Below are 55859 nucleotides of genomic sequence, written 5' to 3'. Positions count from 1 at the left end.
GATGGCGTCGCGCCGTTCGGCCGGCCACAGGTCGGTCATCTGCATGGTCAGCAGCTCGGCCTCGGTATAGCCGTAGTGGGTTTCCATCGACCGGTTGACCGCCTGCAACCGCTGCGTCTCCTTGTCGTACACCCACATCGGGTGCGGGTGCTCGTCAAACAGCATGCGGTACTGCAGCTCGGACGCGTGCAACTGCCCGGCCACATGGCGCAGCTGCACCATGGCGCCCAGCGACTCGGTAAGGATCTCCAGGTGGGCCACGTCGCGGCGCGAGAACGCATTGGTCTTGTCCGAAGTCACCTTGAGCGAGCCCACGATGGCATCGCCGCTGCGCAGCGGCACGGCCATCACCGACCGCACGCCGTGGCGGTGTGGCATCGACGCCATGTCCCAGCCCTCGGCCTCAGTGTCGTTGCACACCACGGTCTGGCCCTGGCTGAGCGCGGGCCAGAGCAGGCTCTGGTCCACCGGCAGCAGATTGCCCACGGGCCGCACATGGTCGCCCGCCGAGGCCTGCGCCACCAGCTGGCGGCCCTGCAGCAGCTCCACCATCGCGCCGCGCGCCCCGGTTTGGCGCAGCACTGTGCTGGCCACCAGCTGCAGCACCTCGGGCAAGGGCATGTCCAGCGACGAGATGCGCTGCTGCACCCGCAGCAGCTCGGCATGGTTCTGCGCATCGCGCTGGGCGTCCAGGTCGGCCAGCTTCTGGGCGCTGATGTCGGTCATGCCGCCCACCATGCGCACGGCCTTGCCCTGCAGGTCGCGGATCAGGAAACCCCGGTCCAGCACCCAGGCATAGCTGCCGTCGCTGCGGCGAAAGCGGTATTCGTCCGACCAGTGGTTGGCCGTGCCTTCGATGGCGGCGTGGATCCCGTCCAGCACCGCATCACTGTCGTCGGGGTGCAGCCGCAAGGTCCACGAGGTGCTGTCGGGCGGCAGCTGATCCAGCGGCACGCCAAACAGGTTCTGCATACCCTCGTTCCACCACATCGCATCGGTGTGCAGGTTCCAGTCCCACACGGCATCGGCCGTGGCGCGCGACACCAGGTGAAAGCGCTCTTCGCTGAACTGCCGCGCCTGGTGGGCCTGGTGCTGTGCCGAGATGTCCTGGAACGCACCCTGCACGCGCACGATGTGGCCGTTGGCATCCCGCACCGCCTGGCCCGCCGTGCGCACCCAGAAATGCCGGTCGCCGGGCATCACAACCTCGGCCTCGATGTCAAACGGCGTGCCCTTCAGCACGCAGTCGTCAAACGCCTTCTGTACCGCCGCGCGGTGCGGCAGGGTGTACAGCTGCAGCAGCTGGGTGGCCGAGCCCGTGCGCTGTGCAATGCCATAGGTGGCAACGATTTCGTCCGACCAGCTCAGCTGCATGCCGGGCAGCTCGACCGTCCAGCCACCGACCCGCGCAATCTGCCCCGTCACGCGCAGCGCCTCGCCCTGAGCGGCCAGCTCGGCGTGCATCTGGTCGCGTTGCTGCACCAGCTCGCCCAGCAATTGCTTCTGGCGCCGCAGCTCCAGCTGCATCATGGTCTGCTCGGCGAGGATGCGCAGGCCCTCCAGCTGCTCGGGCGACAGGTTGCGTGGCACGGAGTCCAGCACCGCCAGGGTGCCCAGCGCAAACCCCTCGTTCGTCACCAGGGGCACGCAGGCGTAGAACCGCACATGGGGTTCCTCCAGCACCAGCGGGTTGTGGGCAAAGCTGGGGTCCAGGGTGGTGTCGGGCACCACGCGGGGCTCGCGGCTGCCGCTCAGGGCATGGGCGCAGAACGCAATCGCGCGGTCGGTCTCGCGAAAAGGCACACCCACGGTGGCCTTGAACCACTGGCGCTCATGGTCCACAAAGTTGACCACCGCCATGGGGCAGCGGCACACCTGTGCCGCCAGCTTGGCCAGCTGGTCAAAACTTTCTTCGGCCGGGGTGTCGAGGATGGCGTAAGACTGCAGTGCCTGGAGCCTGGCGGCTTCTGCGGTGGCTTGCGCTGGTGGCATGGTGGTCAGGCAACCACGGTGCCCAGGCGCGTGCACTGGCACCGCCGGGCCAGGGCGACCGGGGTGAGTAGGCAGGCGCAGGGCAGCGGGAACAACAAGGCAGTCGGGCAGCAAGTGGGCACTGGCTCAATGCCAGCACCGCAGTGAAAAATCCAGGGGGGGAGCCCCAAGGGTCGAAAGGGCAATGCTACACCGCACAGGCACCCCCCGCCGGGGCACTGCATGGGGGTTTGCCCCAAATGAAACGGGCCCCTGCATTCCTATGCCCCGCAGGCCCCGCCCGCCCTCGGTGCTTGCCGTTTGCGGTCAGGGGCGGGCGCGGCGGGCGCGCACGGCGGCGGCCAGGCTTCCGAGCACCGGCACGGTCTGCGCCAGGCTGATGCAGGCATCCGTCACTGACACGCCGGGCGTGAGCGGCTGGCCCGCCACGATGTCCTGGCGGCCTTCCTGCAGGTGGCTTTCGATCATCAGGCCGGTGATGCGTGCATCGCCCGCAGCAATCTGTTGTGCCACATCTTCGGCCACGGTGATCTGGCGCTGGTGCTGCTTGCTGCTGTTGGCGTGGCTCACGTCGATCATCACCTGCTCGCGCAGGCCGGCGGCCTTGAGCACGGCGCAGGTCGCATCCACATCGGCGGCGCTGTAGTTGGGCTGCTTGCCACCGCGCAGGATCACGTGGCAGTCGTTGTTGCCACGCGTCTCGAAGATCGCGGCCTGGCCCATCTTGGTCATGCCCATGAACGCATGCGCGGCGCTGGCCGCCAGGATGGCATCGCTCGCTACCTTCACGCCGCCGTCGGTGCCGTTCTTGAACCCCACGGGGCACGACAGGCCGCTGGCCAGCTGCCGGTGGCTCTGGCTCTCGGTGGTGCGCGCGCCAATCGCGCCCCAGCTCACCAGGTCACTGATGAACTGCGGTGAGAGCAGGTCCAGGAACTCGGTGCCCACCGGCAGCCCCAGCGCCAGCACGTCCAGCAGCAGCTGGCGCGCCAGCTCCAGCCCTTCGTTGATGGCAAAGCTGCCATCGAGGTGCGGGTCGTTGATGTAACCCTTCCAGCCCACGGTGGTGCGCGGCTTTTCAAAATACACGCGCATCACGATGAGCAGGTCGCCCTGCAGTGCATCGGCCTGTGCTTTCAGCTGGCGCGCATAGTCCATGGCCTGGCCATGGTCGTGGATGGAGCAAGGCCCCACCACCACGATGAGCCGGTCGTCCAGCCCGTGCAGGATGCGCGAAATGGCGGCGCGGCTGGATTCGACCAGGGCCTGCGCCGCATCGGGCGTGGGCAGCCATTCCTGCAGCAGCGCAGGCGTGATCAGCGGCCGCACGGCCTTGATGCGCGTGTCATCGATGCGCGTCGTGTCGTGGGTGGAGATGGGGGTGGCGGAGCGGTGTGCGTGGGTCATGGTGGCCCCGATTGTCGCGGAGCCGCCGTTGCCTACTGGCCAAGGATGTGGTCACACGGCCCGGAACTGGCGCGGCCCAGGCCAGTGACGCAGAGCAAGGGCCGCCCCGCAGCGAGTGCGTCGTCCCCCTCAGGGGGAAGGCGCCGAAGGCGACTCAGGGGGAGCCTCTACGGTCTGCGGAACGCCGCATTCTGCCGCGCCCAGTGGCGCGACTGCAGGTGATCCAGCCGCACCGTGCCGCCCGTGGACGGCGCGTGCACAAACCGCCCCTCACCCACATAGATGCCCGCATGGCTGGGCTGGCGGCCCGTGCCGAACACCACCAGGTCGCCCGTGCGCAGCTCGCTGCTGTCGATGGGGGTACCCCAGGTGTTGAGCTGGGCCACCGTGCGCGGTGGCGGCGTGCCCACCTGGTTGCGGTACACGTAGCCGATGAGGCCGCTGCAGTCAAAACCCGAGTCCGGCGTGTTGCCGCCATAGCGGTACGGTGTGCCCACCAGGCCCAGCGCGTGGATGGCGATGTCGTGCGCCTGCTCGGCCGTGAGCGGCGGCGTGGTGCGCAAGGGCGCGCTGGATACGGGCGACGGCGGGGGCCGAGAGGTGCCACATCCGGCAAGGACCAGCAGGGCGGCGGTGCAGGTGGCAAGAGCCAGGCGGTGAAAAACGCGCATGGGCCCGAGGTTAATGGACTGGCGCGGCACGCTGCAGTTTCCCGAGGCGACACAAGGTCTTTGACAACAGGTTTTGCATGCACCGCTGCCAGCGCGAGACAACCGGCTGGTCCTTGGCAGGAAGAAGCACCTTACGTGGTTTGCCAGAGCGCACTGCCTGATGCGTCGCCAGGGCGGCGCATCGGAACGAAGGCAACCCCCCGGGTTTCCACAGCGGGACCTGTCGCCACAAACCCCAAGCGTTCGTAAAAACCCCGGGCACGGAGCGTCGCGTTGACGGTCACGTCGGGTGCGGGGCCGGTGGCGATGTGGAAGAGCGCGTGCTGCCACAGTTGCCGCGCCCAGCCGCGGCCCTGGAAGGACTCGGCCACAAACAGGTGAAACAGGTGGGTGCCATCCCGCACCACCACCACGCCCGCCAGAGTATTCCCGGGCCCCCATCCCACCCAGTTCGTGAACGATGGTGTCGCCAGCCGCAGTGCCACCGCCTCGGGCCGCAAGGTTTGCAAAAACTCCTCGGCACCCCGCCCCTTCCGGTCGAGCGTAAAAAAGTGCGCCACTGACAATGCCAGAGCGCTGATGGCTGGCGCATCACGGGCCAAAGCGGGGCGAATCTCCATGGCCCCGCTCATGCTGCCATGGCGGAATCCGTTGGATGGGATGCGGTGCGCCGCGCCATCAAACGGTTGGCCACGCCCACAATGGCCAGCACCGAGGCGGTCACGATGTTGTGGCTGGCCCCCGCGCCAAAGGTGGCACCCGCCACACCCTCCATCGCGGCTTCCACAATGGCCAGCGCCTGCGCGTTGGCGCCCGTGCCGGTGGCGCGTTCCTCGTAGTGGTCTACCCGCAGCGGCAGGCCGAGCGCATCCACCGTGGCGGCAATCGGGCCGTTGCCCTGGCCGCGCAGCGTCTGGCGTGTGCCGTCGATGGTCACGTCCAGCTCGATGCCCTGCCCGTCTTCATCCAGCTTGTGGCTATGGCAGGTGATGGCGGCCTGCGCGGGGGCCTGCAGGTAGGTGGCCTGGAACAGGCTCCACAGCGCATCGCCCGTCATCTCGCCTTCGCTCGCATCGGTTTGGCGCTGCACCACGGCGCTGAACTCCACCTGCATGCGGCGCGGCATCACCACGCCGTGTTCGCGCTCCAGCAAGAAGGCAATGCCGCCCTTGCCTGACTGGCTGTTCACGCGGATCACGCTGTCGTACGTGCGGCCGAGGTCCGCCGGGTCGATGGGCAAGTACGGCACTTCCCACAAGGCATTCGGGTCCTGCGCGGCAAAGCCCTTCTTGATCGCATCCTGGTGCGAACCCGAGAACGCGGTGAACACCAGATCGCCCGCATAGGGGTGGCGCGGGTGCACGGGCAGTGCCGTGCATTCCTCCGCAATGCGCGCAACCGAGGTAATGTCCGAAAAATCGAGGCCCGGGTGCACGCCCTGCGTGTACATGTTGAGCGCCAGGGTCACGATGTCCACGTTGCCGCAGCGCTCGCCGTTGCCGAAGAGGCAGCCTTCCACGCGGTCGGCACCGGCCATCATCGCGAGTTCTGCCGCCGCCACGCCCGTGCCCCGGTCGTTGTGCGGGTGCACCGACAGCACGATGTGCTCGCGGGGTGCAAGGTGCCGGTCCATCCACTCGATCTGGTCGGCAAACACGTTGGGCGTGGCGTTCTCCACCGTGGTGGGCAGGTTGATGATGATGGGGCGGCCGGGGCCGGCGTTCCATGCGGCAATTGCGGTCTGGCAGGCCTTGAGGGACACGCTGAGTTCGGTGGCGCTGAAGGTCTCGGGCGAGTACTGCAAGGTCCACTGCGTTTCGGGCTGCGCGTCGGTCAGCTGCTTGAGGTAGCCCACGTGGTGCGCAATCAGCTGCATCACCTGCGTCACGTTCATGCCGAATACGATGCGCCGCCACGCGGGCGCGGTGGCGTTGTAGAGGTGCACGATGGCGCGGGGGGCGCCCTGCACGGCCTCGACGGTGCGCGCGATGAGGTCTTCGCGCGACTGGGTCATGACCATGATGGTCACGTCGTCGGGGATGAGGTTTTCGTCAATGAGGCGGCGCACGAAGTCAAAGTCGGTCTGCGACGCGGCGGGAAAGCCGACCTCGATCTCCTTGAAGCCGATGCGCACCAGCTCGTGGAAGAGCTTCATCTTGCGCTCGCCACTCATCGGCTCGAACAAGGCCTGGTTGCCGTCGCGCAGATCGGTGGAGAGCCACACAGGGGCGCGGGTGATGCTGCGGCTGGGCCATTGGCGGTCGGCGAGCGCAATGGGGGCGATGGGCTGGTACTTGGTGGCGGGTTTGGCAATCATGAGGGGCTCCACGAACGGTGTGTGCGGTGCGCAAATCACGCACGGTGCACGGGTCAAACGAAATCAAAACGAATGACATCCCCTGCAGCCCTTTGCGTGTGCAAAGGCTGGTTCGCGGGCCGGGGTCAGGGGGAGATCAGGTGCTGCGCTGAGCGAGTCAGGCAACGAGGGTAGCGAACGCAGGCAGACCCCGGCCAGGCACTAGGCCTAGCGATAGGGTGGATAGGAGCATGCTGCGTTGCATAGGGGGCCAAAGATAGCACAGGCCTGCTGCAGCGCGCAAGAATATGATAAAAAATGGCCGCTACCGCTCGACGGATAAGCACTTTAAGCTATTTATATGATAGCTAAAACCGCCCGCAAATGGCGGCCCACGCGGGCCCTACCCCTTTTTTCCTTCTGCTCAGGAGACACCCCATGCCCTACATGCTGCTCATCATGGAACCCCACGGCCAACGCGCCGAGCGGGGGCTGGCGGGGGGGCAGGAGGCCTATGCGCGCATGCAGCGGTTTGGCGAAGGGCTGCAGGCGCGGGGCCTGTTGCGTGCCTCCGAGTCGCTGGCTTCCACCGACCAGGCCGTGCGCCTGCAGGTGCGCGAGGGCCAGACCCGGCTGGTGGATGGCCCGTTTGCCGAGACCAAGGAAATGGTGGGCGGCTTCTATCTGCTGGACTGCGCCACCCGCGACGAGGCTGTGGCCATTGCACGTGCATGCCCGGCCGCCGAATGGGCCACCGTGGAAGTGCGCGAGGTCGCCCCCTGCTACCACGGCGCCGAGGCCTGAGCAGCCCTGCGCCCTGCGCGCTACGCCGTGGTGCCCGCCTGCAGTGCCAGAAACTGCGCCACCGGCATGGGTCGCGCAAACACATAACCCTGCAGCACATCGCAACCTTGCTGCACCAGGTAGTCGGCCTGCTGCGGGGTTTCCACGCCCTCGGCAGTCACCTGCAGCCCCAGGCCATGCGCCAGCGCCACGATGGCGGTGACGATGGTGCGGCTGTGTTCCTGCTCGGGCAGGTCGCGCACAAAGCTGCGGTCGATCTTCAGGCGCCGCATCGGCAACTGGCGCAGGTAGGCCAGCGATGAGTAGCCCGTGCCGAAATCGTCGATGGCCAGGTGGATGCCCAGCTGGCTCAGGCGGTGCAGCGTGTGGGCACCGGCCTCCATGTTTTCCATGAGCACGGTTTCGGTGAGTTCGATTTCGAGCAGGTGGGCAGGCAGGCCTTCTTCGCGCAGGATATCCATCACGCGCTCCAGAAACTGTGGGTCGCCCAGCTGGCGCGCCGAGATGTTGACGGCCACCCGCAGCGGCCCGGGCGCGGTCCAGCGCGCGGCGTCGCGGCAGGCGGTGCGCAGCACCCAGTAGCCCAGCGGCACGATGAGGCCGCAGTCCTCGGCCACCGACACGGCTTCGAGTGGCGACACAGGGCCCAGCTCGGCGTGCGTCCAGCGCAGCAGCGCCTCGGCCCCCACCAGGGCCTGGCCACGCGCGGAAAACAGCGGCTGGTAATGCAGTGCCAGCCCGCCGCCCTGCTGCTCAAGCTCGGCGCGCAGCGCATGTTCGATGGCCTGGCGGCGCACCACGGCCTGGTTCATCGACGGCTCGAAGCGCACGCAGCGGTTCTTGCCCATCTCCTTGGCGCGGTACATGGCGGTGTCGGCGTTGCTGACCAGGGCGTTGACGTCGGGCGCATCGTCGGGAAAAGTCGCAATGCCCGCGCTGCCCGTGACATTCATCTGCTGTCCCACCTCGGTGTAGGCGGCCTGGAAGACGCCGATGATGCGCTGCGCGTACTTCTGCAGCGCGGCATCGTCCATGTCCAGCCGCAGGATCAGCGCAAACTCGTCGCCCCCCAGGCGTGCGATGGTGTCGTCGCTGCGCACCACGGACTGCAGGCGCTGCGCCACCTGGCGCAGCAGGCCGTCGCCCGCCGCATGCCCGAAGGTGTCGTTGAGCGTCTTGAAGTTGTCCAGGTCGATGTAGACCAGCGCCACCCGGTGCCCCTGACTGCGGGCCTGCTCCAGCTCGGCGGCCAGCCGTTCGTTGAACGCATGGCGGTTGCCAGTGCCGGTGACGGCGTCGGTGTGGGCCAGCGTGTGCAGCCGGTGCTCGGCCTCGCGCACCGCGGCGCGGCTGCGCAGCACCATGGCCGTGGCCACCCCCATCGCACACACGGCCACCAGCAGTGCGCTGACAAAACGCAGGGCCAGCCGGGTGTGCAGCTCGCGCATCGACTTGCGGATGTACAGCGTGCCCAGGGGATTCGCCGTGCCCACCGCACCCGGGATGGCGCGGGCGATCTCCAGCCTCTCCCAGCTGGAGCGCTCCAGCGCACCATGCATGCCCGCCGCGCGCAGCGTGGTCGGAAACTCCGGGTCGCGCTCGCGCACATAGTGGGCAAACAGCACGCCGTTGTTGTCGTACACACCCGCCGCCAGCACCATCGACGACGAGCGCAGCGCACCCAGCATCTCATTGGCCGTGCCCGTGTCGCGGAACATCACGGCTGCCGAGATGTTGTCGGCCACGATGGCGGCCTCCACGCGGCTGTCCTGCAGCATGGAGCTGCGGGTGCTCCAGTAGTCCATGGCCGTGAGCGCCAGCACCACGGTCAGCAGCGCCAGGCCCGCCGACAGGATGCCCGTGGCCACCAGCCGCGAGGACAGCAGGATGGGCGGCAGCAGCGGAGCCGGTGCCTGGGGGGCGGGTGTGGGCTGCAGGGGGGTCATTTGCCCGCCCGGGCCAGGCGCAACAGCCTGGAGCTGATGGTGAGCCCCGCTTTCGCGGCCGCATCGGGGTTGATGCCAAACACGATGCGGCCATCGCGCTGGGCCAGTGCGATGACGATTTCGGGGTTGACGAAGGTCAGCTCATCAGAGACCGTGAGCACGCCGTGCGCCGCAGGCAGGGCACGCAGCGCGCGCAGCGCGGGCTCGACATCTGCATTGCTCAGCACCACCACCCGGCACTGGCGCAGGCTGGCGGGTTCCAGCAGCTTCACCCGCAGGGTGCGGCCCTTGCTGGCGGGTTTGCCCTCCAGCGCACTCAGGGGGCGCTTGAGCGGGCTGAAGGGTGACACGCACAGGCCTATCTCCTGGGGCGAGTCCGCCTCGCTGTCGGGCCACTCGATGAACTGGATGAAGTTGAAGATGTAGGCGGCCTTCAGCTCCAGCTCGCCCACGGGTTCATTGGCGTGGCTGGCGCCTCCACCCACCGCGCACAGCGCCACCCACAGCCAGGCCACCAGCTTTGTGTGTAGGCGCAGGGGGGGGCACATGGCTCAGAAAGCGTAGGTGAGCTTGATGCGGTAGGTCCGCCCGTCCTGGCGCACGGTGTCGTCGCGGATCTCGAACGAGGCCGGATCGGCATGCTGGCGGTTGAACAGGTTGTAGACCCCCACCGACACATCGACATCGGCCACGCGGGTGGTGTAGGTGGCATTGGCCAGCACGTGCCCTGGCAGGCGCGTGCCGCGCAGCGTGCTGCGCGGGCCGATGCCGATGGCCTCGATGGCATAGCGCCCCGTGCCGACACCCGGCACCGCGCCCCAGCGCAGGGTGTCCGACCATTGCAGCTTGAGCAGGTGCCGGGGGGCATTGGTCAGCGGCCCGGCCTGCGAGGGGTCGCGCGCCCGCTGCCAGCCGTAGGCCACGCGCAGGCGCTGGCCGCCCTGCCAGCGCTGTTCGGCCTCGGCCTCCAGGCCGTGCACCTGCACGGCGCGGGTGTTGCCCACCGTGAGCCGGTCCACATGGCCCGCAGCGTCCAGCACGATCAGATCGGTCACCGAAGAGCGGAATGCCGTGAGCAGCCAGCGGCTGGCGCCGGTGGGTGCGTGCTCCAGCGCCAGCTCGGTGGTGCGCACGCGCTCCGGGCGCAGCCCAGCACCCTCCACCACCCCACCCGGCAGGTCCACGCGGTAGTCGCGCTCGTAGGCGTTGGGGGGGCGGTAGGCCGTGCCGTGCAGCAGCTTGACGGCGGTGGCGGGGTTCCACCAATACACCAGCCCCAGGCGGGGGTGGACGGCGCTTGCGCTGCCCGACTGCTTGCCCCAGCGCAGCCCGGCATGGAGCGTGAGGTCGGCACTGAGCGCGAACTCGTCCTGGAAGTACAGGCCCAGCACGTCACCCTTGCGGCGGGCATCCAGGTACTGGGCGGGCGGCGCAAGGTCGATGTTGGTCTGGTCGATGCGTGTGTCGCGCCGGTAGTCCAGGCCCCAGGACAGCTTGTGGCGCGCCAGCGCCGTGCTCACCCACTGCCACTCGGTGCCCCACCACTGGCCGGTGCCCACATCGCGGTTCTGCGTGATGGGCGGGTAGTCGTACACATAGTCGCCCACGAACTGGTAGCGGCCTGCATGCAGCCGCCCGGTGAAGGCCAGCGTGGGCTGCAGCTGCGTGGTGTATTCGGCCGCCAGCAGCGTGGTTTGGTCGATGAAGCGCGAACGCGGGTCGTTGAAGACCTGCGAAAACGCCGCCGTGGGCACGCCCTTGGTGCGCTCGCCATGGGCCAGCGTGAGCGCCAGCCCCCCGTGCGCCCGGCGCACGAACAGCTGGGTGCTGCGGTCATAGTCCAGCCGCTGCGCCAGGCCGCCGGGGTTCCCGGGCGTGTCGAAGGCGGGGGAATACTGGTCGGCGCCGCGCGTGGTGGCCCGCGTGGCCGAGACCAGCCAGTCGGCGCCCAGTGCATCCACCGTGCCCACCGACAACCGCAGCTTGGCACTGCCATGGCTGCCTGCTTCGGCGCTCACCTGCGGCCCGGCAATCTGGCGGCCATTGCGCGTGATCACATTGACCACCCCAAAAAAGGCGTTGGCCCCATACACCGCCGACCCGGGCCCGGGCACAAATTCCACCCGGTCCACCAGGTCCAGGTCCAGCGGAAAGTCGGTGCCAATGCCCGCCTGGTCGTAGAGGTTGTCGTTGAAACGCACCCCGTTGACCAGCAGCAGCACGCGCGTGTTGTAGTCGCCCGGGGTGGCAAAACCCCGCATGCCCAGGTAGTGGTAGGCGCGGTCGTAGGAGATGTACAGCCCGCGCATGCTGCCCAGCACCTCGGCCAGCGTGCGGTAGCCAAACAGCCGGATGTCGTCGGCCGTGACCACGCTCACGGCGGCGGGGGCTTCGAGTGCGGTCTGTGCATAGCGGCTGGCCGTGGTGACCTGCATCTGCATGAGCTGCTCCAGCGGCAGGTCGGCCACGGCCACCTGGGTTTGCGCAGACACATTGGCCGCAGCGGCAGCACACAGCCAGGCCAGCACCCGGGGGGCCCAAAGCGCCCTGGCCACCAGGGGCCTTGGTGGCGGCTGCGGGTTGCTCGATCCTCGTGCCATGGGCTGGGCTCCGTGTGTGGCTGGCTGGCGCTCTGTCGTTCGAGGCTGGCGTGCGGGAGGCGCGTCAAGCGTGGATCAGGTCTTTACAAATTGTATCCAGCCAGAGGTACAGATCACAGGGCCCGGGATCGGTGATGTCCCTAGGAAAGCCCTCAGTCCTCTCCCCGTTCCCGGGCCCGGGCGGCATAGACCAGGCCCACCCGCCGGTACAGCCCGCGCCAGCCAAAGGTGTAGAGCAGCACCACCGCGCAGGCGGCGCCCAGCCAGGGGCTCAGCGGTGCGGAAAACAGGAAGCGCCAGGCCCAGTACAGCTCCGAAAAGCCCATCAGCAGCGCCGTGCCCAGCCCGATCCAGGGGCCCTCGGCGCGCCAGGCGGCCACCGACACGAAGGCATGGGCCACGAGGGCGGCCAGCCCCAGCACCAGGTGGGTCACCATGGCCAGGAAGGGCCGCACCTCGAACCAGCCGGCCAGCCCACCCAGCGTGGGCGTGTCTGCCGACTTGGCGCCCAGCATGGTCTTGAGCGCAAAGGCCGTGAAGAGGCCTTTTTGCCGCAGCCGCCCCGTAGCCGTCTCGTGGCTGCCCATCAGCGAATCCGCGAGCTTGCGCGTGAGCCAGTCGCTGCCGGATGTGGTGCTGCTGGAATCGTCGTCGTCCTCGGGCGGCAACTGCCGGATGGCGCCCGGCACCTGGCTGCGCAGGGCTTCGGGCACATGCTCGATGGCGCTTCCGTTGCTTCGCACGGCCCAGGCGCACACGGTGAGCGTGCGCTGGGCCTGCGGCACCGATTCCAGCCGCCAGCCCCCGCTGCGCACATGCTCGATGCAGGCCTCTTCGCTCAGCATGGCGGGCGGAATCTGCCCGAACTCCTTCACGTTCTGGCGCAGGGCGGCTGCATAGCGTGCCGGGGTCATCAGGCGGCGCGGCACAAAACGCACCGTGTCTTCATCGGCAGCCAGGGCTGCATCGACCATGGCATGGGTGATGCGTTCGCGCGGAATGTCGGCCAGCGTGCGCGGGTGTGTGTGCAGCTGCGCCACCAGCGTGGCATCGTCGGCCGCTGCAGTCTGGCCCTGGGCCAGTGCCTGCAGCCAGCGGGTGTCTTCGGCCTCGTCCCACTGCGCGCGGTAGGTCGAATCCAGCGACAGCACCGTGGAGGCCTCCAGCGCCGCAGCCTGGTGGTTGCCCAGCGCGCGGTGGGCGCTGGCCATCACGTAGTGCGCGTGTTGCTCGTAGCGCATCTCTGGGCGGCCCCGCTGCGCGTCGGCAAGGGCACCTTCGCAGTCCCCGGCCCAGAGCTTCACCCAGGCGCGGGTGCCATGCCAGTGGCTGCCTTCGCGGGCATCGCCCTCTTTGCGGGCGTCGGCCAGGTCGTCCTCGATCAGCCGCGTGGTCACCTCCAGGCGCAGGGGCTCGGGCACGTGCGGGAACATGTCCGAGCGGTCCTGCAGCGCAGCCACACAGACCTCCACGCTGCGCAGCGGCGCGGGGATTTTGGCCAGCGACAGGCCGTTGGTGCGGGCCGATGCCAGGCACAGCGCAGGCGTGATGAGTGCGGGCGGAATCTCTTCAATCAGGCAGCCATAGTCGTGCCGCACCGCCAGCGCGGCCAGCTCCGGCGTGATCCGGCTTTTGTCGATGTAGCTGATGTTGTAGATGTCGGCCTTGAGGGCGGCCTGCTCCACGGCGTCGGTGCGCAGCCAGTGCGCCAGGGCGCGCAGCGGGGTCCCGGCCCGCACGGCCTGGAGCGCCAGCGCGGGGGTCAGCAGGCAGCCCCACAGGTCGTACAGGCTGTTGTGGTCCCACTCGGTGGGCAGGCGGCTGTTGCGCTCGTCGCGCCAGTCCCATTCGTGCTGGCCCGCATACAGTGCGCGCGCCAGTGCCAGGCCCTCGGTCGTCATGCACTGGGGCGGGATGTTGGCGGCAACCTCTGCGCCCCGGCGAATCAAGGCCGACAGCCGCTCGGGGGTCTGGAAGGCGGCGGGCACCCAGGCGAGCGCCTCCACGTCGCTGGCCAGTGCCGCATCCACCATGGCATCGTCGCACCAGGGCGCGGGCACCTGGGCGATGGCATAGCGGTCGCTGGCCACGGCCTGCAACCATTCTTCGCGGGTCTGGGGCAGCGGGCGTTCGGCCTGCGGGGGGGCGCCCCCCTCGCTGTCCTCGCCGTTCTTGGCGGCATTGTCGGCGCCTTCTGCGTTGGCGTGCCGGGCGATGGCCTGGCGGCGGGCGCGCTGGGCGGTTTCCAGTGCATCCAGGCTGGGGGCGGCCATCAGCCACAGTTCCCACCAGGCGTCGCCATCGCCCGAGTCGGCGTGTTGGTACAGGCTCAGCCACTGCTCGCGCGTTTCGCGCAGCACGCCGCTGTCGCCCGGCAGGGCCTGGGCCAGGGGCACGGCCCAGGCCAGGGTGTGGCTGGTGCTGTACTGGGTGGGCGCGGCATGCTCCGGGTCGGGGTCGGGCGTGCCGTATGGCTCCGTGAGGGCCCGGACCATCGCCGTGCGCGCCTGTTCCACCGTGTCGCTGAGCTGGCCGCACAAGAACTCGTAGGGCCCGTTGTGCTCTTCGCTGATGTAGGTGCGCATCACGCGCCGCACCACCACCGCGCGGTGGGCCTGCACGGTGTCTTCGTCTTCCTCTTCGTCGTCATCATCATCGTCTTCGTCCGATGCGGTCTCGGGCTCCAGGGTCTCGCCCGCCGCCAGCCGGTGCAGGCGGGCTTCGGCGTCGGCCAGCATTGACTGGGCCAGGGGCGCGATGCCATCCAGCGTGGCGATGCCCTCCAGGTGTTCCGTCACTGGGGGCTCAAAGAAAGGCCGGGGGGGTTGGCAGGGGGCCCCGGCGCCGCTGCGCCACAGGGCCGTGCCATCGGCGTCCTGCAGCGTGGCGTGCTGGCCGTCGTAAGTGGCGCGCCAGACCATGGCGCCGTCCTTGTCGATCCAGGCCACCTGGCCATCGCGGGTGAGAAAGGGCACCAGCGGAGTGTCGGGCTGCTCCTCCACCAGCCATCCGTCGCTGTTGGTCAGCGGCTCCAGCAGCGGGTCACCCAGCGGGATGAGCTGGCCATCGGTGTGCAGCAGCGCCCAGGTGGGCGGGCTCGTGTCGCCCCGGCGCACTGCGGTGCGCGCCACGGCAAAGTGGCCTTCGGTGCGGAAGTGGCTGCCAAACGCCAGGGGCGGTGTGGGCAGGGTGGTGCCATCGGCGCGCAGAAAATCCGTGCCGTTGTAGGTGTTGGCGGCCAAGCCACAGGCCATGTAGTGCGACAGATGGCGTTCGCCCTTGACCACCACGTGGCCCTTCGCATCCAGGTAGCCATGGCCGTTGTTCCAGGCGTCGGGTTCGTCAAAAAAGGCCAGGCCTTCGCTGTTGAAGGCATCGATGCGGGGGTAGCGGGGTTCCAGCACCCACTCGCCCCGGGTGTCGATCAGGCCCCAGGTCTCCGCGTCCAGCGATGCCGGGGTGACCGGCAGCTCACCAAAGGGTTCGACAGCCTTGAAGCGGGGCTCGATCACCCACTGGCCGTGGCGGTTCACAAAACCCTGGCGGCGCTGGTTCTTGTCCTTCTTCCAGACCACAGCACGGGCCAGGCCCTCGGCGCCGAACAGGCTCAGGTCGTGGAAGCTGTCCTCGCAGGTAAAGCGCCCTTCACGGTCGATGATGCGCCAGGCATTGGGGCCCACCTTCACGGCGCACAGGCCGTCGTGAAAAGGCCGCGTGTCCTCAAACCGGGGCGGGATCACCACCTCGCCCGCCCGGTTCACAAAGCCCCAGTGCCCGTCCTGCAGAAAACGCGCCATGCCATCGTCCGAGTGGCTGCGCGCGCTGTCCAGTGTGGGGGGCGTGCGCCAGCGGGCCTCGCCGTCGATGTAGCCCCAGCGGCCGTCGTCGGCCATGGCGGCCGCAATCCAGCCGCCCTGCCCGTCGGCGCTGAAGCGAAACACCATCTGCAGGCCCTCGGGCGGGCTGCTGGCGCGGCCGGGGCCGTGCACGATCACACAGGCATGGCGGGCACCGTCGGGCGACAGCGGGATGTTGGCGATGCGCGGGGGCGCGGCTGGGCTCTGGGTGTGTTGTTGTGTGTTGTGCATGGGCTCCGTTTCCTCCGCCGCGGATCGTAGCCACGCACCACCACACACACGTAATAGGACGTAATCGCGAGGGGCATGCGCACAAGCGGCTGGTTTTGGGCTTGCGTGGGCGCAGCCTTTCCCTCGGCGTACCGATTTTTCTAGGTGAAAACCCTTGTTTGTCGAAAAACATGTCGAATCTGGCGACCCCCGTTCGTCGTGGTGGATGAGAGCGGCAAAAACCTGCCGTCTCACACATCCACTTGTTCACCACCACAGGAGAAATGCCATGCGATTCATGATTTTGGTCAAGGCCAGCCCCGAGAGCGAAGCCGGTGTCATGCCCGGTGAGGACCTGCTGGCCGCCATGGGCGCCTACCACGAGGAACTGGCCCGCGCGGGCGTGCTGCTGGACGGCGTGGGCCTGAAGGCCAGTGCCCAGGGCTGGCGGGTGCGCTACGGCAAGGGGGGCGAGCGCACGGTCGTCGATGGCCCGTTCACCGAAACCAAGGAGCTGCTGGCGGGCTACACGCTGATCCAGGTGCGCTCCCGTGAAGAGGCCATGGAATGGGCGCGGCGCTTCCCTAACCCGCGCGGCGAAGGCCTGGAGGCAGAGATCGAGGTGCGCCCGGTTTTTGAGCTGGACGACTTCGCACCCGGCGAGGCCGTGCAGCGTTTTCGCGACCTCGACGCCGCGCGCGGCTGAGCCCTGCTGCCTTGTGACACAGGAGACCCCACCATGATCAAGACCGTTGCCCTCGTGCTGCTCGCCGCCCTGGCCCTGCTGCTGGCCTATGCCGCCACACGCCCCGACACCTTCCGCGTGGAACGCAGCCGTGTGATTGCGGCCCCGCCCGAGCAGCTCTATGGCCTCATCCACGACCTGCGCCAGTTCAACACCTGGAACCCCTACGAACGCAAGGACCCCGCCATCAAGGGCGAGTACAGCGCCACCACCACCGGCCCCGGCGCACGCTACGCCTGGCAGGGCGACAAGGTGGGCACCGGCAGCATGGAGATCGTGGACGCCACGGCCCCCCGCCGCGTGGGCATGAAGCTCGACTTTGTGAAACCCTTCGAAGCCCACAACCAGGTCGAGTTCACGCTGCTGCCCGAGGGCGCCGGCGCCACCCGCGTCACCTGGGCCATGCAGGGCCCCGTGCCCTACCTCGCCAAGATCGCCCACCTGTTCTTCAACATGGACCGCATGGTGGGGCAGGACTTCGAGGACGGCCTGGCCAACCTGCAGGCCGTGGTGCAAAAGCCTGCGGGCTGAGCGACCTGCTTTGCAAACCCCCCGTTTTCCCTATACCTTCCCCTTCCTTCAGGAGCACTTCATGCACCAACAGATCTTCGTGAACCTGCCCATCGAGAACATGGCCCGCTCGCAGGCCTTCTTTCGCGCGCTGGGCTATGAATTCAACCCCCAGTTCACCAACGACCAGGGCGCCTGCCTGGTGGTGGGCGAGAACCTCTTCGTGATGCTGCTGGTGAAAGACTTCTACCAGACCTTCACCAGCAAAACGATTGCCGACGCACGCACCACCTCCGAAGTGCTGGTGTGCTTCTCATGCGGCAGCCGTGCAGAGGTCGATGCCCTGGTGGACAAGGCCGTGGCCGCAGGTGGCACCACCCCCCGCCCCGCGCAGGACCTGGGCTTCATGTACTCGCGCAGCTTTGATGACCTCGATGGCCACACCTGGGAATTTGTGCACATGGTGGATGCAAGCCAAGCCCTGGGCTGACTGCCGGTGAGCGCGCCCGCCCTGCCCGACCGTGATGCCCTGCACCGCAGCATCGACTCCGTGTGGCGTATCGAGGCCGCACGCATCATCGCCAGCGTGGCGCGCATGACGCGCGACGTGGGTCGGGCCGAAGAGCTGGCGCAGGATGCGCTGCTGGCCGCGCTGGAGCACTGGCCGCAAACCGGCCTGCCCGCCAACCCGGCCGCCTGGCTCATGACCACGGCCAAACGCCGCGCCATCGACCACCTGCGCCAGCAGGCCCTGCACCAGCGCGAGCACGAAGCCCTGGGCCACGACCTCGAAGCGCTCGAGGCGCAGTACGCGCCCGACGTGGTGGACACCCTGATGCATGCCGAGCAGGACGACATCGGCGACGACCTGCTGCGCCTCATGTTCACCGCCTGCCACCCCGTGCTGCCCACCGAGGCGCGTGTGGCGCTCACGCTGCGGCTGCTGGGTGGCCTCACCACGGCCGAGATCGCGCGCGCCTTCCTGGTGCCCGAGCCCACCATCGCGCAGCGCATCGTGCGCGCCAAGCGCAGCCTCACGGCCGCCCATGTGCCGTTTGAGGTGCCCGGTGCGGCCGAGCGTGCACCACGCCTGGCCTCGGTGCTGGAGGTGATCTACCTCATCTTTAACGAAGGTTATGCCGCCACGGCGGGCGACGACTGGATGCGCCCCGCACTGTGCGGCGAGGCCCAGCGCCTGGTGCGCGTGCTGGCCAGTCTGGCGCCCGACGAGCCCGAGGTGCAAGGCCTGGTGGCGCTGCTCGAAATCCAGGCCTCGCGCCTGCCCGCACGCACCGATGCGCAGGGCCAGCCCGTGCTGCTCATGGACCAGGACCGCGCGCGCTGGGACCACCTGCTGGTGCGCCGCGGCCTGGCTGCGCTCGACAAGGCCGAGCAGCTCGCGCGCACCGGCAAGCCCTGGGGGCCATACGCGCTGCAGGGCGCCATTGCCGCCTGCCATGCACGCGCCCGGCAGGCGCAAGACACCGACTGGCCCCACATCGTGGCGCTGTACGACGCACTGCTGCAGGTCGCGCCCTCGCCCGTGGTGGCGCTGAACCGCGCGGTGGCGGTGGGCATGGCCGAGGGGCCCGGCGCTGCGCTCGTGCTGGTGGATGCGCTGGTGCGCGACCCGACGCTGCGCCATTACCACTGGCTGCCCAGCGTGCGCGGCGATCTGCTGGCCAAGCTGGGCCGGGGGGCGGAAGCGCGGGCCGAGTTTGAGCGCGCGGCGGGCCTCACGCGCAATGCGCAGGAAAAGGCCTTGCTGCTGGCCCGTGCGGCGGGGGATTGAGGGGGGCGTGTTCAGCGCCGCTTTTTCTTCTTCTCGCGGTGCCCCGGCGGTAGGGCCGCCTTGGGCGCCAGCCCCAGCGCAGCGCGTGCCAGGGTATCGGCGGCGCCGTTGCGGTGGCGCGGAATCCACTGCAGGCGAACGTGGTGGAAGGCTTGCAAAGCGCGGCGCGCCTCATCAAACAACACTGCCAGCCGCGCAATCGGTGCCGTGGGTGGGCCGCCCAGCTGTTCCACCAGCACGCTGTTGTCGCTGAACACGTGCACCGGGGTTGATGTGGCAATGCCCTGCTGCGCGAGCCACTGCAGCGCCAACATCAGCGCGCGCAGCTCGGCCTCGTTGTTGCAGCCGGTGAAGGTGGTGGCTTCGGAGATCTGGTGCTGCAAAGTCCCGTCGGGGCCCGTCAGAACCGCTCCCAGGCCCATGCGCCCCGGGTTGGGCCAGGCACTGCCGTCGCAGTGGATCACCCAGGTGCCGGGGGAGAGCGGCGCGGCCGCCCGTGCAGCGGTCACTTGTAGAACGCTTCGACCGTGCCCTTGATCTTGATGAGCAGCGGCTGGCCCTTGCGGTCCACCGTCTTGCCTGCGGGCACCTTCACCCAGCCTTCGCTGATGCAGTATTCCTCCACATCAAAACGCTCCTTGCCGTTCAGGCGGATGCCGATGTCGTGCTCGAACACGGCGGCCACATGGTGCGGGCTGCGGGGGTTGACCGACAGGTGGTCGGGCAGGGGCGGCTGGGCGGGGGTGTTGGGGGTGGTGGCTTCGGTCATAGAGGTCTCAGCGAGAAAGGAGAAAACGCAAAGCGCGGATTCTCCGGCATTTGGGGCGCTTGCTTCCCGGCGCCCGGTCACCGCCCCAGCGGCGCCACGCCAATCAACCACGCATGGCCCCAGAACGCAAAGCCCGCCCAGGCCACCAGGCCCACCACCAGGGCAACGGCCGTGCCCGCAGAACTGCCTGCGGCGTACACCGTGCCCTGGGCACGGTCGCGCTGGCGCGCGGCGCGAAAGCTCAGCACCGCCCACAGCAAGAAGCTGCCAAACAGCAGCACATCGGCCAGGTTGCCGTTGGACAGCAGATGCGCCAGTGCCCACACCTTCACCCCCAGCACCATCGGGTGGTGCAGCCGGGCCTTGAGGGCATTGCGCGGCACATAGGTGGCGGCCAGCAGCACAAAGGCGATCAGCGTCAGCAGCGCAGCGGCGTGCCGCATGCCGATGGGCGGCACCCACAGCACCACGGGCTGCTGCCGCGCCAGGCCATAGCCCCACACGATGAGCGCCAGGCCCACGCCCGACACCAGCGAATACAGCCCCTTCCACGGCATCTCGCCCATGCGCGCCAGCGTTTGCGTGCGCCAGCCATCGGCCACGATGCGCACCGAGTGCACACCCAGAAACAGCACCAGTCCCAAAACCAGAATTCCCATGGCAAAACCTTTCATCGGGGTTGTTGTGGGCGCAGCCCCCTTGTGTGGGGCTGTCGCGGCCCCAGTATGCAAGAAGTTTGAATAAAAAAGGCCTTCTCCGCGCGTCCATCATGCCCTGATAGCTATCAAATTGATAGTATTGATGCGCCGTTTGGCGCGCCCCCCACGGGCTTGGCTAGGCCACCGCGTGCCGTGCCAGCAGCGCTCCCACCTTGGGCTTGGCGCAGCGCTGCAGTGTTTGCAGCAGCGCGTAGCTGGGCTCGGCCACGCGCCAGCGCGTGCGCAGGTCGTGCTGCATGCGCGCCAGCAGCGCGGCCGCCATCTCCGCATCGGCCAGCGCCCGGTGCGCCTGGCCCGTGCGCGGCAGGCCGTGGTAGTCCACCAGCGTGCCCAGTTGGTGGCTGGGCGCGTCGGGGTACAGCCGCCGCGACAGCAGCACCGTGCACGCAAACGGCTGCGGTGCGGGCAGCCCCGCCAGCGCCAGCTCGGCCTGCCAGAACTTGCTGTCAAACGACGCGTTGTGCGCCACCATGGGCGCGTTGCCCACAAAGCGCGCGGCGTCTTGCATCACCTGCGCCGCGTCGGGCGCGGCGTTGACCATTGCGTTGGTGATGCCGGTGAGCTGGGTGATGAACGATGGAATCCACACCCCGGTCTTCATCAGGCTCTGGAACCGGTCCACCACCTGGCCTTGCTCCAGCAGCACGATCGCCACCTCGGTGGCGCGCGCGCCCTGGCCGGGCGAGATGCCGGTGGTTTCGAAGTCGATGACGGCGATGGGGGGCATGGGGGCGGGTGTGAAAAGAAAGGATTGTGCCGCCGCACCCGACCGCAGTGCTGCCTGCCTTGTGTGTCCGCGTGCCCTTCGCAATGTGTGGCCTACACTGCCCACCCTGTTTCTGGATGCATGGAGCCGAGCAACCCATGAAGAAAAGCACCGCCGATTCGGCCTGGATCAACGCTGCCCTGGACTACCTGCCGCAATGGCTGGATCTGCAACTGGAGCGCTACCGCCAGCCCGGTTGTTCCGTGGCCATCGCACGCGGCGGCAAAACGGTGGCAGAACTGGCGCTGGGTGTGGCCGACCTGCGCACCCACCAACCCCTCACGCCCCGGCACCGCTTGCGCATTGCGTCGCACTCCAAGAGCTTCACAGCAGCGGGTGTCATGCTGCTGCGCGAGCAGGGGAAGGTTGGGCTGGACGACCCCATTGGCCGCTATGTTGATGGCCTGCACAAGGACCTGGCCCGGGCGCGCGTTGGCGAGCTGCTGTCGCACAGCGCAGGCGTGACGCGTGACGGGCCCGATGCGGGCCAGTTCCTGGACCGGCGGCCCTATCTCTCCCGCGCCGAGCTGCTGGCCGACTTGCGCGCCAAGCCGCCGCTGGAGGCAGGGGTACAGCTTAAGTATTCCAACCACGGCTATGGCCTGCTGGGGCTGATGATGGAGCAGGTCACGGGCACGGACTACGCCCGCTGGATGCAGCGCCACGTGATCGCCGCCGCTGGCCTGGAAGAGACCGCCCCCGACATGCCCTACCTGCCCCGGCGCGCGCCCCTGGCCCAGGGCCACAGCAGCGAGTTTCCGTTTGGCCAGCGCCTGATCGTGCCGGGCGACAACGTGTGTGGTGCGATGGCCCCCGCTGCCGGTTTTGTGTCCACCGCGTCGGATGTGGCCCGCTTCTTTTCGCAACTGGCGCCGGACAGCCCGCACAGCATCCTTTCGCCCGCCAGCCGCCGCGAGATGGCACAGCGCCGCTGGCGCGACCCCTGCAACCTGTTCGAGTCCCACTACGGTCTGGGCACCATGCTCAGCGCGCCGGGCCCGCGTGAATGGATGGGCCACACCGGCGGCCTGCAGGGGTTTCTGTCGCGCACCGCGCGCTACCCCGCGCTGGACCTGACGGTGACCGTGCTCACCAACGCGCAGGATGGACTGTCCACCGAGTGGGGGGAAGGCATTGCCAGCATCTTGTTTGCGTTCCAGCAGCATGGTGCGCCGGGTAAAAAGGAAGCCGCCTGGGCGGGGCGCTGGTGGAGCCTGTGGGGCGCGAGCGACCTGGTGCCCATGGGCAAGGTGGTCTGCCAGGTGGCGCCCGCCATGTTTGTGCCCTTCAACGCTGCCACCACCGAGCTGGCCATCACCGGGCGCGACACCGGTGTGGTCCAGAAAGCCTCTGCCTACGCCAGCCCGGGCCAGCCAGTGCGCCGCGTGCGCGATGCCAGCGGCACACCGGCCGAGCTGTGGGTGGGCGGCGCCCAGCTGGTGCCCAAGGACGCCATACTGGCCGAGGCCACCCAGCGCTATCGCAAGGCGCGCCCACGCCGCAGTGCTCTATCAAAGTGACGGATGCGCTCGGGACATATGCATTGGTAATGCGCATGCAGCGCCGATAAAACCAACGCCATGAGAATTTCACAGATCGCCCTGCGCCTGGGGCGAAGCCTGATGCGCATCACCGGCGCCCTCGCCACCGTGTTGGGCCTGCTGCTGGCGACAGTCCTGGCAGTTACCACCATGCCCGGCAGCCCGCACCGCGGCGCGCTCCCGCCCGCCACCTCCGAGCAGCAGGCGCTGGCGCAGCAGTTGCACCGGCATGTGGCCGTGATTGCAGCGCAGGAGCACAACGCCCAGCACCCTGCGGCTCTGGAGACCGTGGCGACCTACCTGGAGTCAGAGCTGGTCTCGTATGGTTACCAGGTGCGGCGCGACGAGTTCAAGGCGCGCGGCGTGGCGGTGCGCAACCTGGAGGTCACGGTGCCCAGCCAGAGCGCACCGGGGCAGCGCCTGGTGGTGGTTGGCGCCCACTACGACTCGGCGCACGAAACACCCGGCGCCAACGACAACGCCACGGGCACCGCCGCCGTGCTGGCCCTGGCCAAAAGCCTCAAGCACCTGGGCGCCACCGCGCAGGCGGATGTGATGTTTGTGCTCTATACCAACGAAGAGCCGCCTTTTTTCAAGACCCCGCAGATGGGCAGCCAGGTGCACGCCCAGGCCTTGCGGGCCCGTGGTGCGCCGGTGGTGGCGATGCTGTCGCTGGAGACCATGGGGTATTTCTCGAACGCCGGAGGGTCGCAGAAGTACCCCTGGCCGCTGAACCAGTTCTACCCCACGCAGGGTGATTTCATCGCCTTCGTCGCAACCACGCCCGACCTGGGGCTGGCGCGCCGGGTGGTCCGGTCGTTCCGCTCGCATGCGGCGTTCCCGTCCGAGGGGATCGCGGCGCCGCGTTTCATCCCTGGCGTGGACTATTCGGACCATGCGGCCTACATCGACGCGGGCTACCCCGCGCTGATGGTGACCGACACCGCCCCCTACCGCTACCCGCACTACCACACGCGCGAGGACACGCCCGACAAGGTGGACTACGACCGCCTGGCCCGCGTGGTGCAGGGCCTGGAGGGGGTGGTGCGCGATCTCGCGCAGTCGCCCCGCTGAGCGGGCTCCGTCGCTCGGTCAGGCCTTCTTCAAGAACTCCGACTTGAGCAGCATGCTGCCCAGGTCCGTCTTGCAGTCCACGTTGTGGCCATCGGCGCCATCGACCAGGCGGATGCCCTTGATCTTGGTGCCCTTCTTGAGCGTGGAAGAAGAACCCTTGACCTTGAGGTCTTTCACCAGGATCACCGCGTCGCCATCGGCCAGAGGGTTGCCATTCGCATCCCGGACGATGCCGTCGCCTGCATCGGCGTCGGTCTCCGCAGTATCGGCCACTTGCGGCCATTCAAACGCGCAGTCGGGGCACACGTAGTTGCTGCCGTCGGGGTAGGTGTTCTCCAGGCCACATTGGGGGCAGGCAGGTACGGTGTGGGGCATGGGGGTCCTCTCTGGGGTTGTTGTAGTGGTTATGAAATCGAAGGGGGCAAAGTATCACCGCTTCACAGCGGCGCGCGTTGCTCCAGCGCAAACGGTGGCAAGCCCTTGAGCAGGCGCTGCCCGTAGCTGGTGCGCACCAGGCGTTTGTCGTAGCAGTACACATGGGCCTGGTCTTCCTCGGTGCGGATGGCGCGGCCCACCCATTGCGCCAGGCGAATGGCGGTGGCGGGCACCACCAGTTCGCTGAAGGGGTCGCGGCCCACGGCGCGCAGCCATTCGGCACGGGCCTCGCCCACGGGGTCGTCGGGCGGGGCGAAGGGCAGCTTGGTGATGAAGACCGATTCGCACAGGCGCCCTGGCAAATCCAGCCCCTCGCCAAATGACTGCATGCCAAAGATGACCGAGGGCTCGCCGTTCTCCACCCGCTCGCGGTGGCGGCGCAGCAGCTGTGTGCGCGGCAGCGCGTTCTGCACCAGCACCACGCTGCGCATGGCGGTGGGCAGCGCGTCCACCGCTTGGCGCATCTGTTCGCGTGAGGTGAACAGCACCAGCGCGCCGTATTCCACGCGGGCAATGTCGTGCAGCAGTGCATCGACCATCTCGGTGGTGAACTGCGCGGCGTTCTTGGGGTCGGCGCGCGTCTCGGCCGCAATCAGCGTGCCCTGCGCGGCGTAGTTGAAGGGGCTGGGCACCTCCAGCGTGGTGGTGGCCTCGTCACCATGCAGGCCCGCCTCGCGCAAGAAGAAGTCGAAGTGCCCGCAACTGGTGAGCGTGGCTGAGGTGAGCACCGCGCCGCGCACCGCGCTCCACAGGTGGTTGCGCAGCGTGGTGCCAGGCAGGATGGGGCTGGCGTGCGCCTTGACCACGATGAAGTCGCCGTCTACCTCCAGCGTGAACCACTTGGCCGCTGGCACCGCGCCTTCGGGCGCATCCTGCAGCAGCAGTTGTGCGGTGGCGTGCAGCTCTTCCAGGCGCGGGGCCAGCATGCCGATCTGCGCGTACAGCGTGGACAGGCGCTTGGCCTCGTCGGGCTTGTCACGCATCTCGGCACGCAGGGCCTTGCTGATGGCGCGCAGCGCATCGAGGAAGCCTTCGGCACTCGCGGCCAGCAGGCCCAACGGGGCGATGAGTTGTTCTGGCAGCTCGCCCCGTGGCACACGCACGCGCGCTGGGCCCCAGGCGCTGGGCTGGCTCTTGAGCTGGGCGCCGTACACGTCCATCACGATGCGCGCCAGGTCCTGCAGCGTTTGCCGCAGCTGGGCCGAGTGCTTGGGGATGTCGGCAATCTCCTCCACTTCCAGCAGCGCGCCAATGCGCAGGCCCCGGCTGGCCAGCCGCTCGATCCAGGTGATGCGCGACAGGTCCATGCTGCACGCGAACTGGTCGAGGGCCGTGGCGGGCAGGTGGTGGGCTTCGTCCAGCACCAGCAGGCAGTTGTCCAGCTCAGGCAGCACGCGCGCGCCCAGCGACGACAGCAGCAGATCGTGGTTGGCCACGATCACCTGCGCGCCCACCAGCTCCTTGCGTTTGTCGTAATAAGTGCACTGGCTGAAGGCGGGGCAGTGTTTGCCGGTGCACGATGCGCCCTCGGCCGCCACGGGGCTCCACACCTCGGGCTCGGGCGGCGTGTCCAGGCTGTCGCGGTCGCCATCCCACGCGCCCTTCGACAGCGTCTGCGCCATCGTGGAATAGAACTGGATGCGCGCCTCGGTCTCGTGCCGGGGGCGTTTGGCGCGGGCGGCGGCTTCTTCCTCGGCAAACAGGTCGTCGTCGGCCTCTTCCTCGGCCTCGCCCGTGCCCGCCAGGCGGTCGAGCTTGAGCTTGCACACATAGCGCCCGCGCCCCTTGGCCAGCGCAAATTTGAAGGGCTGCGGCATCAGCGCGGCCAGTGCGGGCAGGTCCTTGTTGACCAGTTGCTCCTGCAGCGCCACCGTGGCCGTGGAGATCAACACCCGCGTGCCGCGCGACAGCGCCAGCGCAATGGCGGGTGCGCAATACGCCAGCGACTTGCCCACGCCTGTGCCCGCCTGGATGACGGCGATGGACCGCGTGGGTGCGGCCTCGCCGCCTTCTTCATCCACCTTGCCCAGCGTGGCGCTGCTGAAGGTGCGCGCCACCTGCTCGGCCATCAGCCGCTGGCCAGCGCGGCTGCGAAAACCCTCGGTGGCCTGCACCACCGCATCGAAAGATTCAAGGGCCTGCGCGGCCCACACCTGTTGAGACATACAGTAGTGTCGCATGCTCCAGACGGTGTGGCGGCCGACCGCGCGGTGCGGTTGAATTCTGGCCCCGCAGCAACCCCTTGGTCGCACAATCCGCGCACGACGACACCAAAAAAAGGGGATGCGATGCGAGGGAGAACAGCGCGGGCTGCAGGCCTTGGCCTGCACGGGACCATGGCATGGCAGCAAGTCTTGGCGCAATGGCTGGGCTGGGCGGTGCTGGCGATGTGCCTGGCGGCCAGCGCGGGGGCCGGGGCGCAATCCAAAACCTCGCCCGCAGTGGCGCAGGCAGACAAAACCCAGGAGCGCCAGCGTTTGCTCGCGCAGCAGCTGGTCCCTACCGACCCGGCACGGTTTGCCTGGGTGCGCGCGGCCGAGGCCGTGGGCCAGGGGGCGGATGCGATTCATCTGCGGCTGGCCTTGGTGGACGACTGGCTGCGGGCGCTGGAAGGCGGCCCAGCGCCAGCGGGGAGCAGCATCGAAGCCGCCATCGCCCATGGCCGGGCGGTGGACCCATCGTTTCTGGAGCGCCGCGCCCGGGCCGTGTGGCCCGCCATCCTGCAGGCGCAGCAGCTGCGGGCCGAGTGGGATCGCGATGGCCCCGAGGTGCCCCGCCCGCCCGAGCTGGATGCGCTGGGGGCCGAGCTGGTGCAGGAAGGGCCAGGCTTGTGGGTGCGGCGGGCGCAGGACGGGCGGCTTCGGGGGCTGTACCTGTGGGTGGGCGTGCGCAACATGCTGGCCGAACCCCTGCCCCTGCCGGAATTCGCGCTGCAGCTGGGCCGCCCCGGCCTGCAACCGGCGGCGCCGCTGATGCAATGCGCGCTGCCCCGCTACAGCACGCGCCAGTGGGTGCCGCCGCAAAGCACCCAGCACTACCTGTGCAGTGCGGTCGAGGGCGGTTTCGGACTGCCACCTGCCGGCGTCAGCTGGCTGGCGCAGATGGGGCACTGGTTCAGCCAGGGGGCGGCGCTGCAGACCGTCATTCCCCAGCAAGACCAGGCCTTGTCGCGCACCGCCCGCATCCTTGTGCAGGTGGACAACCCGGCGGTGGACAACTTTCTGCGTGGTGCCCGTGAATCCACCGAGAAGCAGCAACAACTACACAAAGAACAGGCCCAGGCGGCCAAGAAGGCCCGTGAAGCCACGCCAGCGCGCCGCTCTGGCGAGTCGCTGCCGCTCTGGCTCAAGCGGCTGATGTTCCTGGGCGGGGTGGTGGGCGCAATGGTGCTGTATGGCCTGCTCGCGCACCACTTCAGCGTGGCGGTGGCGTCCGGGGTGCTGTGGTGGGGCCTGGCGATTCCGAGCGCGATCCTTCTGCACTCGATCTGGACCATGGGCGGGACCGACGGCTGGGGCAAGCTTGTGGCCATCGTCCTGTCCGGGGCCGCCATCGCAGCGCCTTTTGTGGGCACGCTCGCCGCGTACACGGTCTACAAGCTGGTGGTGAGCGAGCGGGCGCGCCGCAAGGCGATCCTCTTCTTGGTCGGCGTGATCGTGGTCATAGTGGTCCATGCGCTGGAGCGGTGGTTGTTCTGGTGACAGCAGGCTCCGCACGCGCGCAGCAGCGAAGGGCCTGGGCCTGCAACGCGGGGCTGCCGGTGGCGCGGAGTGGAGGGACTCTGCGGTGGCTCAAAAGCAGAAAAAAGCGCCCAAGACGTCCTGAAAGCGCCGGGCAGATCGGGTGCTATATGCTCCTGAAATAATAGCTACTAGCGCTTGTCCATCAGGCGCAGAGGCCACTTTTTGCATGAAATTTGCCGACACAAATGTCAGCGGGATGTGAGCCGGTGCTTATCCCCGCTCGCGCAACGCCCGCTCAATCCGGTCGCGCCGCACAGTGGTCTTGGGCACCTTGAACGGGAACCAGCTGCGCACGTCTTCCTCCAGGCCGATGCCGTGCATGTAGTTGTAGATGGCCTTCTTGAGCGCGCCGCCCAGCGCGTCGTGGTCCACGCCCGTGGGGTCGATGAAGGCCACGTCGTTCTTGGCGAAGTCACCGGGCGGCAGTGGCGCCAGCGTCACACCGTATTCCTCGGGATTCTTGCCAACCGGTGAGTGCACTGTGCAGGCAAAGCGGTGGAAGAACCCGCTCTGGATGCAGCCGTTGGCGAACAGCTGGCGCACGTATTCGAGCGCGTCCACGGTGTCCTGCACGGTCTGCGTGGGAAAGCCGTACATCAGGTACGCATGCACCAGGATGCCCGCGTCGGTGAAGGCCCGGGTCACGCGCGCCACCTGGTCCACCGACACGCCTTTTTTCATGAGGTTGAGCAGCCGGTCGGACGCGACCTCCAGCCCGCCGGAGATGGCAATGCAGCCGCTGTCGGCCAGCAGATCGGCCAGTTCGGGCGTAAAGGTTTTTTCAAACCGCACATTGCCCCACCAGCTGATGCCCGCGTTGCGCGCAATCAGCTCGGTGGCCAGCGCCTTGAGCGCCTTGGGCGGTGCAGCCTCGTCCACAAAGTGAAAGCCCGTCTGCCCTGTCTCGCGCACGATCTCCTCGATGCGGTCGGCCAGCACAGCAGCACTCGCGCCCTCGTAGCGGCTGATGTAGTCCAGGCTCACGTCGCAGAAGCTGCACTTCTTCCAGTAGCAGCCGTGCGCCACGGTGAGCTTGTTCCAGCGCCCGTCGCTCCACAGGCGGTGCATGGGGTTGAGCATGTCCAGCAGCGACAGGTAGCGGTCCAGCGGCAGGCCGTCCCAGGTGGGGGTGCCCACCTCGGCAAAGGCCACATCGGCCTCCATCATGTTGATGTACTGGACCGCGCCATCGTCACCGCGCACGAAGGTACGCACCAAGCGCTGGCGGCCGCGCTCGCCGCGCAGGTGTTCCAGCAGCGCCAGCAATGGGCGCTCGCCCGCGTCCAGGGTCACGTAGTCGAAGTGGTCGAACACGCGCGGGTCGGCCAGCTCGCGCAGTTCGGTGTTCACAAAGCCGCCGCCCAGCACGGTGGCGATGTGCGGGTGGCGCGCCTTGATGGCCTGCGCGATGCGGAACGCGGCGTACACCGAGCCGGGGAAGGGCACCGACAGCAGCACCACGGTGGGCTGGTGGCGGGCGACGGCCTCGTGCGTGAGCTGCTCCAGCAGCGCGTCCACCAGCGTGGGCGGTGCGGCCAAGGCATTCGCCAGCGGGTCGAACGTGGGCTGGCTGCCTGCCAGCGATTCGGCATAGCGCACAAACTCGAAACGCTCGTCCACCGCGTCGCGCAGCACGTCGGCCAGGTCGTTCAGGTACAGCGTGGCCAGGTGCTTGGCCTTGTCGTGCAGGCCCAGGGCGCCAAAGGCCCAGCCCAGCGGGTCGCCGCCCTCGTCGTCCACATACACGTCCAGTGACGCGAAGCGCGGCCCTTCGGGCAGGTAGTGGCGGCCCGTGATGCGGTGCGCCAGGGTGCTGTCGCGCCCTTGCAGGAAGGCAATGGCGGGGCCGATGGTGGCGAGGTAGCGGTCCTGCTGCGCGGCAAAGGACTGCACGGCAGGGCTGCGCTGCTTGGCGGGCAAGGCTTGTACGCGCGCCGCCACATCCTGCAGGCCCTCGGGGGACAGCAGCCGCAGCACCAGCGCCAGCGCCAGGTCTTCCTGGAACGCCGTGATCCCCCGCGAGCGCAGAAAGCCCGTGAGGTAGGCGGTGGAGGGGTAAGGCGTGTTCAGCTGCGTCATCGGCGGGATGACGGAGAGCACGCGGCACGGGGAAGAGGCCATGGAATCTCGGGGGTGGTATGCCCCGATTATCCCGGGCCCCCGGTTCTGCGCGGGGGGTGTGGCTACTGCCGCTTGCGCGCGGCGGTTGCCGGGGTCAGCCGTGGGGGGCGGTTCCGCTGCGCGCCTGGGCCAATGCGTCCAGGGCCTGGCGGCGTGCGTGTTTGACCTGGTACATGGTCTGGTCGGCTGTGCGCAGGGCATCCTCTGCCCGGTGGTACTGGCCGGGCGCGATGGTGGTCACGCCCACGCTGGCGCCAGCGTAGTCCAGGGCCACGCCTGGCAGCACAAAGTGGCCCTGGGTGGCCTGGGTGATGCGCTGGCTGAGCATATCCTGCGCAGACTGCGCGGCGTCGCCCGCATGGGCGCTCAGGCTGATCACCACAAACTCGTCGCCGCCCAGGCGTGCGGCCAGGTCCTCGGCGCGCAGCACGCCCCTCAGGCGCTGCGCAATGGCCACCAGGAACTGATCGCCGACCGCGTGGCCGTGGGTGTCGTTGATCGCCTTGAATCCATCCAGGTCGATGAACGCGATCTGCACGCCCATCTTGCGCCGCAGCCCCTGCGCCAGCATGCGCTCCAGCGCCTCCATGAGTGCGCGGCGGTTGGGCAGCCCGGTGAGCGGGTCGGTGGCGGCGGCTGTGGCCAGCTGCTCGTTGGCGGACAGCAGTTTCTGGATCAGCCGTTCGCGCTCCACCTGCTGGCCGATGAGGTAGGCGAACAGCGTGAGGATGCGTTCGGCCTCGGGCGTGCGCGGGCGGGCATGGGTGCTGGCCGCACACAGCGTGCCGTACAGCGCGCCGTCGCCCATGCGCACAGGCTTGCTCACATAGGTGCGGATGCCCAGGTCGCGCGCGGCTCCCGAATCGCCCCAGCAGGCGGGCACATCGTCGGTGAAGGTGCGCCCCTCTTCCAGCGCGCGCTTGCACAGCGTGTCGTTCCACGGCACCACGAGTCCCTCGGGGATCTGCATGGCGCTGGTGTTGCGGGCGTACAGCACATGCTGCACCCCCCGGGCCTCGTCGATGGAGGTGAGGTAGGTGGACTCCAGCCCCGTCACCGCCTCCAGCATTTCCAGCAGCGGCCGCGTCAGCTCCTCGACGGAGCGGGCCACAGAGACGGATTCGGAGAGTTGCTCAAGAATTTCGCTCATACGCCGGAAATTATGGCCTGGGCCATGGTGCGCGCCGCAGGGCCGGGTTCAAAGACCGGGCGCGGGTGGGGCCAGGTAGTTGTTCTTGACGCGCACATAGTGCTCGGCCGAATACTTCAGGTAGGCGATCTCGGCCTCGGTGAGCGCGCGCTGGCGCACCGCAGGGCGGCCGATGTAGAGGTAGCCGCTTTCCAGCACCTTGCCGGGCGACACCAGGCTGCCCGCGCCCAGCATCACGCGGTCTTCGATCACCGCGTCGTCCATCACGATGGAGCCCATGCCGATGAGGCATTCGTTGCCGATGCGGCAGCCGTGCAGGATCACCGAATGGCCGATGGTGACGTAGTCGCCGATGACCAGCGGCGAGCCCTCGGGCTTGCTGGCGTTGCGGTGCGAGACATGGCCCATGGTGAGGTCCTGCACGTTGCTGCACATGCCCACGGTGATGCGGTTCACGTCGCCGCGCAGCACGGCGTTGCACCAGACCGAGCTGTCGCGGCCCAGGGTGACGTCGCCGATGACCTGGGCGGAATCGTGGACAAAAACGCCGGTGTCCAGTGTGGGTTGGGTATCGAGGTAGGGAGCGATGGGCATGGGGTGTGGGGCTCGGGGCCCAGGAAGAGAAAACGAGAGGGTTCGGCGAGTGCAGTGCTGCTGCCCGGGGCGCGGGCGGTGCAGTCAGCGCCGCCGGGCCGCGCGCTTGGCGGGGGCGGCTGTGGTGCCGGTGGCATCCATGGCGGGTCGCACGGCGTAGAACCCCAGAAACATGTCCACCGCATCGCCCAGCACCTGCTGCTGCTCGGCGGTGGTAAGGGGGGCTTGCCCCATGGCCAGCTGGGGCCAGAAGGCGAACGACTTGACCATGCCGTGCAGCTGGTGTGCGGCGTACTGCGGGTCTACGCCCGCGCGCAGGGCGCCGTCCTGCTGGGCGGCGCGGATCCAGCGCGGCAGGCCCTCTTCCTTTTCGGACAGGCGCGCCACCATGGCCTGGGCGCGCTCTGGCGTGTGCATCATCTCGGCGATGGCCACGCGCGAGAGGTCGATGAAGCTCGCGTCGTTCAGCAGCTCCATCTTCTGCTCCAGCACCGCCAGCAGCTGCGTGCGCAGCGGGCGGGCGGCGTCGTAGGCCACATCGGCCAGCGAATGGCTACGGTCCCACAGGTGGTCCAGGATGGCCTCGAACAGCTCGTCCTTGCTGGGAAAGTGGTTGTACACCGTGCGCTTGGACACATCTGCCGCAGCGGCCACGCGGTCCATGCTGGTGCCGCTGAAGCCATGCTCGCGGAACTCGGCAATGGCGGCCTGCACGATGGCGTCGCGCTTGCGGTCGGTCAGGCGGGTGGGGGGAGCGGTGGGGGCCTCGGTCATAGACAAAATTTTACACTGAGTAGTTTACTTTTCTGAAAAGTGAACTACACTGTGCAGTGTAATTTTCCAAGGGCATCTCCATGCTCCGAACCCTCGTCCTCCTCACTGTCCTGATCGCCATGGCCTACAGCATTCTTTCGTGCACCACCCTGCCGGCAAGCTCCTACGAGCAGTCGCCCCAGTACACCGAAGGCAAGTTCCGCAACGCCGCGCCGCGCCAGGCGCCAGGTTTTGCCAAGACCCTGGCCATCATGTGGCGCTTCATGACCGAGAAGCCTGCCGATGCCGTGCCTGCAGAGCCGCCCCAGGTGCTGCCGCTCACGCAGGCAGACCTGCTCAAGGCCCCCGACCTGAGCCTGTGGCGCCTGGGCCACTCGACCATGCTGCTCAAGCTGCAGGGCCAGTTCTGGCTGACCGACCCGGTGTTCTCCGAGCGCGCCTCGCCGTTTACCTTCATGGGCCCCAAGCGCTTCCACGCGCCGCCCATCGCCATCGACGAGCTGCCGCCCATCACCGGCGTGGTGCTGTCGCACGACCACTACGACCACCTGGACTACGACGCCATCCAGAAGCTCGCCCCCAAGGTGGCGCACTTCGTGACGCCGCTGGGCGTGGGCGACCGCCTCATTGGCTGGGGCGTGCCCGCTGCCAAGGTGCAGCAGTTCGACTGGTGGCAGGGCACCACCATCGCCGGTGTGAAGCTGGTGGCCACGCCCGCCCAGCATTTCTCGGGCCGCAGCCTGTCGGACGGCAACCGCACGCTGTGGGCATCGTGGGTGATCCAGTCCGGTGACACCCGCATTTTCTTCAGCGGCGACACGGGTTACTTCGACGGCTTCAAGGCCATTGGCGAACGCTTTGGCCCGTTCGACCTGACCCTGATCGAAACCGGCGCCTACGACGCCCAGTGGCCCGACGTGCACATGCAGCCCGAGGAAAGCCTGCAGGCCCACCTGGATGTGAAGGGCCGCCACCTGATGCCCATCCACAACGGCACCTTCGACCTGGCGCTGCACGCTTGGACCGACCCGTTCGACCGCATCACGGCCCTGGCTGATAAAGCCGGTGTGCCCCTGGTCGCTCCGGTGATGGGCGAGCGCCTGGACATCCGCCAGCCTGCGTTGTCGAAGCAATGGTGGAAGGGCACGCAGCCGCTGGCGCGCCCTGCGGTGATGACCGAGGGCAATGGCGTGGCCGCCCGCGTGCCTGCGCAGTCCTGAGGCACCAAGGCCTTTGCTTCAAAGGACTTGCTTCAAAGCCCTTGCGCCAGCCGCGCCACTACACGCGCGGCGCCCACGATCTCGGCCTCGCTGTAGCCCGCGTAGCCAAACAGCCACCCGCGCCGCTGTGATTGCATGGCGTAACGCGACAGCGGCGCCAGCATCACCCCGGCCGTGAGTGCCTTGCGGCTCAGGGTCTCGTCGTCACTGCCCGGCGCGGCCTCGTGCAGCAGGTGCATGCCCCGGTCGCTGGGGGTGATTTGCAGGGCACCATCGCTCGCGTCGGCCAGGGCATGGATCAGCACCTGCTGGCGCACCTGGTACAGCTCGCGCATCTGCCGCAGGTGGCGCAGCAGGTGGCCGTCGGCAATGAAGCGCGCGAGCACGGCCTGCGCATCGCCCGGTGCGTGCCGGTCGGTGATGGCGCGGGCCATGGCAAAGGCCTCCACCAGCGCGGGCGGCACCACCACAAAACCCAGGCGCAGGCCGGGGTGAAGGGTCTTGCTGAAGGTGCCCACATACAGCACCCGTTCCGAGCCCGGCAGGCTGCACAAGGCGGGCACCCGCTGGGCTGCACTGCCGTATTGGAATTCGCCGTCGTAGTCGTCCTCCACCACCCAGGCATCGTGTGCGCGCGCCCAGTGCAGCAGCGCCTGGCGCCGTGCCAGGCCCATGCCTACGCCGGTGGGGAACTGGTGCGTGGGCGTGACCACGGCCATGCGTGCACCGGGCCACAACGTGGCGCCTTCGGCGATGCACAGGCCCTGCGCATCCAGCGCCACGGGCCGCGCCAGGGCGCCATGGGCCAGCAGGCTGGCGCGGATGCCGGGGTAACCGGGGTCTTCCACCAGCACCTCGTCGCCCGCGTCCAGCAGCAGCCGCGCGATCAGGTCGATGCCCTGCTGCGAACCCGAGCACACCACCACCTGCGCCGCGTCGCAGCGGATGCCGCGCGAGGCCCACAACCACAGCGCAATGGCCTGGCGCAGGTCGGGGTCGCCCGCCGGGTCCAGGTACTGCGCGCGGGCACTGCGCTGGGCGGGGCTGGCCTGGCGCGCCAGGCGGTCCCACAGCGCAAACGGAAAGCTGTCCACCTCGGGCGCGCCGATGCGGAACGCGCGCGCCGCCACATGCGGCGGGCGCCAGCGCGCGGCTGTCTCGGCAATGAGCTGCCCGCGCCGCGACAGCCCGCGCGGCGGTGCGACCAGCCCTTGCAGGGGCGGTGTCCCTGCGGCCTGCGAGACATAGGTGCCGTCGCCCACACGCGCCTCCACATAGCCCTCGGCCTGCAGGCGCTGTACAGCCCACAGCACCGTGTTGCGCGCCACGCCCAAGCTGGCCGCCTGCTCGCGCGAGGGTGGCAGGCGCGTGCCCGCAGGCAGGCGGCCCTGCTCGATGGCGCCGCGCAGCTGCTCGTACACCTGCTGGCGCAGCAGACCGGTGGGGCCGCCGGGGGTATTGGCTCTGGCAACGGGCATGAATTGGTTCCTTTGATGGGGCTGTACCGCCATAAACTGAAGAACCATTGTAGAAAGACCTCCCACCATGGCCGAGCACCTCGCCACCATCATCTGGACCCGTGGCACCGACGATTTCCTGGACAAGCGCTACCACCGCGCCCACCGCTGGCAGTTCGATGGCGGGGCCACCGTGGCCGCGTCGTCGTCGCCCCATGTGGTGCCGTTGCCGTATTCCGACGCGGCGGCGGTGGACCCCGAAGAAGCCTATGTCGCGGCGCTGTCGAGCTGCCACATGCTGTGGTTCATGGACTTCGCCAGCCGCGCGGGCTATCGGCTCAACCGCTACACCGACGCGGCCGTGGGCACCATGGCCAAGAACGCAGAGGGCCAGCTGGTCGTCACCCACGTGCAGTTGCGCCCCGTCACATGCTTTGACGCGGCCCACGCGCCCAGCGCTGCCCAGCTGGACGACCTGCACCACCGCGCGCACGCGTCGTGTTTTCTGGCCAACTCGGTCAAGACGCAGATCGACTGTGCGCCCGTGCTCGAAGTGGAAGGCGCCTGACCATGGCCAACCCCAACCGGCAATTCCAAGTCACCGAACCGGCCACCCTGCACGCGCTGGTGCAGGCGCAGCCCCTGGCCACGCTGGTGATCGCGCACGCCGGTGCGCAACACGTCAACCACATCCCGCTGTACCTGGACCCCGCGCGCGGCCCCCACGGCACCCTGGTTGGCCATGTGGCCCGCGCCAATGGTGTGTGGCCGCTGCTGCCGCAAACGGCGGTGGCGGTGTTCCACGGCCCGCAGGCCTATGTGTCGCCCAGCTGGTATCCGTCCAAGGCCATCGACGGCAAGCAGGTGCCTACCTGGAACTACGCCGCCGTGCACGCCCACGGCACCTTGAGCGCGGTGGACGACCCGGTGCGCCTGCGCGCCATTCTGCACACGCTCAGCGAGCGGCACGAAGCCCACCGCCCCGACCCCTGGCGCATTGACGACGCGCCGCCCGACTACATCGACAAGCTGCTGCGCGCCATCGTGGGCATCGAGCTCGCAGTGGAGCGCTGGGAGGGCATCTGGAAGGTGAGCCAGAACCGCACCGACACCGACCGCGCCGGTGTGGTGCAGGGCCTGATGGCCGAGGGCACCCCTGCCGCCAAGGGCATGGCGGCGCTGGTGCAGGGTGGGCTGACGGCCTAGCTGGTTGGCAGGGATTGATTGCTATCAAATATGTAGCTTGTTGCGCATGATGGACGCGCGCAAGCGGCCTATTTTGTTCAAAACTCTCCCGCCGCTGTCCCTCAGCCCTCCAGCATCTCCACCCGCAGTGCCGCCACGGGCCCGGCCACGGCGGGGTGTGCGGCCAGCGCGTGCACGGCCAGGTCCACGGTGCTTTGCGTCACCGCGTCCGTCAGCACCAGCACCTGCGGGCCCATGCCGTTGGGCGCGGCTTTTTCGCAGGCCAGCTCCACACGCAGCACCGGCACCTGCTGCGCCGCCAGCCAGGCGCCCACGGCCTCGATCTGCTGGGCCTGGTGCACGGGCACACGCAGGTAGTGGCGCGTGTGCACGGCGGCGCGCGGCAACACGGCCAAGTTGTCGTTGACCGCGTCAGCGTGAAATCCCAGGTGCGGCACCCGCTGCGCGGCGTGGGTGCCCTGCAGCCGTGCCACATCCACCAGGTCGGCAATCACGGCCGACGCGGTCTGCTCCGACCCCGCCCCCGCGCCGTAGTACATCGTCACGCCCGAGGCATCGCCCTTGACCATCACGGCGTTCATGGACCCGTTCACATGCGCCAGCAAATGCGTGGCGGGCACCAGCGCGGGCTGCACGCGCAGCTCCACCCCTTCGGCGTCACCGTCCTGTCGCCGCTTGGCCACGCCCAGCAGCTTGATGCGATAGCCCAGCTGCTCGGCGCAGGTCACGTCCAGACCCTGCAGCGCAGTGATGCCCTCCACCTGCGCATCGGCAAACCGCACCGGCATGCCAAACGCATTGGCCGCCAGCAGCGAGATCTTGTGGGCCGCGTCCAGGCCCTCGATGTCAAACGTCGGGTCGGCCTCGGCATAGCCCAGCGCCTGGGCCTGGGCCAAGGCCTCGGCAAAGCCCACGCCTTCATCGCGCATCTTGCTCAGGATGAAGTTGGTGGTGCCGTTGATGATGCCTGCCACCCACTCGATGCGGTTGGCCGTGAGGCCCTCGCGCAGCGCCTTCACGATGGGGATGCTCACTGCCACCGCGCCTTCGTACGCCACGGCCACGCCGTGCTGGCGCGCGGCGGCAAAGATCTCATTGCCGTGCTCGGCCAGCAGCGCCTTGTTGGCGGTGACCACATGCTTGCCCGCACGGATGGCGGCCAGCACCCAGTCGCGTGCGGGGCCGGTGCCGCCTGCGGCCTCCACCAGCACATCCACGTCGGGGTGCGTGGCGACCTGCATCGGGTCGTTGGTCAGGGCCACATCCTTGCCCACCACGCTCATGGCGCGGGCCAGGCTGCGGGCGCAGACTACCACCATCTTGATGCCCCGCCCTGCGCGGCCTGCAATCAGCGCCTGGTTGCGCGTCAGCACGCGGAAGGTGCCTGCGCCCACGGTGCCAATGCCAATCATGCCCACGCGCAGAGGGCGCATGGCCGTGGCGGACGACGGCAACGATGGGGCTTCGAGGGACTGGACGGGATCGCGGTACATGGACTTCTCCGGCTAACGAACAAACAAAAAAACCCAGCTGCCAGAGCTGGGTTTCGTGCATTCGTCTTGGGGGAGAAGAGAGCGATCACCAGGTGGCTGCCGAAACGGCCACCTGCGCGTGCTCAGGTGGCCGCGGTGGTAATGGTGGTAATCATTCGTGCACCCAGTGCCCGCTGTTCACCATTGGCCCGCGTGAGTGCGGGCGGCATCATGCCCATGCCTTGGAAGGCAGCGGCGCGTGCGGTGGTGATAGGGAGGGAGGTGAACGACATGAAGGGCGCAGTGTACCGGATGCAGGCCGGGGCCTGTCAACCCGCCTTTACGCGCCTTTGTTGACCCGTGGCGTAACGGCCTCACCGGGCCTGGGTGGCCGCCACCCGCACCATGCGGATCGCATCGAACGGGCAGCGCACCGCGCACAGCGCACACCCGGTACAGCCCGGCGCGTCGTGCAGGGTGGAGCACTTGGGGCCCCAGGGCCCCGCGCCCAACACCTGTAGCGACAGCACATGCGGCGGGCACACCGCAATGCACCAGCCGCAGCCGGTGCAGCGCTGGGGGTCGATGGTGGGCAGGGCCTTGGGGGTGGTGGTCATGGGGTGCGGTGGTGCTGTCAGTGTGCCCCTGGAGCGGGCTCCCCACAAGGAGCGCGCTACAGTGCCCCCATGAACGCAGAACCCCACGCCACCATCACCAGCCATCTGTTGATCACCGGCCATGTGCAGGGCGTGGGCTACCGCTGGTCCATGGCGCAGGCCGCCAATCGACTGGGCGTGACGGGCTGGGTGCGCAACCGCCAGGATGGCCGCGTGGAGGCCTGCGCCTGGGGCCCGGAACCCGCCGTGCGGGCCCTCATCGACTGGGCACACCAGGGACCTGACCACGCGCGCGTGGACCGCGTGGTGGTAGGCAATGTGCCTGATGGCGGCGAGGCGCCGCAGGGCTTCACTCAGCGCGAGACGGTGTAGCGCCCAGCTGCCTGAGCAACTCCATCGCCCCTGCCGGCGCCCGCTCTTTGGCGCCGTTGATGAAGTACACAAACACATCGCGCGGCCGCTCGCCGCTGGTCCAGGTGCGCACGCCATGCGCCCATTGCGCAATCGCCTCGGGCGTGTAGCCCGTGGGCACATCGGCCTGGCTGCGCATCAGCCGCAGGTAGGCAAAGTCGGCCTCTGCATCCGCGATGGCGGGAAATTGGTCGGAGTCGGTGTACACAGGCACGCAGCCATAGCGGCGCGCCAGCGCCACAAACGCTGGCGTCGCAAAACTCGGGTGGCGCACATCCAGCGCGTGGTGCAGCTGCAGGTCACCCACCTGCTGCGGCAGCAGGGCCAGAAAGGCCTCGAAGTCGCCCGGCTCAAACGCCTTGGTCGGCATGAACTGCCACACGATGGGCCCGAGCTTGTCCTTCAGTTCCGAGATGCCACTGTCGACAAACCGTGCGATCGAATCGCCCGCCTCGGCCAGCACGCGCCGGTGCGTGGCAAAGCGGTTGGCCTTGAGTGAGAACACAAAGCCTTCGGGCGTTTCATCGCGCCACTTGGCAAAGGTGAGTGGTTTGAAGGTGCTGTAGTAGGTGCCGTTGACCTCGATCGCCGTGAGTTGTCGGCTGGCGTATTGCAGCTCCTTGCTGTGCGCCAGCCCTGCGGGGTAGAAGTTGTTGCGCCAAGGCTCGAAGGTCCAGCCGCCAATGCCAACGCAGATGCGTGGGTTGCTGTCGCTGGGCTCGCGGTTGCTGGCAGAGATGTCCACGGTGTTGTCCTTCAGGAGTCCACGGAGCGGTCACTGTAGCAGCGGCGTGCCTGGCAGCTCCACCCGCGCCTCCAGTCCCTGCGCGCCGTCCGCGCGTGGCCCCAGCGCCAGCCGCCCGCCCAGGGCCTGGGCCAGCTCGTTCGCAATCGCCAGGCCCAGGCCGGTGCCGCCCGTGCCCCGGTTGCGCGAATCCTCCAGCCGCACGTAGGGCTGCAGCACGGCCGACAGCGCTGCGGGCGGGATGCCCGGGCCGTGGTCCAGCACACGCACCAGCCACTGGCCCGGCGCGCCCGCCTCCAGCGTCAGCTCGGCGGCGCCTGCAAACTTGAGCGCGTTGTCCACCAGGTTGCACAGCAGGCGGCGCAGCGCCTGCGGGCGGGTGTCGCAGATCACGTCCACGGCGTGCAGCAGCTGCACCGGCAGGCCCGCATCGGCGTAGTCGCACGCAATGCTCTCCACCAGCGCGCGCAGATCCACACGCTGCGGGGGCTCGCGCACGGCCTGGGATGAGCGTGCGTAGGCAATGCCCTCCTCCACCAGCGACTGCATCTCGGCCAGATCGGCGTGCAGCTTGCCCTGCAGCACGGGGTCGTCCAGCAGGTCGGCGCGCAGGCGCAGCCGGGTGATGGGGGTCTGCAGGTCGTGCGAGACGGCGGCCAGGATCTGCATGCGCTCTTGCAGGTGCGCCTGAATGCGCTGCTGCATATGGTTGAAGGCAACGGCGGCGCGCACCACTTCGCGCGGGCCGTCTTCAACCAGCGGCACGGTGGGGCGGTCGGCGCCGAGCGCATCGGCCGCATCGGCCAGCGTGTTCAGGGGCCGCGTGGCTGCACGCACGGCCCAGGCGCACAGGCCCACCAGCAGCGCCAGCTGCAGCGCCAGCGCGCCCAGCACCCAGGGCGATATCTGCAGCCGGGGCTCGTCCATGTCCACGGCCAGGGGCGTACCGTCGGCTAGGCGCAGTTGCAGCCGCAGCTCGATGCCCGGCACATGGGGGTCGATCACCTGCACCGGGCGGTCAGTGGGCAGTGTGGCCGCCACAGCGCTGGCAACGAGGCGGGCCAGCTGGGACGGGTCGGCAGGTGCGTCCAGGGGTTCGGCCAGTGCAAAGCGGTAGTTGCGGCGCGCCAGCCGGTCCACCCACTGTGCGCGCTCGGTGGCAGGCAGGCGTTCCAGCATGGCGACCGAGCTGGCCACGTCGCTGGCGAAATACGACACCATGGCCCGCCGCATGGTCATGCTGCGCTCGGTGAACGCCAGCACAAACGTCAGCGCATGCGCCAACGCCAGGCCCAGCGCCAGCACCAGCAGAATGCGCCCGAACAGCGAGCGCGGCCACCCGCGCAGCGTCATGGCGCAGTCTCCTGGGGCGCTGGTGCAGCGTGCACGTCGGCGCAGAACACATAGCCCTCGTTGCGCACGGTCTTGATGTAGCGCGAGCCGCGCGCACCATCGCCCAGCCGCTGGCGCACACGGCTCACCAGCAGGTCGATGGAGCGGTCGAACACATCGGCATCGCGCCCCTGCGTGAGCTGCAGCAACTGGTCGCGCGTGAGGATGCGCTGCGGGTGGTCCAGCAGCACGCGCAGCAGACGGTATTCGGCGCCCGACAGTGCCACCACTGCGCCCGTAGCATCGAGCAGGTGGCGTGCGGTGGTGTCCAGCCGCCAGTCGCCAAACGCAAGCTGGCGCGCGGGTTCGGCCTTGGCCAGATTGGGCGGCAGCATGCGCGTGCGCCGCAGCACGGCGTGGATGCGTGCCAGCAGCTCGCGCGCGGCGAAGGGTTTGGTCAGGTAGTCGTCCGCACCCAGCTCCAGGCCCAGGATGCGGTCCGCTTCGTCGCTGCGTGCGGTGAGCATGATGATGGGCAGTGGCGGCGCGCCAGGGCTGCGCAGCTCGCGGCACAGTGCGATGCCGTCGGTGCCTGGCAGCATCAGGTCCAGCACCAGCAGGTCGATGCGCTGCGTGGCCAGCACCTCGCGCATTTGCCGCCCGTCGGCGGCCACACTCACCTGCAGGCCCTGGCGCTGCAGGTACTCGGCAGCCAGTTCGCGGATGCCGGCGTCGTCATCGACGATCAGGATGTGGTCGGGAGCGGGCGTCGTCATGGCGGCCATTGTCCGGGCTTTGGTGGTGCAGCGGTATGGGCTGGGTGGGCAGATATGTATCTCAACTTGTCTGCCCGGTGCATCGACAAGCGCGCATACCAAAAGCCCCTGGTCAGACAAATCGCCGATACCTGCGCTGGCTTCAATGTGGTCTTCCTGAACATCACGAGGACCTTGCCATGAAACCATCCATCGCCGTGGCCGCCTTGCTGGCCCTGGGCCTGGCGCACGCCGCCAGCGCGCAAGAGGCCACCAAGGCGCGGCCCACCGCTGCCGCACAACCCACATCCCAACCCACCTCTGAGCCTGCATCCCCGTCTAAGGCTCCGCTGGGCCGCTGGATCACCGAAAGCGGCAACCTGGAGGTGAACATCGCCCCGTGCAACGCTGGCGGGGGCAACACCCTGTGTGGCAAGGTGGTGCGTGTGCTGGCCAACCGCTCCATGAGCGCGCCGGGCACCGACATGGCGGCAGCCGACGCGCGGCCTGCACTGGGCATGACGCTGCTGTCGGGCCTGCGCGCAGCCGAAGGCGGCAACAGCGAATACCAGGGCGAGATCTACAACCGCGAGAACGCCAAGACCTACCGCGCCCACCTCACCCCGGCCGAGCCCGACCAGTTGCTGGTGCGCGCCTACGTGGGCATCCCGCTGTTTGGTAAGACACAGGTGTGGCGCCGCCCGGCCGCCGAGCACGGGGGCGCGCAATGACGATGGCCATCTCCACCACCTCACCCTGGCTGGCCGTGGCCGCCGGCATGCTCACCGTGGGCGCGCCCTGCGTGCTGCCCATGCTGCCGGTGGTGCTGGGTGCGTCGGTGGGCGGCGGTGGTGCTGCGCAGCGCACACGCCCGCTGTTCATCGCGTTGGGTTTTGCGCTGTCGTTCGCTGCGGTGGCGCTGCTGTTCAGCAGCTTCACGCAGGTGCTCGGTGTGTCGCAAGAAGGCCTGCGCCGGTTTGCCGCCGTGATGCTGCTGGCGTTTGGCGTGCTCACGGTGTGGCCCCGGCCGTTCCAGTGGCTCAGCCAATATGCGGGCGGCGTGCTCAGCCGCCTGGTCAGCCTGGGCATGGGCAGCGGGGGCGGTAACTGGGGCGGGCTGCTGCTGGGCCTGAGCCTGGGCGCGGTCTGGACACCCTGTGCCGGGCCTGTGCTCGCCTCCATCCTCACCCTCATCGCCACCGAGCCACCGGGGGTGGGCACCGCCGTACTGCTGCTCGCGTATTCCACCGGCGCAGCACTGCCCATGCTGGCCATTGCCTACGGCGGCCAGGCTGCTGCCACCCACGTGCGCCGCATTGCGCGCCACGCACACCGCGTGCAGCAGGTGTTTGGCGTGGTGGTCATCGCCATTGCGCTGGCCATGTTGTGGGAGGTGGACGGGCAGATCACCGCCTGGCTCACGCAGTTCTATCCCTCGGGCTGGGGCGGCCTGTAGCCCATCACCCCCATCGCCCCGTCTTCGATTGCAAGGAGTTTTCACCATGGCATCGCACCCCTCTTCATTCCTTTTTGCTGAGCGCCGCGCGTTTCTGGCGTCGCTGGCCGCAGTATGGGCGGCGCCTGGCCTGGCCAGCGCCACGGGTCCCACCAGCCCCGCCGCTGCATTGCCCGACTTTGGCGCTGCGCCCGAGTTCACCGGCATTGAGCGCTGGCTCAACTCCGAACCGCTGAGCCTGGCCCAGCTGCGCGGCCGTGTGGTGCTGGTGGACTTCTGGACGTACGCCTGCATCAACTGCATCCGCACCCTGCCCCATGTGAACCGCTGGGCCGAACGGTACACCCCCCAGGGCCTCACGGTGGTGGGCGTGCACACGCCCGAGTTTCCGTTCGAGCGCTCGGCCAGCAACGTCGAGGCGGCCATGCGCCGCTATGGCGTGAAGCACCCCGTGGCACAGGACAACCGCTACGGCACCTGGAAGGCCTACAGCAACCAGTACTGGCCTGCCACCTACCTCATCGATGCGCAGGGCCGCATTCGCTACAAGCACTTTGGCGAAGGCGAGTACGAGCGCACCGAGAGCGTGATCCGCACGCTGCTGGCGGCCAGGGGCTGAGCCGCCCGATGGATTCCGTCTGCTTGTTTGTTCTTCCGTCTCCCACAATTTTTTTGACAGAGGTCTTCTCACCATGCGCCCCTTTCCTCGCCACCTGACCCACTCGTTTTCTGCCTTCGCCCTGGCCTGCACTCTGCTGGGTGTGGCCCCGGCCAGCCAGGCCCAGGCCCCTCAGCTGCCGCCGCCAGACGCCACCAACCCCGTGACCCTGCAGCTGATGCAGGGCTTCCCTCCGGCACCCGACAAGATCGTACGGCTGGCCAACATCCTCAAATACCCCAACGTGCGCTGGGCCGCGCAGCACCTCCGCGAACTGGGGCCCACAGCCACCATCTGGCGCGGTGCGGCAGCGCCCAGCGCACTGCCCGCTGCGCCGCGTGCCCTGCCCGACACCCTGGCGTTTGCCGACGACAAGGGTGCGCCCACCACGTTGGCCGACTGGCAGAAATCCACCTACACCGACGCCCTGCTGGTGCTGCACCGGGGCCGCGTGGTGTACGAGCGTTATCACATCGGCATGCAGCCCCAGCAGCCGCATGTGCTGTGGTCCATGAGCAAGTCGCTGGTGGGCCTGCTGGTGACCGAACTCATCCAGGAAGGCGCCATTGACGCCAGCGCACTCATCCCGCGCTACCTGCCCGAGCTGGCCACCAGCGCCTGGGCCGATGCCACCGTGCAGCAGGCGCTGGACATGACCACCGGCGTGAAATACGCCGAGAACTTTGCCGACCCCACCTCGGGCGTGTTCCAGTACCTGGCCGCTGCCGGCCTGCAGCCCGCGCCCCCCGGCATCACCGTGGCCAAGAGCATGGTCGAGCACCTGCCCACCGTGCAGAAGGAAGGCGAGCACGGCACCGCGTTTGCCTATAAATCAGTGGACACGGAAGTTCTGGGCTGGCTGCTGCAGCGCGTCACCGGCAAGAGCTACGCCACGCTGTTGTCCGAGCGCATCTGGTCCAAGCTGGGCGCGCAGGAGGACGCGTATGTGTTTGCCGACGCCAACGGCGGCCAGTCCACCAGCGTGGGCGTGAACGCTACCCTGCGCGACCTGGGTCGCCTGGGCGAGATGCTGCGCTCCAACGGCCGCTTCAACGGGCAGCAGATCGTCTCGCCCGCCACCATTGCCGAGCTGCGCAAGGGCGCCGACCCCGCCAAGTTCAGCAAGGCCCCCGGCACCGCCATGCGCGCGGGCTACTCGTACCACAACCAGTGGTGGATTCCCCACGATGCCGATGGCAGCTTCGAAGCCAAGGGCCTGATGGGCCAGCACATCCACATCAACCCGGCGGCCGAGCTGGTGGTGGTGAAGCTCTCCACCCACCCCGTGCCCAACACCGCCTTCACCCACGCGCTGGACCGGCAAGCCTTTGCCGCACTGGCCAAGGCCGTGCGCTGAGCCTGCCCGCACGTAGTTGCTCCACCCTCATCGAGGACCGTTTCACCATGTCCCCCCAACCCTGGCTGGCCAGCTACGGCGCCATCCCTGCCCACATCGATCCCGACAGCCATCCCAGCATCGTGCACCTGCTGTGTGCCGCCATGCAGCGCTACGCGCACCGGCCAGCATTCACCTGCCTGGGCCAGACGCTGACCTATGCGCATGTAGACCAGCAATCCCGCGCGTTTGCGGCCTACCTGCAGAACGTGCTGAGCGTGCGCAAGGGCGACCGCATTGCCGTGATGTGCCCGAACCTGATGGCGTTTCCCATCGCCATGCTCGGCATTGCGCGCGCGGGCTGTGTGCAGGTCAATGTGAACCCCCTGTACACCCCGCGCGAGCTGGAGTACCAGCTCCAGGACGCAGGAGCGAGGGTGATGGTGATCTATGTAGGGTCTACTGCGACCCTGGCCGCCATCCAGGACCGGGTAGAGCTGCACAGCATCATCACCGTGGCGCCCGGCGACGGCACCGCAGCCGACCTGCCCGGGCCGCCGGTGGATGCCCACCTGCACACCACCACCTCGTTTGCGCGCGCCCTGGCCGAAGGCGCCACCCTGCCCTTTGCGCCGCCCGTGCTGGAGGGAAGCGACCTGCTGTTCCTGCAGTACACCGGGGGCACCACAGGCCTGTCCAAGGGCGCCATGCTCACGCACCGCAACCTGGTGGCCAACGTGGAGCAGTTCAAGGCCTTCGTGCCCGATGCCCTGCGCCCCGCGCAAGAGGTCATCGTCACGGCCATTCCGCTGTATCACATCTTCGCGCTGATGGTGAACCTGATCAGCTACTTTGCGGTGGGTGCGCGCAACTGGCTGGTGCCCAACCCGCGTGACCTGGACGGGTTGATCGACATGCTGAACGCCGCACGCCCCAGCGTGTTCATGGGCGTCAACACGCTGTACGCCGGGCTGGCGGCGCACCCCGGCACGCAGGGCGTGGATTTCTCCAACCTGCGGCTGGCGGGCGGCGGTGGCGCCGCCATCCTGCCCTCGGTATCCGCCCGCTGGCAGGCCATCACCGGCCAGTTCATCCGCGAAGGCTACGGCCTGAGCGAGACCAGCCCTGTGGTGGCCTTCAACCCCGCATCGGTCACTGCCTTCAGCGGTAGCACCGGCCTGCCCCTGCCTTCCACCGACGTTCTGCTGCTGGACGACCAGGGCCACCCCGTGCCCCTGGGCCAGCCCGGCGAGGTCTGCGTGAAAGGCCCCCAGGTCATGGGCGGCTACTGGCAGCAGCCCGAGGCCAACGCCGCCGCCTTCACGCCCGACGGCTACTTCCGCACCGGCGACATCGGCCAGCTGGACGAGCGCGGCTTCCTCAAGATCGTGGACCGCAAGAAGGACATGGTCATCGTCTCGGGCTTCAACGTCTTTCCCAACGAAGTCGAAGCCGTGGCCACCGCCTGCCCCGGCGTGCTGGAGTGCGCCTGCATCGGCGTGCCGGACGAGAAAACGGGCGAGGCGCTGCGGCTGTATGTGGTGCGCGCGGCGGGCACTGCGCCACCGGTGGATGCAGACCACATCGCAGCCCATTGCCGCGCAGCGCTCACTGCCTACAAGGTGCCCCGGCAGATCGTGTTTGTGGAGGCCCTGCCCAAGTCCAGCGTCGGCAAGATCCTGCGCCGCGAGCTGCGCGACATGGCGTGAGCGCGGGGGCACAGTTTCAGACAGCGGTGGGCTTGCGCAGATGAGAGTTGCGAGACACCTCAGCGCGTGTCTGTAGTCAGCCCCGCCGCTGCAAATCCCGCGCCCCATAGGCGCAGTAGCCCGGCTTGGGGCTCTTCTTCTGCGGGTGCAGGCGGCAGGTTTCCGGCCGCTTGTCATACACCGTGCACAGCCGCGTTGTGGGGTCGAGAAAGTTGCAGTCCCCACTGGCCCGCCGCGCCATCGTGAAGATGGCGTTCTTGTGGTTGAAGTGGTCGATCAACCGCGCCTTCTGCAGCCGCTTGGCAATGTGGCGGATTTCTTCATGCTCGGCCTCGAACGGGTCCACCAGCTCCAGCCGCACCAGGTCCGAGAGCTGCACCTCCAGCGGCATCGTGCAGCAGTTGGCCGCGCAGGTGTCGCACAGGTCTGCGCGGTAGCGGGTCCAGGTGTCCAGGCGGTCTACGTCAACGATGGAGATGGGGGAGCGCATGGGGGTGAGGCAAATGGCGTGCGGCGTGCGGTAGGACTAAGAAAAGCTAGCGCGATATGTGACAGGGTCCAGGTCACAGTGCTGATCCAGTGCGCCCTTCAAAGAGAACAACTTTGGAGTCTGCCGAAATTCAAACAGGCGGCATAGGGTGAAGTCAGTACCCGCGTTTCGGGAGAAATGCAATTCATTCTTGGATATGAAAAACGGTGTGTCCTTGCCAAACGCAGTGGTTTTCACTTCAATGAATCGCTCGCGACCATTCGCATCGAAAGACAGGATGTCGTAGCCAAGGCCATCCCCCTTTGTTTGCGAGACATGCTCCACCCGTTCAGCCAAATCGCGCTTGCCGATATGCGCCAGTCTCCATTGCTCGTACCGAAAAACGAACTCTTCGCCAGCTTGACCTAACGAGCGATTGCGGGACTCGATCGCAAGGTAGTCCCGTTTGACGGGTGGGTTGCCGTAGTGTGGACTTGTCTCGCCGACACGATGTTGCTTTAGCGGCGCTTCGGTTTCAACTCTGGAGAAATCGACAATCTCTGGGGGTATTGCGGGCAAGTGCGCAGCCGCAAGCGCTAGTGAATCCAGGACAGTGGACTGGTCAACTTGTAGCTCCACTACTTCACGCAGCAGACGTTGGTAGTTGGCTCGTGGTTGATATCCGCGCAGATACGGGCAACCCAGATGGATCAGCACTGCGCTGATATTGCAGTGCTTGAATTCAACAGAACCTTCGGAGCGGCCATTGAGCTTTTCAAGCAAGACGCGACGGTGCGCAGCCTTGCTGTAGGTCTGACCAGCCAGTTCAAGACTGAGCATCTTGAGGTAGTCGGCAACAACCACCTCAACCTCGGCCCGAGACCAGTCCATGGCTGGTTTAACCAAGTTGGCTAGCTACATCAAACGTCAATATTTCCCGCCCGCAGCGCATTCGTCTCAATGAAATCCCGGCGCGGCTCCACCTCATCCCCCATCAGCATCGTGAACACGCGGTCCGCCTCGATCGCATCGTCGATCTGCACGCGCAGCAGGCGGCGCACATTGGGGTCCATCGTTGTTTCCCAGAGCTGCTCGGGGTTCATTTCGCCCAGGCCCTTGTAGCGCTGGCGGCTGGTGGTGCGTTCGGCTTCGCTGATGAGCCACTTCATGGCCTGGCGGAAGTCGCCCACCTTTTCTTCCTTCTGCTTGTCGCCTTCACCGCGCAGGGCCTTGGCGCCCTCGCCCAGCAGGCCACGGAAGGTGTCGGCGGCTTCGGCCAGGGCGGCGTAGTCGGCGCCGTGCACAAAGTCTTGCGTGATGACGCTGCTCTTGACGTTGCCGTGGTGGCGGCGGCTGATGCGCAGGATGGGTTTGTCGGTGCGGGCGTCGAACTCACCCGCCACTTCGGCGGGGGTGCCGGTGGTGTTCAGCTCGCGCAGCTTGATCTGCAGGGCCACGGCGCTGGCTTCGGCCTCGGCCACGGTGTCGAGCTTCAGGCTCACGCCGTCGGCCACGGCGCGCAGGGCCTCCTGGTCCATGAAGTTGGACAGGCGGTGGATCACGCTCTCGGCCACCTGGTGCTTGCGCGCCAGTTCGGCCAGGGTGTCGCCTGTCAGCACCTGTGGGTTGGCGCCGCCGGTGCTCACGCTCGCGTGGTTCAGCGCAATGCGCAGCAGGAAGCCGTCAAGCGCGGGGCCGTCCTTCAAATACAGCTCTTCCTTGCCCGCCTTCACCTTGTACAGCGGCGGCTGGGCGATGTAGATGTGGCCGCGCTCGACCAGCTCGGGCATCTGGCGGTAGAAGAAGGTGAGCAGCAGGGTGCGGATGTGGGCGCCGTCCACGTCGGCGTCGGTCATGATGATGATGCGGTGGTAGCGCAGCTTTGCCACGTCGAAGTCGTCGCCTCCGGTGGTGCCGCCCGCCTTGCCGATGCCGGTGCCCAGGGCCGTGATCAGCGTGAGGATTTCGTTGCTGGTCAGCAGCTTTTCGTAGCGGGCTTTTTCCACGTTCAGGATCTTGCCGCGCAGGGGCAGGATGGCCTGGAATTTGCGGTCGCGGCCCTGCTTGGCAGAGCCTCCGGCGGAGTCACCCTCCACGATGTAGATCTCGCACATCGCGGGGTCTTTTTCCTGGCAGTCGGCCAGCTTGCCGGGCAGGCCCATGCCGTCGAGCACGCCCTTGCGGCGCGTCATTTCGCGGGCCTTGCGGGCGGCTTCGCGGGCGCGGGCGGCCTCGACGATCTTGCCGCAGATGATCTTGGCGTCGTTGGGCTTTTCCTGCAGGTAGTCGGTGAGCAGCTTGCCCACGATGTCTTCCACCGGCGCGCGCACTTCGCTCGAGACCAGCTTGTCCTTGGTCTGGCTGCTGAACTTGGGCTCGGGCACCTTCACGCTCAGCACGCAGCACAGGCCTTCGCGCATGTCGTCGCCAGTGACTTCGACCTTGGCCTTCTTGGCCAGCTCGTTTTCTTCGATGTACTTGTTGATGACGCGGGTCATCGCGGCGCGCAGGCCGGTCAGGTGGGTGCCGCCGTCACGCTGGGGAATGTTGTTGGTGAAGCACAGCACTTGCTCGGTGTACGCGCTGTTCCACTGCATGGCGACTTCGACGCCGATGTGCGTGCCGGGGATGCCGCCATACGTCTCGGCCGGGCGTTCACCGGCTGCGTAGAACGAGGTGGGGTGCAGGACGGTCTTGCCCTTGTTGATGAACTCCACAAAGCCGCGTACACCGCCAGCGCCCGAGAAGTCGTCTTCTTTGCCGCTGCGCTCGTCCTTGAGGCGAATGCGCACGCCGTTGTTCAAAAACGAGAGTTCGCGCAGGCGCTTGGCCAGGATCTCGTAGTGGAAGTCGTTGTTTTCTTTGAAGATCTCGGTGTCGGGCAAAAAGTGCACTTCGGTGCCGCGCTTTTCGGTCTCGCCGGTCACCTTCATGGGGCTGACTTCAAAGCCGTCCACGGTGGACAGCAGGCGGTCTTGCACAAAGCCGCGTGCGAATTCGATCTGGTGCACCTTGCCTTCGCGGCGCACGGTCAGGCGCAGCCATTTGCTGAGCGCGTTCACGCAGCTCACGCCCACGCCGTGCAGGCCGCCGGACACCTTGTAGCTGTTCTGGTTGAACTTGCCGCCCGCGTGCAGCTCGGTCAGGGCAATTTCGGCGGCACTGCGCTTGGGCTCGTGCTTGTCGTCCATCTTCACGCCGGTGGGGATGCCACGGCCGTTGTCGGTGACGCTGATGGAGTTGTCGGTGTGAATGGTGACGACGATGTCGTCGCAGTGGCCGGCCAGTGCTTCGTCGATGGAGTTGTCCACCACCTCGAACACCAGGTGGTGCAGGCCGGTGCCGTCACTCGTGTCGCCGATGTACATGCCGGGGCGCTTGCGCACGGCCTCCAGGCCTTCGAGGATGGTGATGGCGCCTTCGCCATAGCTTTCGCTCGCACCGGCCTGGTTGGTGTCGATCTTGTTGGGAACAGGCTCACCCGTGCCGGTAGGTTCTTGCTCGGGCAGGTTGTTATCAGCGGTCATGGTGGGCCTTGGGGTCCGTGGAAACCGGTGGGTTTCCAATAGTTTCAATGGTCAAATTGGGCTCTACCGCCTATCCAGTAAGCGCTAGTAGCTATCAATACGATAGTAAACAGGGTTCGGCTGCGTGGCTGTGCGGCAGGTGGGAGGGGCGCCTCAGATGCGCATGGGCATCACCACATACTTGAAGCTGTCGTTGTCGGGGATGGTCATCAGCGCAGAGCTGTTGCCGTCCGACAGTTCCACCTTCACCATGTCCTGGCCCATGTTGGCCAGTGCGTCGATGAGGTAGGTCACGTTGAAGCCGATCTCGATGGTGTCGCCACCGTAGTCGATATCGAGTTCGTCCACAGCCTCTTCCTGCTCGGCGTTGTTGGACGCCACGCGCAGGGTGCCGGGCTCCAGGTTCAGGCGCACGCCCTTGAACTTGTCGCTGGTCATGATGGCGGTGCGCTGCAGGCTGGCCAGCAGCGGCGCACGGCCCAGGGTAATGCTGTTCTTGTGGTTCTTGGGGATCACGCGGTTGTAGTCGGGGAACTTGCCCTCGACCAGCTTGGTGACGAACTCCATGCCGCCAAAGGTGAACTTCGCCTGGTTGTTGGCAAACTGCATCTCGATGTGCGGCTGGTTTTCGCCGCCCGCGTCACTCAGCAGGCGCTGCAGCTCGATCACGGTCTTGCGCGGCAGGATGACCTCCTGCTTGGGCACTTCCACATCCAGCGTGGCGCTGGCAAAGGCCAGGCGGTGGCCGTCGGTGGCGACCAGGCTGAGCTGCTTGCCTTCGGCCACAAACAGGATGCCGTTCAAGTAGTAGCGGATGTCCTGCACGGCCATCGCAAACGACACCTGACCCAGCAGGTCCTTCAGCGTCTTTTGGGGCACGGCAAACACGGGGCCGAACGCGGCGGATTCCTGCACCAGCGGGAAGTCTTCGGCGGGCAGGCTTTGCAGCGTGAAGCGGCTTTTGCCACCCTTGAGCACCAGCTTGGACTGCTGCGACTCCAGGCTCACGGTCTGGTCGCCGGGCATGGTGCGCAGGATGTCGATGAGCTTGCGCGCACCCACGGTGGTGGTGAAGTCGCCGGTGTCGCCGCCCAGCTCGGCGGTGGTGCGGATCTGGATTTCGAGGTCGCTGGTCGTCAGCTGCAGGGCATTGCCCGTCTTGCGGATCAGCACATTGGCCAGGATGGGCAGCGTGTGCCGGCGCTCGACGATGCCAGCCACGGACTGCAGTACCGCGAGAACCTTGTCTTGTGTTGCCTTCAGGACGATCATGTCTTCAACCTCTTGTGGTTTTTGGAACGGAGCTTGGACAGCGGCACGGGTTGTGCCTCCCCCTGCTGCACAACCCATCATTTTGCCCCTTAAAGGGGCCTTTTCTCTGGGGCACCTCGATCACGCAGGTTCAGCCCTTGAGCGTTTGCTCCAGCACATGCAACTGCTGGTTCAACTCGGTCAGCTGCTGGCGCTCGCCCGAAATCTTGCGCACCGCGTGCAAAACCGTGGTGTGGTCGCGCCCGCCGAACAATTCTCCAATCTCCGGAAGGCTCTTTTGCGTCAGCTCCTTGGCCAGGTACATCGCAATCTGTCGCGGGCGGGCAATGCTGGCCGGGCGCTTCTTGCTGTACATGTCGGCGACCTTGATCTTGTAATAGTCGGCCACCGTCTTCTGAATGTTTTCCACAGAAATCTGCCGGTTCTGGATGGACAGCAGATCACGCAGCGCCTCGCGGGCGAGCTGGATGGAGATTTCCTTTTGGTTGAAGCGCGAATACGCCAGGATCTTGCGCAGTGCGCCTTCGAGTTCGCGCACGTTGGAGCGCACGTTCTTGGCGACGAAGAAGGCGACCTCTTCGGGCATCTCGGTGCCTTCGGCGCGGGCCTTGTTGATCAGAATCGCCACGCGCATTTCCAGCTCGGGCGGTTCCAGCGCCACCGTCAGGCCCGAATCGAAGCGCGACACCAGGCGGTCGTGGATGTTGGTCAGGCCCTTGGGGTAGGTGTCCGACGTCATCACGATGTGGCTCTTCTTGGTCAGCAAGGCCTCGAACGCGTTGAAGAATTCTTCCTGCGTGCGGTCCTTGTTGGCAAAGAACTGCACATCGTCGATGAGCAGCAGGTCCAGCGAGTGGTAGCGTTCCTTGAACTCGTCGAAGGTGCGGCGCTGGTAGGCCTTAACCACATCCGACACGAACTGCTCCGCATGGATGTAGAGAACTTTGGCGTCGGGCTTGTCCTGCAGCAGGCGGTTACCCACAGCGTGCATCAGGTGGGTCTTGCCCAGACCCACGCCGCCGTAGATGAACAAAGGGTTGTACAGGTGCCCGGGCATGCCCGCCACGTGCATGGCGGCCGAGCGTGCCATGCGGTTGGCCGTGCCCTCCACCAGGGTCTCGAACGTGAGCGCGGCATTCAGCCGGTTACGGAAGGCGCCGGCCGGGGCCTCGTCGATGCTGGCGGCCGGGGATTCTGCCGGTGCCGGGGTGCTGGAGGGCTCGGGCGACGCGGGGCGCACATAAGTACGGGTCACGGATTCCCGCTGAGCGAGCGCTAACTCCAGTGAGACCGGCTGGCCGTACAGGCCCTCCAGTAGGGAGGCGATGCGGCCTGCGTACTGGGCACGGATCCAGTCCAGCTTGAAGCGGTTGGCCACCAGCAGGGTGACTTTGGAGAAATCCTCGGCCACCTGGGCGACCAGGGGCTTGATCCAGGTGTTGAATTGTTGTTCCGGCAGGTCTTGCGCCAGTTGTTCTACGCAGGCTTGCCACAGGCCTTGGCCGGCATCGGCTCCGGGGGATGGTTGGGCGCTGCGGGTGGGTTCCTCGGTCATTTATCGGGAATTCTTGTTGTGGATAGGAGGAACGGTGCTGGGCGGCGGATTGTAGCTTGTCAAGGAGTTATCCACATTTTGGTGGCTGCTGTCATCGGGGGATTCCGGGGTTGATGGACTGGCATCCTTGGGGTGTCAAAACGGGCACCTGGTGATCGTCGAAGGCCCGCTTGGCGCGGGGCGAAAGGAGCTGTGTTGGCTCCGCCGGGCGGCTTGCGGATAGGCCTGCCAGCCGAAAGGCATTGCCAGAGGGCAACAAGCCTGCGATAATTTTGGGTTTCCCTGAATGTGTTCAGGGTGATTTGACCCGGCGCGCCGTTATTTCTGCTTCTGTTTGGCTGGTTTTCAGCTGGGCAAGGCAGGGGTTCAAGAGCAGCAGTCCGGAACTGAACCTCAAGGAATAGCACCATGAAACGTACTTACCAGCCCTCCAAGACGCGCCGCGCGCGCACCCACGGTTTCCTCGTCCGCATGAAGACCCGCGGCGGCCGTGCCGTTATCAACGCACGCCGCGCCAAGGGCCGCAAGCGCCTGGCCGTCTAAGGCCGTCCCGGTCTACGGTCTGCTCCCCGCCTGCCCCCGGTTTGTACCGTCAGGTTCCAAACGGGGTGCCTGCATGCAACGGCTAAAAACCCGTCCGCAGTTCCAGGCCGCCATGGCTGGGGGCACAGTCTCCCGCACAGCGCATTTTGCGCTGCACCGTCTGGTGCTGGATGCGGCTGGCAGCGCTGCTGCCAACCCCCCCGCCAGTGCTGCACCCACAGGGCCCGGTTCCTTGCCATCAACGCAAGGGCCGCAGGCCCTGTTTGCCGTGCCGGATGTCTGGCTGGGTGCCATGGTGCCCAAGCGCTGGGCGCGCCGTGCCGTGACACGCAACACCATCAAGCGGCAGATCTACACCGTGGGCGCGGCATTTGAAGCGCGCCTGCCCCAGGCAGCCCATGTGGTGCGGCTGCGCACGGCGTTTGACCGCAAACAGTTTGTGAGCGCTACGTCCGACCAGCTCAAGCAGGCCGTGCGTGCAGAGCTGCTGCAGCTGTTTGGCCATGCCGCCCGGCGTGCGGGTGGCGGGGCTGCAGTGCCCGCACCGGCGCCTGTCCCGCAGGTCCGGCCTGCCCACGAGGTGGCGCCATGATCATGCAGCGCCTGCTGATGGGCTTGGTCAAGGGCTACCGGTTTTTCCTCAGCCCCTGGCTGGGGTCGGCCTGCCGGTTCGAGCCCACCTGTTCGGCCTATTCACTGCAAGCGCTGGAATGGCATGGCGCGGCGGCAGGCAGCTATCTCACGGTGCGCAGGCTGGTACGCTGCCACCCCTGGTGTGATGGGGGCCACGATCCGGTCCCCCGAGAACTGCCGCGCGGCATGAGGCTTTTTTCGCGGCTGCAACAATCCTCCACCACCACCCAACCACCCTCACCAAAGAAGTCTTCATGAACGACATTCGCCGCACCATCCTGTGGGTGATTTTTGGCTTTTCCATGGTTCTGCTGTGGGACAAGTGGCAACTGCACAACGGCAACAAGGCCACGTTTTTCCCTACCACCCCGGCCGTGACCGCGCCTGCCGCTGCAGGTGCAGCGTCCGGTGCCACGGGCGCGGCCAGCGTCCCTGTGTCCTCTGCGCCCGTGGCAGCGGCTGCTGTCCAGGGCGCTGCGGCCGTCCCGGGCCAGCCCGCAGCGGCCACTGCACCCGCAGCCGCGCGTGAGCGCATCGAGGTCAAGACCGACCTGTACCGCCTCACCTTCGACAGCGAAGGCGGCTCGCTCACCCATGCCGAACTGCTCAAGCACGCCGACCTGACCGACAAGAACCGCAACTTCCTGCTGCTGGACGAAAGCGCCCAGCGTGTCTACGTGGCGCAGACCGGCCTGATCGGCGGCAATTTCCCCACGCACAAGACCGTGATGACCGCCGTGCCCGGCCCGCGCGAACTCAAGGACGGGCAGGACGAGCTGAGCATCCGCTTCGAGTCGCCCGACCAGGGTGGCGTGAAGCTGGTCAAGACCTGGACCATCAAGCGCGGCGCCTATGACATCGCCGTCAAGCACGACATCGTCAACACCGGCAGCGCTGCCGTGTCGCCCCAGCTGTACCTGCAGCTGGTGCGTGATGGCAACAAGCCTCCGGGCGAGTCGTCGTTCTATTC

Annotated in this window: 52 protein-coding genes (2 of these 52 running past the window's edge); 21 read left to right on the top strand and 31 right to left on the bottom strand. The window is 67.5% G+C overall.

Features of this window, described 5'->3' with window-relative positions; all coding sequences use genetic code 11:
• From CBY09_RS12405 to leuA, 5 genes are all read right to left on the bottom strand, one after another.
• Window positions 1–1992, bottom strand: partial view of an EAL domain-containing protein gene (locus CBY09_RS12405; RefSeq protein WP_094289917.1) — the 5' portion only. The gene continues 2892 nt to the left of window position 1, outside the view; only the first 1992 of its 4884 coding nucleotides appear in the window; it begins with the start codon at window positions 1990–1992; its stop codon lies beyond the left edge, outside the window.
• A 306-nt stretch (window positions 1993–2298) separates the two neighbouring features.
• Window positions 2299–3399: a 3-deoxy-7-phosphoheptulonate synthase gene (locus tag CBY09_RS12400; RefSeq protein ID WP_094289916.1), complete on the bottom strand. Its 1101-nt coding sequence runs from the start codon at window positions 3397–3399 to the stop codon at window positions 2299–2301.
• 167 nt (window positions 3400–3566) lie between these two features.
• Complete coding sequence (locus CBY09_RS12395; protein WP_094289915.1) at window positions 3567–4070, bottom strand: C40 family peptidase; 504 nt, start codon at window positions 4068–4070, stop codon at window positions 3567–3569.
• Between the two features lie 131 nt (window positions 4071–4201).
• A complete protein-coding gene (locus CBY09_RS12390; protein WP_165773905.1) occupies window positions 4202–4690 on the bottom strand; it encodes a GNAT family N-acetyltransferase in 489 nt (162 codons plus the stop codon).
• 8 nt (window positions 4691–4698) lie between these two features.
• Window positions 4699–6387 (bottom strand): 2-isopropylmalate synthase, encoded by a 1689-nt coding sequence (gene leuA / locus CBY09_RS12385; protein ID WP_094289913.1) that lies wholly within the window; start codon window positions 6385–6387, stop codon window positions 4699–4701.
• 417 nt (window positions 6388–6804) lie between these two features.
• On the opposite strand from leuA, the gene CBY09_RS12380 reads away from it, so the two are divergent.
• Window positions 6805–7170 (top strand): YciI family protein, encoded by a 366-nt coding sequence (locus CBY09_RS12380; protein ID WP_063462260.1) that lies wholly within the window; start codon window positions 6805–6807, stop codon window positions 7168–7170.
• Window positions 7171–7190: 20 nt separating this feature from the next.
• Here the strand turns inward: CBY09_RS12380 and CBY09_RS12375 are convergent, their stop codons facing one another.
• From CBY09_RS12375 to CBY09_RS12360, 4 genes are all read right to left on the bottom strand, one after another.
• Window positions 7191–9116, bottom strand: coding sequence for a putative bifunctional diguanylate cyclase/phosphodiesterase (locus tag CBY09_RS12375; protein ID WP_094289912.1), 1926 nt, complete (start codon window positions 9114–9116; stop codon window positions 7191–7193).
• Window positions 9113–9664 carry a YfiR family protein gene (locus CBY09_RS12370; protein WP_094289911.1) on the bottom strand — a complete coding sequence of 184 codons (552 nt, stop codon included), beginning with the start codon at window positions 9662–9664 and terminating at the stop codon, window positions 9113–9115. Before CBY09_RS12370 ends, CBY09_RS12375 begins: the two co-directional genes overlap by 4 nt.
• 3 nt (window positions 9665–9667) lie before the next feature.
• Entirely contained in the window at window positions 9668–11716 is a 2049-nt protein-coding gene (locus CBY09_RS12365; protein WP_240515704.1) for a TonB-dependent receptor plug domain-containing protein, read from the bottom strand.
• A 152-nt stretch (window positions 11717–11868) separates the two neighbouring features.
• Entirely contained in the window at window positions 11869–15804 is a 3936-nt protein-coding gene (locus CBY09_RS12360) for a WG repeat-containing protein (protein ID WP_094289910.1), read from the bottom strand.
• Between the two features lie 268 nt (window positions 15805–16072).
• Between CBY09_RS12360 and CBY09_RS12355 the strand changes: the two genes are divergently transcribed.
• The 4 genes from CBY09_RS12355 to CBY09_RS12340 all read left to right on the top strand — a co-directional run bounded on the left by CBY09_RS12355 (window position 16073) and on the right by CBY09_RS12340 (window position 18830).
• Window positions 16073–16489, top strand: a complete 417-nt coding sequence (locus CBY09_RS12355; RefSeq protein ID WP_094289909.1) for a YciI family protein — start codon at window positions 16073–16075, stop codon at window positions 16487–16489.
• Between the two features lie 33 nt (window positions 16490–16522).
• The gene (locus CBY09_RS12350; protein ID WP_094289908.1) at window positions 16523–17059 is read left to right on the top strand and encodes an SRPBCC family protein; all 537 of its coding nucleotides are present in this window, start codon (window positions 16523–16525) and stop codon (window positions 17057–17059) included.
• A gap of 61 nt (window positions 17060–17120) precedes the next feature.
• On the top strand, window positions 17121–17528 hold the full coding sequence (locus CBY09_RS12345; RefSeq protein ID WP_094289907.1) for a VOC family protein: 408 nt from the start codon (window positions 17121–17123) through the stop codon (window positions 17526–17528).
• Between the two features lie 6 nt (window positions 17529–17534).
• The gene (locus CBY09_RS12340) at window positions 17535–18830 is read left to right on the top strand and encodes an RNA polymerase sigma factor (RefSeq protein ID WP_165773904.1); all 1296 of its coding nucleotides are present in this window, start codon (window positions 17535–17537) and stop codon (window positions 18828–18830) included.
• 11 nt (window positions 18831–18841) lie between these two features.
• Here the strand turns inward: CBY09_RS12340 and CBY09_RS12335 are convergent, their stop codons facing one another.
• The 4 genes from CBY09_RS12335 to CBY09_RS12320 all read right to left on the bottom strand — a co-directional run bounded on the left by CBY09_RS12335 (window position 18842) and on the right by CBY09_RS12320 (window position 21045).
• On the bottom strand, window positions 18842–19339 hold the full coding sequence (locus CBY09_RS12335) for a ribonuclease HI family protein (protein ID WP_094289906.1): 498 nt from the start codon (window positions 19337–19339) through the stop codon (window positions 18842–18844).
• Window positions 19336–19599 carry a DUF3297 family protein gene (locus CBY09_RS12330; protein ID WP_056742544.1) on the bottom strand — a complete coding sequence of 88 codons (264 nt, stop codon included), beginning with the start codon at window positions 19597–19599 and terminating at the stop codon, window positions 19336–19338. Before CBY09_RS12330 ends, CBY09_RS12335 begins: the two co-directional genes overlap by 4 nt.
• Before the next feature lie 77 nt (window positions 19600–19676).
• Window positions 19677–20258 (bottom strand): NnrU family protein, encoded by a 582-nt coding sequence (locus tag CBY09_RS12325; protein ID WP_094290204.1) that lies wholly within the window; start codon window positions 20256–20258, stop codon window positions 19677–19679.
• 175 nt (window positions 20259–20433) lie between these two features.
• Window positions 20434–21045 (bottom strand): 3'-5' exonuclease, encoded by a 612-nt coding sequence (locus tag CBY09_RS12320; protein ID WP_094289905.1) that lies wholly within the window; start codon window positions 21043–21045, stop codon window positions 20434–20436.
• A gap of 137 nt (window positions 21046–21182) precedes the next feature.
• Between CBY09_RS12320 and CBY09_RS12315 the strand changes: the two genes are divergently transcribed.
• Complete coding sequence (locus tag CBY09_RS12315; RefSeq protein ID WP_094289904.1) at window positions 21183–22604, top strand: serine hydrolase domain-containing protein; 1422 nt, start codon at window positions 21183–21185, stop codon at window positions 22602–22604.
• Window positions 22605–22664: 60 nt separating this feature from the next.
• The gene (locus tag CBY09_RS12310; protein ID WP_205734134.1) at window positions 22665–23699 is read left to right on the top strand and encodes a M28 family peptidase; all 1035 of its coding nucleotides are present in this window, start codon (window positions 22665–22667) and stop codon (window positions 23697–23699) included.
• Between the two features lie 18 nt (window positions 23700–23717).
• On the opposite strand, the gene CBY09_RS12305 is transcribed toward CBY09_RS12310, so the two are convergent.
• On the bottom strand, window positions 23718–24074 hold the full coding sequence (locus tag CBY09_RS12305; protein ID WP_094289902.1) for a zinc ribbon domain-containing protein YjdM: 357 nt from the start codon (window positions 24072–24074) through the stop codon (window positions 23718–23720).
• A 62-nt stretch (window positions 24075–24136) separates the two neighbouring features.
• Complete coding sequence (gene dinG, locus CBY09_RS12300) at window positions 24137–26299, bottom strand: ATP-dependent DNA helicase DinG (protein ID WP_094289901.1); 2163 nt, start codon at window positions 26297–26299, stop codon at window positions 24137–24139.
• A 171-nt stretch (window positions 26300–26470) separates the two neighbouring features.
• Between dinG and CBY09_RS12295 the strand changes: the two genes are divergently transcribed.
• The gene (locus CBY09_RS12295) at window positions 26471–27835 is read left to right on the top strand and encodes a hypothetical protein (protein WP_240515703.1); all 1365 of its coding nucleotides are present in this window, start codon (window positions 26471–26473) and stop codon (window positions 27833–27835) included.
• Window positions 27836–28087: 252 nt separating this feature from the next.
• Here the strand turns inward: CBY09_RS12295 and CBY09_RS12290 are convergent, their stop codons facing one another.
• The 4 genes from CBY09_RS12290 to CBY09_RS12275 all read right to left on the bottom strand — a co-directional run bounded on the left by CBY09_RS12290 (window position 28088) and on the right by CBY09_RS12275 (window position 32516).
• Window positions 28088–29998, bottom strand: a complete 1911-nt coding sequence (locus CBY09_RS12290) for a B12-binding domain-containing radical SAM protein (RefSeq protein WP_205734133.1) — start codon at window positions 29996–29998, stop codon at window positions 28088–28090.
• 94 nt (window positions 29999–30092) lie between these two features.
• On the bottom strand, window positions 30093–31148 hold the full coding sequence (locus CBY09_RS12285; RefSeq protein ID WP_094289899.1) for a sensor domain-containing diguanylate cyclase: 1056 nt from the start codon (window positions 31146–31148) through the stop codon (window positions 30093–30095).
• A 48-nt stretch (window positions 31149–31196) separates the two neighbouring features.
• Window positions 31197–31742 (bottom strand): gamma carbonic anhydrase family protein, encoded by a 546-nt coding sequence (locus CBY09_RS12280; protein WP_094289898.1) that lies wholly within the window; start codon window positions 31740–31742, stop codon window positions 31197–31199.
• Between the two features lie 84 nt (window positions 31743–31826).
• Window positions 31827–32516: a TetR/AcrR family transcriptional regulator gene (locus tag CBY09_RS12275; RefSeq protein WP_094289897.1), complete on the bottom strand. Its 690-nt coding sequence runs from the start codon at window positions 32514–32516 to the stop codon at window positions 31827–31829.
• 80 nt (window positions 32517–32596) lie between these two features.
• Between CBY09_RS12275 and CBY09_RS12270 the strand changes: the two genes are divergently transcribed.
• Window positions 32597–33736, top strand: coding sequence for an MBL fold metallo-hydrolase (locus tag CBY09_RS12270; RefSeq protein ID WP_420807451.1), 1140 nt, complete (start codon window positions 32597–32599; stop codon window positions 33734–33736).
• A gap of 32 nt (window positions 33737–33768) precedes the next feature.
• On the opposite strand, the gene pdxR is transcribed toward CBY09_RS12270, so the two are convergent.
• Window positions 33769–35214 carry a MocR-like pyridoxine biosynthesis transcription factor PdxR gene (gene pdxR / locus CBY09_RS12265; protein WP_094289895.1) on the bottom strand — a complete coding sequence of 482 codons (1446 nt, stop codon included), beginning with the start codon at window positions 35212–35214 and terminating at the stop codon, window positions 33769–33771.
• Window positions 35215–35281: 67 nt separating this feature from the next.
• Between pdxR and CBY09_RS12260 the strand changes: the two genes are divergently transcribed.
• Together CBY09_RS12260 and CBY09_RS12255 are read left to right on the top strand one after the other, a co-directional pair.
• Window positions 35282–35761, top strand: a complete 480-nt coding sequence (locus CBY09_RS12260; RefSeq protein WP_094289894.1) for an OsmC family protein — start codon at window positions 35282–35284, stop codon at window positions 35759–35761.
• Window positions 35762–35763: 2 nt separating this feature from the next.
• On the top strand, window positions 35764–36399 hold the full coding sequence (locus CBY09_RS12255) for an FMN-binding negative transcriptional regulator (RefSeq protein ID WP_094289893.1): 636 nt from the start codon (window positions 35764–35766) through the stop codon (window positions 36397–36399).
• A 101-nt stretch (window positions 36400–36500) separates the two neighbouring features.
• Here CBY09_RS12255 and CBY09_RS12250 read toward each other — a convergent pair whose 3' ends face one another.
• The 3 genes from CBY09_RS12250 to CBY09_RS12245 form a co-directional block, all read right to left on the bottom strand.
• Entirely contained in the window at window positions 36501–37892 is a 1392-nt protein-coding gene (locus tag CBY09_RS12250; protein WP_094289892.1) for a homoserine dehydrogenase, read from the bottom strand.
• A 122-nt stretch (window positions 37893–38014) separates the two neighbouring features.
• Window positions 38015–38164: a hypothetical protein gene (locus CBY09_RS23865; protein ID WP_156358827.1), complete on the bottom strand. Its 150-nt coding sequence runs from the start codon at window positions 38162–38164 to the stop codon at window positions 38015–38017.
• Between the two features lie 81 nt (window positions 38165–38245).
• A complete protein-coding gene (locus CBY09_RS12245) occupies window positions 38246–38488 on the bottom strand; it encodes an ATP-binding protein (RefSeq protein ID WP_094289891.1) in 243 nt (80 codons plus the stop codon).
• 69 nt (window positions 38489–38557) lie between these two features.
• Between CBY09_RS12245 and CBY09_RS12240 the strand changes: the two genes are divergently transcribed.
• Complete coding sequence (locus CBY09_RS12240) at window positions 38558–38860, top strand: acylphosphatase (protein WP_094289890.1); 303 nt, start codon at window positions 38558–38560, stop codon at window positions 38858–38860.
• On the opposite strand, the gene CBY09_RS12235 is transcribed toward CBY09_RS12240, so the two are convergent.
• The 3 genes from CBY09_RS12235 to CBY09_RS12225 are packed head-to-tail and all read right to left on the bottom strand — an operon-like array spanning window position 38838 to window position 41752.
• On the bottom strand, window positions 38838–39644 hold the full coding sequence (locus tag CBY09_RS12235; protein WP_240515702.1) for a DUF72 domain-containing protein: 807 nt from the start codon (window positions 39642–39644) through the stop codon (window positions 38838–38840). The genes CBY09_RS12240 and CBY09_RS12235 overlap by 23 nt on opposite strands.
• Window positions 39645–39674: 30 nt before the next feature.
• Window positions 39675–40997, bottom strand: a complete 1323-nt coding sequence (locus CBY09_RS12230) for an ATP-binding protein (RefSeq protein ID WP_094289889.1) — start codon at window positions 40995–40997, stop codon at window positions 39675–39677.
• Window positions 40994–41752, bottom strand: a complete 759-nt coding sequence (locus tag CBY09_RS12225; protein WP_094290201.1) for a response regulator — start codon at window positions 41750–41752, stop codon at window positions 40994–40996. Before CBY09_RS12225 ends, CBY09_RS12230 begins: the two co-directional genes overlap by 4 nt.
• Window positions 41753–41931: 179 nt before the next feature.
• Here CBY09_RS12225 and CBY09_RS12220 point away from each other — a divergent pair, with 179 nt between their 5' ends.
• From CBY09_RS12220 to CBY09_RS12200, 5 genes are all read left to right on the top strand, one after another.
• Window positions 41932–42462: a DUF2147 domain-containing protein gene (locus tag CBY09_RS12220; RefSeq protein ID WP_094289888.1), complete on the top strand. Its 531-nt coding sequence runs from the start codon at window positions 41932–41934 to the stop codon at window positions 42460–42462.
• Window positions 42459–43187, top strand: coding sequence for a cytochrome c biogenesis CcdA family protein (locus CBY09_RS12215; protein ID WP_240515701.1), 729 nt, complete (start codon window positions 42459–42461; stop codon window positions 43185–43187). Before CBY09_RS12220 ends, CBY09_RS12215 begins: the two co-directional genes overlap by 4 nt.
• A gap of 46 nt (window positions 43188–43233) precedes the next feature.
• A complete protein-coding gene (locus tag CBY09_RS12210; protein WP_094289886.1) occupies window positions 43234–43806 on the top strand; it encodes a thioredoxin family protein in 573 nt (190 codons plus the stop codon).
• Window positions 43807–43879: 73 nt separating this feature from the next.
• On the top strand, window positions 43880–45202 hold the full coding sequence (locus CBY09_RS12205) for a serine hydrolase domain-containing protein (protein WP_094289883.1): 1323 nt from the start codon (window positions 43880–43882) through the stop codon (window positions 45200–45202).
• A 47-nt stretch (window positions 45203–45249) separates the two neighbouring features.
• A complete protein-coding gene (locus CBY09_RS12200) occupies window positions 45250–46890 on the top strand; it encodes an AMP-binding protein (RefSeq protein WP_094289881.1) in 1641 nt (546 codons plus the stop codon).
• Window positions 46891–46966: 76 nt separating this feature from the next.
• On the opposite strand, the gene CBY09_RS12195 is transcribed toward CBY09_RS12200, so the two are convergent.
• The 5 genes from CBY09_RS12195 to dnaA form a co-directional block, all read right to left on the bottom strand.
• Entirely contained in the window at window positions 46967–47380 is a 414-nt protein-coding gene (locus CBY09_RS12195; protein ID WP_094289879.1) for a YkgJ family cysteine cluster protein, read from the bottom strand.
• A gap of 36 nt (window positions 47381–47416) precedes the next feature.
• Window positions 47417–48250 (bottom strand): protein NO VEIN domain-containing protein, encoded by an 834-nt coding sequence (locus tag CBY09_RS12190; protein WP_240515700.1) that lies wholly within the window; start codon window positions 48248–48250, stop codon window positions 47417–47419.
• Window positions 48251–48279: 29 nt separating this feature from the next.
• Entirely contained in the window at window positions 48280–50886 is a 2607-nt protein-coding gene (gene gyrB / locus CBY09_RS12185; RefSeq protein ID WP_094289877.1) for a DNA topoisomerase (ATP-hydrolyzing) subunit B, read from the bottom strand.
• Window positions 50887–51039: 153 nt separating this feature from the next.
• Complete coding sequence (dnaN, locus tag CBY09_RS12180) at window positions 51040–52158, bottom strand: DNA polymerase III subunit beta (protein ID WP_063461436.1); 1119 nt, start codon at window positions 52156–52158, stop codon at window positions 51040–51042.
• A 130-nt stretch (window positions 52159–52288) separates the two neighbouring features.
• A complete protein-coding gene (dnaA, locus tag CBY09_RS12175; protein ID WP_094289875.1) occupies window positions 52289–53713 on the bottom strand; it encodes a chromosomal replication initiator protein DnaA in 1425 nt (474 codons plus the stop codon).
• Window positions 53714–54121: 408 nt separating this feature from the next.
• Between dnaA and rpmH the strand changes: the two genes are divergently transcribed.
• From rpmH to yidC, 4 genes are all read left to right on the top strand, one after another.
• Window positions 54122–54256, top strand: coding sequence for a 50S ribosomal protein L34 (gene rpmH / locus CBY09_RS12170; protein WP_005798102.1), 135 nt, complete (start codon window positions 54122–54124; stop codon window positions 54254–54256).
• A gap of 73 nt (window positions 54257–54329) precedes the next feature.
• Window positions 54330–54848: a ribonuclease P protein component gene (locus tag CBY09_RS12165; protein WP_094289873.1), complete on the top strand. Its 519-nt coding sequence runs from the start codon at window positions 54330–54332 to the stop codon at window positions 54846–54848.
• Window positions 54848–55147: a membrane protein insertion efficiency factor YidD gene (yidD, locus tag CBY09_RS12160; RefSeq protein WP_094290199.1), complete on the top strand. Its 300-nt coding sequence runs from the start codon at window positions 54848–54850 to the stop codon at window positions 55145–55147. Before CBY09_RS12165 ends, yidD begins: the two co-directional genes overlap by 1 nt.
• On the top strand, window positions 55144–55859 hold the 5' portion of the coding sequence (gene yidC, locus CBY09_RS12155; RefSeq protein ID WP_094289871.1) for a membrane protein insertase YidC. The gene runs 997 nt beyond the window's last position; the window shows 716 of its 1713 coding nt (coding positions 1–716); the start codon lies at window positions 55144–55146; its stop codon lies beyond the right edge, outside the window. Before yidD ends, yidC begins: the two co-directional genes overlap by 4 nt.

The sequence above is a fragment of the Acidovorax kalamii genome, from assembly GCF_002245625.1.
Lineage (GTDB): Bacteria > Pseudomonadota > Gammaproteobacteria > Burkholderiales > Burkholderiaceae_C > Acidovorax > Acidovorax kalamii.
Note: the sequence above shows the minus strand (reverse complement) of the source record. Positions and strands in the feature narration are given on the sequence as shown.

Bases quoted from the DNA above. Each gene is read 5' to 3' on its own strand.
- CBY09_RS12400 (WP_094289916.1), bottom strand. From the start codon at position 3,399: ATGACCCACGCACACCGCTCCGCCACCCCCATCTCCACCCACGACACG.
- CBY09_RS12395 (WP_094289915.1), bottom strand. From the start codon at position 4,070: ATGCGCGTTTTTCACCGCCTGGCTCTTGCCACCTGCACCGCCGCCCTG.
- CBY09_RS12390 (WP_165773905.1), bottom strand. From the start codon at position 4,690: ATGGAGATTCGCCCCGCTTTGGCCCGTGATGCGCCAGCCATCAGCGCT.
- leuA (WP_094289913.1), bottom strand. From the start codon at position 6,387: ATGATTGCCAAACCCGCCACCAAGTACCAGCCCATCGCCCCCATTGCG.
- CBY09_RS12380 (WP_063462260.1), top strand. From the start codon at position 6,805: ATGCCCTACATGCTGCTCATCATGGAACCCCACGGCCAACGCGCCGAG.
- CBY09_RS12375 (WP_094289912.1), bottom strand. From the start codon at position 9,116: ATGACCCCCCTGCAGCCCACACCCGCCCCCCAGGCACCGGCTCCGCTG.
- CBY09_RS12370 (WP_094289911.1), bottom strand. From the start codon at position 9,664: ATGTGCCCCCCCCTGCGCCTACACACAAAGCTGGTGGCCTGGCTGTGG.
- CBY09_RS12365 (WP_240515704.1), bottom strand. From the start codon at position 11,716: ATGGCACGAGGATCGAGCAACCCGCAGCCGCCACCAAGGCCCCTGGTG.
- CBY09_RS12360 (WP_094289910.1), bottom strand. From the start codon at position 15,804: ATGCACAACACACAACAACACACCCAGAGCCCAGCCGCGCCCCCGCGC.
- CBY09_RS12355 (WP_094289909.1), top strand. From the start codon at position 16,073: ATGCGATTCATGATTTTGGTCAAGGCCAGCCCCGAGAGCGAAGCCGGT.
- CBY09_RS12350 (WP_094289908.1), top strand. From the start codon at position 16,523: ATGATCAAGACCGTTGCCCTCGTGCTGCTCGCCGCCCTGGCCCTGCTG.
- CBY09_RS12345 (WP_094289907.1), top strand. From the start codon at position 17,121: ATGCACCAACAGATCTTCGTGAACCTGCCCATCGAGAACATGGCCCGC.
- CBY09_RS12330 (WP_056742544.1), bottom strand. From the start codon at position 19,599: ATGACCGAAGCCACCACCCCCAACACCCCCGCCCAGCCGCCCCTGCCC.
- CBY09_RS12325 (WP_094290204.1), bottom strand. From the start codon at position 20,258: ATGGGAATTCTGGTTTTGGGACTGGTGCTGTTTCTGGGTGTGCACTCG.
- CBY09_RS12320 (WP_094289905.1), bottom strand. From the start codon at position 21,045: ATGCCCCCCATCGCCGTCATCGACTTCGAAACCACCGGCATCTCGCCC.
- CBY09_RS12315 (WP_094289904.1), top strand. From the start codon at position 21,183: ATGAAGAAAAGCACCGCCGATTCGGCCTGGATCAACGCTGCCCTGGAC.
- CBY09_RS12310 (WP_205734134.1), top strand. From the start codon at position 22,665: ATGAGAATTTCACAGATCGCCCTGCGCCTGGGGCGAAGCCTGATGCGC.
- CBY09_RS12305 (WP_094289902.1), bottom strand. From the start codon at position 24,074: ATGCCCCACACCGTACCTGCCTGCCCCCAATGTGGCCTGGAGAACACC.
- dinG (WP_094289901.1), bottom strand. From the start codon at position 26,299: ATGTCTCAACAGGTGTGGGCCGCGCAGGCCCTTGAATCTTTCGATGCG.
- CBY09_RS12295 (WP_240515703.1), top strand. From the start codon at position 26,471: ATGGCATGGCAGCAAGTCTTGGCGCAATGGCTGGGCTGGGCGGTGCTG.
- CBY09_RS12290 (WP_205734133.1), bottom strand. From the start codon at position 29,998: ATGGCCTCTTCCCCGTGCCGCGTGCTCTCCGTCATCCCGCCGATGACG.
- CBY09_RS12285 (WP_094289899.1), bottom strand. From the start codon at position 31,148: ATGAGCGAAATTCTTGAGCAACTCTCCGAATCCGTCTCTGTGGCCCGC.
- CBY09_RS12280 (WP_094289898.1), bottom strand. From the start codon at position 31,742: ATGCCCATCGCTCCCTACCTCGATACCCAACCCACACTGGACACCGGC.
- CBY09_RS12275 (WP_094289897.1), bottom strand. From the start codon at position 32,516: ATGACCGAGGCCCCCACCGCTCCCCCCACCCGCCTGACCGACCGCAAG.
- CBY09_RS12270 (WP_420807451.1), top strand. From the start codon at position 32,597: ATGCTCCGAACCCTCGTCCTCCTCACTGTCCTGATCGCCATGGCCTAC.
- pdxR (WP_094289895.1), bottom strand. From the start codon at position 35,214: ATGCCCGTTGCCAGAGCCAATACCCCCGGCGGCCCCACCGGTCTGCTG.
- CBY09_RS12260 (WP_094289894.1), top strand. From the start codon at position 35,282: ATGGCCGAGCACCTCGCCACCATCATCTGGACCCGTGGCACCGACGAT.
- CBY09_RS12255 (WP_094289893.1), top strand. From the start codon at position 35,764: ATGGCCAACCCCAACCGGCAATTCCAAGTCACCGAACCGGCCACCCTG.
- CBY09_RS12250 (WP_094289892.1), bottom strand. From the start codon at position 37,892: ATGTACCGCGATCCCGTCCAGTCCCTCGAAGCCCCATCGTTGCCGTCG.
- CBY09_RS23865 (WP_156358827.1), bottom strand. From the start codon at position 38,164: ATGTCGTTCACCTCCCTCCCTATCACCACCGCACGCGCCGCTGCCTTC.
- CBY09_RS12245 (WP_094289891.1), bottom strand. From the start codon at position 38,488: ATGACCACCACCCCCAAGGCCCTGCCCACCATCGACCCCCAGCGCTGC.
- CBY09_RS12240 (WP_094289890.1), top strand. From the start codon at position 38,558: ATGAACGCAGAACCCCACGCCACCATCACCAGCCATCTGTTGATCACC.
- CBY09_RS12230 (WP_094289889.1), bottom strand. From the start codon at position 40,997: ATGACGCTGCGCGGGTGGCCGCGCTCGCTGTTCGGGCGCATTCTGCTG.
- CBY09_RS12225 (WP_094290201.1), bottom strand. From the start codon at position 41,752: ATGACGACGCCCGCTCCCGACCACATCCTGATCGTCGATGACGACGCC.
- CBY09_RS12220 (WP_094289888.1), top strand. From the start codon at position 41,932: ATGAAACCATCCATCGCCGTGGCCGCCTTGCTGGCCCTGGGCCTGGCG.
- CBY09_RS12215 (WP_240515701.1), top strand. From the start codon at position 42,459: ATGACGATGGCCATCTCCACCACCTCACCCTGGCTGGCCGTGGCCGCC.
- CBY09_RS12210 (WP_094289886.1), top strand. From the start codon at position 43,234: ATGGCATCGCACCCCTCTTCATTCCTTTTTGCTGAGCGCCGCGCGTTT.
- CBY09_RS12205 (WP_094289883.1), top strand. From the start codon at position 43,880: ATGCGCCCCTTTCCTCGCCACCTGACCCACTCGTTTTCTGCCTTCGCC.
- CBY09_RS12200 (WP_094289881.1), top strand. From the start codon at position 45,250: ATGTCCCCCCAACCCTGGCTGGCCAGCTACGGCGCCATCCCTGCCCAC.
- CBY09_RS12195 (WP_094289879.1), bottom strand. From the start codon at position 47,380: ATGCGCTCCCCCATCTCCATCGTTGACGTAGACCGCCTGGACACCTGG.
- CBY09_RS12190 (WP_240515700.1), bottom strand. From the start codon at position 48,250: ATGGACTGGTCTCGGGCCGAGGTTGAGGTGGTTGTTGCCGACTACCTC.
- gyrB (WP_094289877.1), bottom strand. From the start codon at position 50,886: ATGACCGCTGATAACAACCTGCCCGAGCAAGAACCTACCGGCACGGGT.
- dnaN (WP_063461436.1), bottom strand. From the start codon at position 52,158: ATGATCGTCCTGAAGGCAACACAAGACAAGGTTCTCGCGGTACTGCAG.
- dnaA (WP_094289875.1), bottom strand. From the start codon at position 53,713: ATGACCGAGGAACCCACCCGCAGCGCCCAACCATCCCCCGGAGCCGAT.
- rpmH (WP_005798102.1), top strand. From the start codon at position 54,122: ATGAAACGTACTTACCAGCCCTCCAAGACGCGCCGCGCGCGCACCCAC.
- CBY09_RS12165 (WP_094289873.1), top strand. From the start codon at position 54,330: ATGCAACGGCTAAAAACCCGTCCGCAGTTCCAGGCCGCCATGGCTGGG.